A 41,392-nucleotide genomic window follows, 5' to 3' on the forward strand; every position below is an offset into this window, starting at 1 on the left:
TCCAGCACGGGCGCGGCGGCCCGCAGCTTCGCCCACTCCTCCTCGTCCAGGCCCTCGGCGAGGTCGGCCAGCCAGGCGTTCCGCTTGTTGCGGCTCTCGGCGAGCATGGCTTCCGCCTGCTCGGTCCGGCTGACCATCTTCTGCCGACGGTCATCGGGGTGCGCTTCCAGTCTGACCAGGCCCTTGGCTTCCAGCAGCGCGACGATCCGGGTCATCGACGGCGGCTGCACGTGCTCCTTGCGGGCCAGCTCACCGGGAGTGGCGGAACCGCAACGGGCGAGTGTGCCCAGCACCGACATCTCGGTGGGGCTCAGCGACTCGTCGACTCGCTGGTGCTTCAGGCGACGGCCCAGCAGCATCACGGCGGAGCGGAGGGAGCTCACGGCGGCGGCACTGTCGCCGTCGTGGATCAGGTCAGGCATGTTCCTTAGCGTAACTCATTAGCAATGCTAAATACCACCTGGTGTTACACGCGCGAGAAACTGATCACCCGATCGAGTGAGTATGGGGCGGAAAGACGCGCCAAAGGGCCATGTGTGCCGGGACGCTGCTTGGCATGGGATCGACAGTGCTCAGCCTGCGCATAGACGGTGAGCTGCTCGACCGGCTCCGCCGCCACGCCGCCCGACGCGGCATGACCGTCCAGGACTACGTGGTCCGGACGCTCGTCCGCGACGACTTCGACGAACGCTTCCACGCCGCCGTCGACGAGACGGAGAAGTTCTACGGGGCGGAACTCCGTCACGCGGACCCGGCCGACCGGGTCACCTGACGGAGTTCCGCCCCGCGGGGTGGGGACCTCCCGCTCCCCGGTCCACCGGGGACCGCGGGACCGCCCTCACGTGAGGCCGAGCGCCGGCATCGCGTAGTAGAAGACGAAGACCGCGGACACCACGTACATGGCCGCCGGGACCTCACGGCCGCGGCCGGCCGCCAGCCGCATCGCACTGAAGGCGATGCAGCCGATGCCGATGCCGTTGGTGATCGAGTAGGTGAGCGGCATCATCAGCATCGCCAGGAACGCCGGGATCGCCAGCGTCAGGTCGCTCCAGTCGACGTCCCGGACGTTGCCCGCGAGGATCAGGAACCCGACCGCGACCAGGGCCGGGGTGGCCGCCTGCGAGGGGACCATCGTCGCCAGCGGCGTCAGGAACAGCGCCACCGTGAAGAGCAGCCCGCTCACCACGCTCGCGAGGCCCGTGCGCGCGCCCTCACCGACGCCCGCCGTGGACTCCACGAAGCAGGTCGAGGCCGAGGAGGAGCTGACGCCGCCCGCGGCGACGGCGACGCCGTCGACGAGGAGGACCTTGTTGATGCCCGGGAAGTTGCCGTCCTTGTCCATGAGCTCGGCCTCGTCGCCGACACCGAGGATGGTGCCCATCGCGTCGAAGAAGCAGGACAGCAGCACGGTGAAGACGAAGAGGACGCCGGTCAGCAGACCGACCTTCCCGAAGCCGCCGAAGAGGCTGACCTCGCCGAGCAGCCCGAAGTCCGGGGAGGACACCGGATTGCCCGGCCACGCGGGCACGGTGAGGCCCCAGGCGCCGGCCGGCAGGTCCGCGACGGCGTCGATGACCAGGGCCACGACCGTCATGACGACGATGGAGAGCAGGATCGCGCCGGGCACCTTGCGGACGATCAGCGCGAGGGTCAGCAGCGTGCCGAGGATGAAGACCAGGACGGGCCAGCCGTTGAGGTGGCCGTCGCTGCCGAGCTGCAGCGGCACCGTGGTGTGCGCGGCGTCCGGGATGCGGGAGACGAAGCCCGAGTCGACCAGGCCGACCAGCAGCACGAAGAGGCCGATGCCCATCGCGATGCCCTTGCGGAGCGAGCGGGGCACGGCGTTCATCACGCGCTCCCGCAGCCCGGTCGCGACCAGCAGCATCACCACGATGCCCGCGAGGACGACCATGCCCATCGCGTCCGGCCAGCTCATCCGGGGGGCGAGCTGGAGGGCGACGACGGTGTTGACGCCCAGACCGGCGGCGAGCGCGATCGGCACGTTGCCGATGACGCCCATCAGGAGCGTGGAGAACGCGGCGGCGAGCACCGTGGCCGTGACGAGCTGGCCACCGTCGAGCTGGTGCCCGTACATGTCCTTCGCGCTGCCGAGGATGATCGGGTTCAGCACGATGATGTAGGCCATCGCGAAGAAGGTGGCGAATCCGCCACGGATCTCGCGCGCGACCGTCGATCCCCGCCCGGAGATCTTGAAGTAACGGTCGAAGACGCCGTGGGGCCGCTGCGGCACCGGCGGCTGGTCGACCGGAGCGGTGGTCGAGGAGGACATGTATGACCTTCAGTCGTGCATCGAGGGGATGAAAGCAGTCACATTTGGATGTTCACACGAATAATTCGAGTCACCCGGTAAGCAGATTCAGTATGAATACATAGGCCGAAGATCGCTATCTCCGCGCGTAGACCCTTGAGCCGTCCGGCCCGCAGCGCTCGGCGGGGCAGACCTTAGACTGGCCGCATGGAGAAGTGGACACCGAAGCACGAGGCGCCCGAGCCCCTGGAAGGGCCGGTCGTCGCCACCGTCACCGGCGGCACGATCCTCTGGTTCGTCCTCTTCCTCGTGCAGGTCCCCTTCTACGGCTGGTTCGACGACCGCGGCCACGCCTGGTGGATCTGGGTCTGCCTGGCCGGCGCCGGCCTGGGCCTGATCGGCATCTGGTACGTCCGCGGGCGGGACGCCGCGATCAAGCGGGCCGCCGCACAGGCCGCCGCCGAGGGGTCCGCCCCGGACTCCTCGCACCCCTGACGGCGCACCGGCGCCCTCCCCCTCCGGCCGCGGCACGGCCGTCCGCCCCGCGCGGGACCGCCGTGTACGACTCAGGGACCGTTCCGCTCCTCCCCCGGTCGGATCTTCCGGCGCCCGGCGGGTGAACCGTCCCGTCCGCCCGTACGGTCGGAACCATGACACAGCGGGCACTCGACTCCTCCGGTGGACGACCGGACCCCGTACGCTCCCCCGGACCACCGGACGGGCTGACCACCGCCGAGGTGGCCGAACGGGTCGCGCGGGGCGAGGTCAACGACGTACCGGTCCGCTCCTCGCGGTCGCTCGCCGAGATCGTCCGCGCGAACGTCCTCACCCGCTTCAACCTGATCATCGGCGTGCTCTGGGTGGTCATGCTGTTCGTCGCGCCGATCCAGGACAGCCTCTTCGGCTTCGTGATCGTCGCCAACACCGGGATCGGCATCGTCCAGGAGTGGCGCGCCAAGAAGACCCTGGACGGCCTCGCGGTGATCGGCGAGGCCAGACCGACGGTACGCCGCGACGGGAGTCCGGCCCAGGTCTCGGTGTCCGAGATCGTCCTCGGAGACCTGGTGGAGCTGGGCCCCGGGGACAAGGCCGTCGTCGACGGCACGGTCGTCGAGGCGGACAGCCTGGAGATCGACGAGTCGCTGCTGACCGGCGAGGCCGAACCCGTGGTCAAGCGGCCCGGCGACCCGGTGATGTCCGGCAGCTTCGTCGTCGCCGGCGGCGGCGCGTTCACCGCCACCAGGGTCGGCCGCGAGGCCTATGCGGCGCAGCTGGCGGAGGAGGCGTCCCGCTTCACCCTCGTCCGGTCCGAACTGCGCAGCGGGATCAGCACGATCCTCAAGTACGTGACCTGGATGATGGTGCCGACGGCGATCGGGCTGATCGTCAGCCAGCTGGTCGTCAAGAACAACAACTTCAAGGACTCGGTGGCCCGCACGGTCGGCGGGATCGTCCCGATGATCCCCGAGGGCCTGGTCCTGCTGACCTCGGTCGCCTTCGCGATCGGCGTCGTCCGGCTCGGCCGCAAGCAGTGCCTGGTGCAGGAACTGCCCGCCATCGAGGGCCTCGCCCGGGTCGACGTCGTCTGCCTGGACAAGACCGGCACCCTGACCGAGGGCGGCATGGACGTCACCGGGGTCCGCCCGCTGAACGGCTCGGACGAGAACCACGTCCGCCGTGTCCTGGGCGCCCTCGGGGGCTCCGATCCCCGGCCGAACGCCAGCCTCCGGGCCGTCGTCGACGCCTGCCCGGACGACGCGGGCTGGGAGGTCACCGGGACCGTGCCCTTCTCCTCGGCGCGCAAGTACAGCGGCGCCTCCTTCCGCGAGGCGAACGGCGACGCCTCGGCCTGGCTCCTCGGCGCCCCGGACGTGCTGCTGGCCCCCGACGACCCGGTCCTCGCCGAGACCGGCGGACTCAACGAGCAGGGGCTGCGGGTCCTGCTCCTCGCCCGGGTCCCGGGCGAGCCGGACGCGCCGGACGCCGCCGCCCGGGCCGTGCCCACCGCGCTCGTCGTCCTGGAGCAGCGGCTGCGCCCCGACGCCGGGGAGACCCTGGCCTACTTCGCCGACCAGGACGTCGCGGCGAAGGTCATCTCCGGTGACAACGCCGTCTCGGTCGGCGCGGTGGCCCAGAAGCTCGGGATGGAGGGCGCCGAGCACGCCCTGGACGCGCGCAGGCTGCCCGAGGACCGCGACGACATGGCGACGGAGATCGAGCGGAACACGGTCTTCGGCCGGGTCACGCCGCAGCAGAAGCGCGACATGGTCGCGGCCCTCCAGACCCGCGGGCACACCGTCGCGATGACCGGCGACGGCGTCAACGACGTGCTCGCGCTGAAGGACGCCGACATCGGGGTCTCGATGGGCTCGGGTTCGGAGGCGACCCGCGCGGTCGCCCAGATCGTGCTGCTGAACAACAGCTTCGCCACGCTGCCGTCGGTCGTGGCCGAGGGCCGCCGGGTCATCGGCAACATCACCCGGGTCGCCACCCTGTTCCTGACCAAGACCGTCTACTCGGTGCTGCTGGCGATCCTGGTGGTCTGCTTCCAGGTGGAGTACCCGTTCCTGCCCCGCCACCTGACGCTGCTGTCCACGCTGACGATCGGCATCCCGGCGTTCTTCCTCGCGCTCGCCCCCAACAAGGAGCGGGCCCGGCCGCACTTCGTGCGCCGGGTGATGCGGTACGCGGTGCCGTCCGGGGTGATCGCGGCGGCGGCCACCTTCGCCACGTATCTGCTGGCCCGCCACCACTACACGGGGGCGGGGGCGCTGGACGCGGAGACGAGCGCGGCGACGCTCACGCTGTTCCTGGTCTCCCTGTGGGTCCTGGCGATCATCGCCCGCCCGTACACCTGGTGGCGGATCGCCCTGGTGGCGGCGATGGGCCTGTGCTTCCTCGTCGTGCTCGCGGTGCCGTCGCTCCAGGCCTTCTTCGCGCTGAAGCTGGTCGGCACGACGATGCCGTGGGCCGCGGTGGCGATCGCGGCGGTCGCGGCGGCCGTCCTGGAACTGGCCTGGAGGCTGGTCGGCCGCCGCTTCCGCACCTAGATCCGCGGGGGCGAAGCGCCCGCGGGGATCCGTGATGCGACGCCCCCACGGGATCCGTGAGGGCGTCGCCCCGGGACTACTTCACGTCGACGAAGTCACCCGCGGCCGTGACGGTCGGGGTGGTCGACGTACCGGCGAAGCTGTAGCGCCAGTAGCCGTCCACGGACGCCTTGACGGTCGTCTTCAGCGCACCGGTGCTGCTCGACTTGATGGTCTTGACGGTCGTGTAGGTGCTGCTGTTCTTCTTGCGGAACTGCAGCTTGACGGACTGGGTGGCGTAGCCCTTGTACGTGCCGGTCTCCCAGTTGGCGCGCGAGAGCTTGCCGGTGACCGTGAGGGTCTTGCCCTTCTTGACGGGCTCCGGGGCGGCGTTGACGGTGACCTTGGAGAGGCGCTGGACCCGGGCGGTGGAGTGGTAGTCGTTCCAGGCGACCGAGGACTGGTCACCGGCGAGCGCACCTGCGGTGACGTGCCAGGTGCCGGCCAGCGCGTTCTTGTACAGGTCGGCGCCGGGGAGGATGGTGATCGTCATCTTGCAGGTGGCGGTGGTGGCGCTGGAGCTGGTGCAGGTCGCCGCGTCCTCGTTGGGCGCCACCCAGCCGTCGATGTTCGTCTCGACGTCCGAGCCGTGCCACAGGTCGACGTACCCGTCGGCGATGCCGGACGGGTGGGAGGCGGTGACCGAGACGGTGATCTTCTTCGAGGCCGTGGTGCCGACGACGATGTCCTTGCCGCCGTTGATGACGACCTTGGATATGACGGGCTCGGCGACGGCGGCACGGGCCGCCGCACGCGGGGCCTGGGCCCCGAGGCCGAACGCCTCGGCCGCGGTGGGCTTGTCCAGGCCCGGAGCGGCCTGGTCGCCCGCCTGCGCCGCCGGGACGGCGAGGGCGGACAGGGCCAGGGCGCCGGAAACAGCGGCGACAGTGGCACGAATACGCATGTGTTCCCCAAGTGGAGAAGGGGGGCCGTGGCAAGTCCCACGTCCGACGGTCCCCGTGTGGTCGGTGAGTCTGCTGACTCCACACACCCAGACAGTTCATCCTCGTGAAAGGTTGTGCTCACCCGATGACTTTCCTGTGAAGATCACACCGGCCAGGTGGCTTCTTCGCTGGGCTGGACCGACAGGGCCCTCCGGGGCCGCGATTTTCCCGGGTTCCGCCAGGATCCCGGCCCCGTATCGGAGGACACCGATGATCGACCCGCTCACCGGAGTCGTCGCGGTCGGGATCGCCGGGGCGGCGGTGGCGTTCGCCGCCGACCGCGTCCTACGCAGGCGGAAGCGCGCGTTCCGGGACCGGTACGGCTCGTACGAGGAGTTCCGGAGCCGGGTGGACGAGGCCGAGGTCCGGGCGGTGCGCGGCGAACACGGCGAGGTCGCCGCGGTCAAGGCCGTCCGCGACCGCCATCCCCTCGCCTCGCTCGCCGACGCGCACCGGTACGTCAAGGAGCTCTGAGCCCCGGCGGGGCGCCGCTCAGTCGAACCAGCGGTCCCGTGCCAGCTCCTCCGTGCGCGACGGGTCCTCCAGCAGCGCCGCCACCTCGAAGCGGCGCGGCCACTGCCCCGCGGCCCAGGCGAGACCGGCCGCCACCCCCTCCAGGGTGGACGCGTGGACCACCCCGTCCGGGGTGCGGCGCCAGTCCAGCTCCACGCCGCCCGCGCGCAGTTCGCCGTGCTCGACGTAGCGGTCGGGGGTCCCGGCGCCGAGCAGGATCCGCACCGGGTCCGGCACCCGGTGCTCCTCCCCCTCGGTCGTCACCGCGGCCTCGACGCTCTCGCCGAGCCGCCGCACCTGGAGCAGCTCCGCCAGCTCCGCCGCCCGTGCCGGGGCCACCGGCAGCAGCGGGAGGCCACCGGCCAGCGGCAGCAGGTCGGGGGCGTCGGCGATCACCACGTCCGCCGCGTCGGCCACCCGCACCTCGTCGTCCACGACGGCCCGCAGCTCGTCGGGCAGCGTGACGTCCTCGGGGTCCAGCTCGGCCAGCGCCGTGTAGAGCGAGTGCAGCTGCACCGGGCCGACGGGGCGCTCCTCGTCCGCGAGCCGCCCCAGCAGCTCCGCCGCCCCGCCCGGCTCGTCCAGGAGCGCGGCCACCGAGGTGCGCACCCCGAGGGCGCGCAGCACCTGCGCGTCGTCGAAGCCCGTCGCGTCGGCCGCGTCGTACAGGCCCTCCAGGCGCGGGTCGCCGCCGGCCGCGCGCAGACCGGCCGGGCGGCGGCCGTCGAGCACCGGGTGGTCGCGCAGCCACCACGCGGTGTAGGGCCGCACCGACTGCGTCGTGCCGTCGGGGAGCAGCACCCGCACCGGCTGGGTCAGCGCGTCGCGCAGCGGCGGCCGGGCCAGCATCGCCAGGGCCTGCGGCCAGGCGTCGTCGTCCACGAGGTCCAGGTCGCGCACGGCAGTGATCTCCGTGGCGACCGGGGGCACCGGGCTGTCCGGGAGCTGGTCCAGGACGTCCTCGCACCACACGTCGACGGCGTCGAGCAGGCCGGCGTCGTCGGGCTCGGCGAAGTCGCTGTCCCGCGGCTCCAGTTCGTCCGGGTCCAGGACGACGTCGGTGGCCCGGACGAGGGCGAAGGTGGCCAGCACCCCGCAGGCGGTCAGCGGCTGTTCGCCCCAGCGCCCGGCCAGCTCGGCGTCGCACAGGGCGAGCTCGCCCTCCCGCATGACCTGGGCGAACGGGCTGTCCGGCAGCACGAGTTCGCCGGCGGGCGCCGGTTCGCCGTCCTCGTCGGGCAGGGCCAGCGCCCCGAGCCACGGCTCGTCGCCCGGCGCGAGGTCCGCGTCGCGGACGAGGGTGAGGACGGTCTCGGCGAGCTCGTCCGCGTCCAGGGCGTCCTCGTCCCAGATCTCGCCCGCGTCCAGCGAACCGGCGACGGCGGCCCGGACCTGCGGGGTCGTCAGGACGGCCCGGGGGGTGGCGGGCAGCGCGCCCAGCTTCTCCAGCAGCGGGTGCGCGGCGTCCGGGTGGGCGACCTTCAGCCCGAGCCGGGCCAGCCGGTCGAGGACCGGGGAGGCCGGCGCGTCCGGCAGCGGCAGGAGCACCTGCCGGGGACCGATGGTGGTGCGGGGCACGTCCGCGGTCCCGGCGAGGGGGACGGGCAGCCCGGAGAGCCGGTCGGGCTCGACACCGGCCAGGCTGTCGTACAGCCGGCGCCACCACTCCGGGGCACGCTCCAGGCCGGCCAGCCGGTCGACGGCCTCGGTCAGCGGGACCCGGGCGACGCCGAGGGTGCGCAGCTCGGTGCGGCGCTCCAGCCCGGCGGGCAGCAGGCAGGGCAGGACCTCGGCGAGGACCCGTACGGTCTCCGCGCCGACGCCCTCGACCACCTCGGCCTCGATCGGGCGCAGCGTTGCGGTGTCCCGGCCCGGGGCCGCGGCACCGTCCCAGTCGTCCCACCGGCCTACCGCCTCGGCGGGATCGCGGGGCGCCGCGGGCGCCAGGAACGCGATGCGGGGCAGCCGCTCCAGGATCGCGGCGCGCAGGGCGCCGTCGAGCGGCCCCTGACCGAGCGCGCCCGGCACCAGCGCGATCGTGGCGACGGAGACGGGCTCCCACGCGGCGAGCAGCTCCGCGTAGGCGTCGGCGGCGCGCTGCACCAGGAAGTCGGTCAGCGGGCCGGGCGCGGGGTGCCGGCGGGTGGTGTCGAGCGGCAGCGAGGCGATCAGCAGCGCGGGGACGCCGAGGGGTTCGTCGGTGGGCGTCGGGGCGTGCACGACGGACGCGGTGCGCGGGGGCAGCGGCGCCCCGTCCTCGTCGACGGGCACGGCCCAGGTCACCGACCAGTGCGGGCGCAGCCGTTCCTCGACGGGCCGGTCGGCGAGCAGCGCGGGCTCCAGGGGGCCCTGGCCGCCGGCGGTGCGCCAGCGGCCGAGGCCGTGCGCGGAGTCGTCGATGTGGGTGTACGGGCCGTGCTGCGAGCGCCGCAGCGTCCGCACCCCGTCGGGGACCTCGATCACGACCTCGTCGAGACCCGGCAGGGTGAGCAGCAGCGCGTCGTCGACCCCGTCGAGCAGCCTGCCCACGAGGTCCTCGGCGACGCGGTCCCGCAGCGGCAGCACGACGACGGTGTCGTACCCGTCGGGCGCGCTGCCCTCGGCGGGCAGCGGGAGCCGGAGCAGCGGTACGTGACCGTCGCGGCGGCGCAGCTCGTCGCCGAGGCCGGGGCTGCCGACCGCCGCCCGGTGCGCGAGGTCGCGGGCCTCCGCGAGGGACCAGCGGACACCGCCGTGCCGCCCGGTCACGGCGGGCTCGTCGCTGACGGCGAGGACGGCGGCGAAGCCGACGCCGAAGCGGCCGACGGACGCCTCGTGGCCCTCGCGCTTGGCGGAGGCCCGCAGGGTGCTCAGCGACTCGACACCGGTGGCGTCGAGCGGGGCACCGGTGTTGGCGGCGGCGAGGACGGCGGGGCCGTCGCCGGAGGCCGGGTGCAGGGTGAGGCGGAGCCGGCCGGGGACGCCGGCGCGGGCGGCCGCGTCGGCGGCGTTCTGCGCCAGTTCGACGACGAGCCGGTCGCGGTAGCCGCCGAGCGCGAGGTCCTCCTCGGCGTTGGCGTCCTCGCGGAAGCGCGCGGGACCCGCGCCCCAGGCGTCGAGCACGCCGCGCCGCAGTCGCGCCGTCCCGAACGGATCGGCCCCCTCGGTCGCCTTCATGCCCACGCTCGTACTCCGCTCTTCCGGTGACCCGTGACGCCCAGTGTGCGCCCGAAGGTACCGCGACCGGGAACCACGGCGTCCCCTCCGCCCACGGGCACGGCCCGGGCCCCGGTCCCGGTGCGTCGGCGCCCGGGAGGGTGCGCGGGCGGAGCGGTCAGCGGCACGGCGGGGCGGGGACCCGGCGGTGTGCCGGGCCCCGTGGGGGCCGTGGGTCAGGAGTGGCCGAGGTCGTCCGTCGAGCCGTCGGGCCGGTCCGGGACCGAGCCGGAGTCGTCCGCCGGACGCAGCGGGTACGCGTCCACCCGCACGGTGTCCAGCGCGTGCGGCGCCGGCTTCGGCGGCTTCGGCATGACCGCGGCCTCGGAGTGCCCGCCGCAGCCGTACGACAGGGAGACCACCCGGCCGTCCGCCGGGGCGAACTCGTTGGCGCAGACCCCGAAGGCCTGCCGCAGCGAGCCCGTCATCGGCACCAGGAACGCACAGGTGACGCAGGAGGCCGGCGCCGCCTGCGCCATGGGCGTCCGCGCGCCGAACTCCTCGTCCCAGCGGTCCGCGGCCAGGCCCAGTCCGTAGCGGGACAGCACCCGGGCACGGCGGGTGCCGAGCTCCTCCGCGACCGAGGTGATCGAGCCGCGGCTGGTCGCGGGCGGCGTGGTCAGCTCCGCGTCCTCCTCGTCGGCGAGGGCGGCCAGCTCCCGGGAGACGGCGGAGTTCGGCAGGGGCTCGTCCTCGCCCGTCCAGCCGGGCTCCAGGCGCGGGTCCTCCGCCTCGGTGGGCAGGAGGTCGCCGGGCCCCATGTCGCCGGGCCGCAGCCGCTCGCTCCAGGGCACCCACTCGGGGGCGAGGAGCGCGTCGGAGCCGGGCAGCAGCACCGTTTCGTCCAGGGTGACGTTCTTGGCGCGGGAGGCACGGGCGACCGTCACCGCCCAGCGCCAGCCCCGGTAGCCGGGTTCCTTGGACTCGAAGTAGTGGGTGACGACCCGGTCCCCCTCGGAGACCAGGGCCACGTGCTCACCCACCACTCCGGGCGCGGCGGCTTCCTCCGCCGCCGCGCGTGCGAGGTCTACCGCCTCGGCGCACAGACGGTCGGGGGCGGGGGTACGGGTCGTACGGCTTCGCGTCGTCGCAGCACTCACAGGTCTCGCTTCTCTCCATACGCCGTCTACGAGCGCGCCAGCAGCTCCATCGATGTCCGATTTCGGCCATACGGTTGCGGGCGGAGCGGACCTGGGGGCCGCGTCGACGTCCACACCCGTTGTGCCTGCCTCGGGCGCGCCTTCTGCCACCCATTCTGCGGGATCGCGGAGAGGCGCGCGGCCAAGAACAACCGCCGGTGGCGCGTGAGTGCACGCTACCCTCTCCGCCGCCCCGAGCCCACCTGCCCGTCCCAATCAGGTGCGTAACCCCTGCGGACCGGTCCCGGCACCGCCGTCGCACGGGGCCGGAAACACGCGGGTCCCCTGGTGTGTCCCGGCCGTTTTCAGGCCGTTCTCCGGCCGCGGCGGACTCACCCGACGGAGCGGCGGTCCCCGCCCCCGACGCGATCATGGGTTCGTCCCGGCAGGGGGTGGGGCACTATGACCACGTGGCCGCCGCCAGGTCGTCCGACGGATCCGGCCCGCTCCGCAGGGTGGGCAGGGCGATGGGCCGTGCCCTGCGCGCGCCCTTCACCGGTACGGCGCGCGGCATCAGGAAGGCGACCCACGCGCACGGGGCGGGCGAGTCCGGCCTCGGCAAGCTGATCGAGCTGCACGCGGTCAACGGCGCGGGCGACGTCATGATCACCGTGGCGCTCGCCTCCACGGTCTTCTTCTCCGTACCGACCGACGAGGCGCGCGGGCGCGTCGCCCTCTACCTCGCGGTCACGATGGCCCCCTTCACCCTCCTCGCCCCGGTGGTCGGCCCGCTCCTGGACCGGCTGCCGCACGGCCGGCGGGCGGCGATGGCCGGGGCCATGTTCGCGCGGGCGGTGCTCGCGGTCACCATGTCCGGCGCGGTGGCCACCGGCGGCCTGGAGCTCTATCCGGCGGCGCTGGGCGTCCTGGTCTGCTCCAAGGCGTACGGGGTGGTGCGCAGCGCCGTCGTCCCGCGTCTCCTGCCGCCCCGGTTCTCCCTGGTGAAGGCCAACTCCCGGGTCACCCTGGCCGGGCTGCTGGCCACCGGTGTCGCCGCCCCGGTCGGCGCGGTGCTCCAGGGCATCGGCTCGCCCTGGCCGCTCTACGGCGCCTGCGCGATCTTCCTGGGCGGAACCGTCCTCGCCTTCACCCTGCCCCCCAAGGTCGACTCCGCGAAGGGCGAGCGCAAGGCCCGTCTCGTCGTCCCGCACGAGGAGGCCGCGCCCCCGCCGGCCCCGGCCACCGGGGACCGCGCCGGGGCCGGCAAGGGGGCGAGGGCCGGCAGCACCAGGACCGGGAGGAAGGGGAGGGAGAAGCCGCCCGGACTGCGTTCCGTCGGGCCGTCCGTCCTGCACGGCCTCCAGGCCAACGCCGCGCACCGCGCGCTCTCCGGCTTCCTGATCTTCTACCTGGCGTTCCTGCTGCGGGAGCACCCGCTGGCGGGGCAGAGCGCCGCGGTCTCCCTCGGCATCGTCGGCGTGGCGGCCGGGGCCGGCAACGCCTTCGGCACCGCGGTCGGATCCTGGCTCAGGGCCCGCGGCCCCGAGCTGATCGTCGCCACGGTGCTGGGGCTCGCCCTGGGGGTGGCGGTGCTCGCCGCGGTCTTCTTCAGCACGGTGATGGTCGCCGCGCTCGCCGCGGTCGCCGGTTTCACCCAGGCCCTGTCCAAGCTGTCGCTGGACGCGATGATCCAGCGCGACGTGCCGGAGGAGGTGCGCACCTCGGCCTTCGCGCGCTCGGAGACGCTGCTCCAGATGTCCTGGGTGGCGGGCGGCGCCATCGGCATCGCCCTCCCCCTCAACGGCGTACTCGGCATGTCGGTCGCCGCCGGGATCCTCGCGCTCGGCGCGAGCGCCTCCGTACGGGGCCTCCTGGGGGCCGCGCGGCGCGGCTCACCGCACCCCCGCGTGGCGTGAGCGGCACCGACCGATAACCTTCGGCGCATGACCGTTCCGTTCTTCTCCGGTAAGAGCCGTCGAATCGGCGTCGCTCTCGGTGCCGTGTCCGCGGGGCTCCTTGTCCTGTCCGCCTGCGACAAGCCGACGCCGCTCGCCACCGTGACGGTCGGCGACAACTCGGTGAGCACCGAGGCCGCCTGCTACAACGACGGCAACGCCCTCAAGGAGTCCGAGATCCAGGGCTGCCTCAACAAGAAGGCGGACAAGACCGTCGAGGTCGCCATGGACGACAAGGTCCGCTTCGGCGTCGACCCCGAGATCGCGGACAACGGCTGGACCCTGTTCATCAACGGTCAGCAGGCCGAGCAGGAGCCGTACAAGAAGACCTACCGCTCGATCCCGGGCAGCGCCTTCTTCGCCAGCCAGACGGGCGAGACCACCGCGGACAAGACGCAGATCAGCATCGTCGAGACCAAGGGTCAGAAGCTCGCCGGCGTCTGGCACTTCCAGCTCAAGAAGACGTCCTGACCCCCTGACCCCGAGGATCACCGCCGTGCGGGTGCTTGTCGTGACCGCCGTCCCGGCCGAGCGGGACGCGGTCACGCGTGCGTTCGGGACCGGGGCGGAGGTGCGTGGGGTACCGGGCGGCGAGCTGCACCGGGCCGGCCCGTTCGACGTCCTCGCCGGCGGGGTGGGTCCCGCCGCCGCGGCGGCCGCCACGGCCTTCGCCCTCGCCGCGCCCGCCCCGGAGCCGTACGCGCTCGTCGTCTCGGCGGGCATCGGCGGCGGCTTCGCGCCCGCGGCGCCCCTCGGCTCGCTCGCCGTGGCGACCGGCATCGTCGCCGCGGACCTCGGCGCCGCCACCGCGGACGGCTTCGTGCCCGTCACCGGTCTCGGCTTCGGCAGGGACACCTTCCTGCCGCCCGGGGACCTCGTGCGGGACCTGGCGGAGGCCACCGGCGCCGTGCCGGGCCCCGTCCTCACCGTCTCCACCGTGACCGGCAGCGCGGCCCGCACCGCCGAACTGCTGGCCGCACACCCCGGAGCCGTCGCCGAGGCCATGGAGGGCTTCGGTGTCGCGGAGGCCGCCGACCGGTTCGGCGTGCCGGCGCTGGAGCTCCGGGCCGTCTCGAACACCGTGGGGCCGCGCGACCGCGCGGCCTGGCGCATCGGCGACGCCCTGGCGGCGCTCACCGCGGCGTTCGGGAAGACCGCACCCGTAGTGGAAAGTTGGACCCGGCATGACCGACTCGACCGACACCGTGACTGACCCCGCGACCGCCCCGGCCGGAGCCCCGCTCCCCGCGCTGCGGATCGCCTTCTCGCCGTGTCCGAACGACACCTTCGTCTTCGACGCCTGGGCGCACGGAAGGGTCCCCGGCGCGCCCGCCCTCGACGTGACGTTCGCCGACATCGACCTGACCAACGGCATGGCCGAGCGCGGCGAGTTCGACGTGCTGAAGGTGTCCTACGCCGTGCTGCCCCGGGTGCTCGACGAGTACGCCCTGCTGCCGTGCGGCGGGGCGCTCGGGCGCGGCTGCGGGCCGCTCGTCCTCACCAGGGAGGCGGGTGCGGACCTGACGGGGAAGACCGTCGCCGTGCCGAGCGAGCGCTCCACCGCCTACCTGCTGTTCCGGCTGTGGGCGGCCGAGGCCGTGCCCGGCGGGGTGGGCGAGATCGTGGTGCTGCCGTTCGACGAGATCATGCCCGCGGTGCGGGACGGCCGGGTGGACGCCGGGCTGGTCATCCACGAGGCCCGCTTCACGTACCGGAACTACGGCCTGCACAGCCTCGCCGACATGGGCGAGCACTGGGAGTCGACCACCGGCCTGCCGATCCCGCTGGGCGCGATCATCGCGAAGCGCTCGCTGGGCGAGGAGACGCTGCACCGGCTGGCGGAGTCGATCCGCACCTCGGTGCGGATGGCCTGGGACGACCCGGAGCGCTCGCGTCCGTACGTGCTGGAGCACGCCCAGGAGATGGACCCGGCCGTCGCCGACCAGCACATCGGCCTGTACGTCAACGAGTTCACCGCGGATCTCGGCGAGAACGGCTACGCGGCGGTCCGCGGCCTGCTGACCCGGGCGGCGGCCGAGGGCCTCGTGCCGGCGCTCGCCCCGGACGCCCTCTCCGTCACCGGCCGCTGACGGCGGTGGCCGGGCCGCGGGCCCGGCCACCCGTCAGACGTCGAGCTGGTCGGCGACCGCCCTCAGCAGTCCGGCGATCTTCGCGCCGGCGGCCTTGTCCGGGTAGCGGCCCCGCTCCAGCATCGGCGTGATGTTCTCCAGGACGGTCGTCAGGTCCTGCACGATCGAGGCCAGCTCGTCCGGCCTGCGCCGCTGCGCGGCGGCGACGGACGGTGTGGGGTCGAGGATCACCACGGAGAGCGCCTGGTCGCCGCGCTGGCCGGCGACCACACCGAACTCGACGCGCTGACCGGGCTTCAGCGCTTCGACGCCGGCCGGGAGAACGGAGGAGTGGACGAAGACGTCTGCGCCGTCGTCGCGGGAAAGGAAGCCGAAGCCCTTTTCCGAATTGAACCATTTGACCTTACCCGTGGGCACGTCTGTCCTCGTCCTCGTGTCTCGTCGGTGCGCGGGAGAGCCGCGGGAACGGCTCCGGAGAGCGGTACGGCGGGTCTCCGACCCGCCGTGCCCCAGGCTAATGGCCCGGGGGCGGGGCACAAGACGTCGCCGGAGGGTTCCGCCGAGCTGGGAACTACCCTGGCCGGGTGAGTACTACTCCTTCCCGTGCAGGCGACCGGCTCGTACAGGTCGGCGCGATCGTCTTCTTCGTCGGCGCCCTGGCCACGCTCGTGACCGTCGCCCCCCTGTTCCTGGGCACCGAGCCCTTCCCGCCCGTCGCCTACGCGGTGTGCATGCTGATGGGGCTGGGCTTCCTGATCGCCGCCGCGGGGGTGGTCCGGTCGGTGTGGAAGAACTCCCCCGACCGCGCCGCGACGAGGTGACGGACGGCGCCTCGCGCTCCGCGGACCGCCACTCCCGCGTGTGAACGCCGCCGGACGACATTGGCGCGAACCGGGTGCTCGTGCGCCCGCTCCCGACCGGCGTCCGGCTCGACGGAGAGCGGCGTCTCCCGAGCCCCTCGGCCCGGGCCCCTGCTGAGCCCTTCGGCCCCGGCCTTCTTCTGAGCACCCTTCGGTCCCCGGCCGCGTGCCGCGCGGCGGGGAGTGCGGCGGTCCGGGCCGCCGGGTCCGGGCGCGCGGGGTGCGGCGGCTCGGCCGGCCGGGTCAGGAGGCCGTGCGGGTCAGGAGGCCGTGCGGGTCCGCAGCCAGGCGGGGAACGCCGTGAGGTCCGGGAGGATCACGTCGGCCCCGGCCGCGCGCAGTTCCTCCGCGTCGCACGGTCCGGTGGGCACGCCCACCGCCAGGGCGTCGGCCGCGTGCGCCCCGCGCACGTCCCCGGTGTGGTCGCCGACGTAGATCCGTGCGCCGTGCTCCAGGAGCGCCTCCGCCTTGCCCTCGGCCCAGAGCCCGCCGATCAGCACGTCCGCCTCGATGCCGAGGTGGGCGAGGTGCAGCTTGGCGTTCGGTTCGTACTTGGCGGTGACGACCATCGCCCGCCCGCCGAGCGCCTGGACGGCTTCCACGGCCTGCCGGGCGCCGGGGAGCGCGGTGGTCGGTGTGATCGCCGTGTCCGGGTAGAGCGCGCGGTAGCGGTCGCAGGCCCCGGCGACGGCGTCGGCCGGGAACCAGTTGGCCATCTCCTCCTCCAGCGGCGGCCCGAGGCGGCTGACGACCAGGTCGGTGTCGATGGACGCCCCCGTCTCGGCGGCCAGCCTCAGGTACGCGGCCTTGATGCCGGCCCGGGAGTCGATGAGGGTCATGTCGAGGTCGAAGCCGACCGTCAGGGTGGGTGAGGGCATGCCCTCCATTGTGCCCACCGCCCCGGACCGGATCCGTGGCGCCCACATACACTTAGCCAAGCCTTACCTCGTGATCAGCCGTTCCGTGCCGGATCCCGTTCCCCGTCCACCTGATTGGTTCCGATGGCAGCCGCCGCTCCACGCCTGTCCAGACGCGCCCTCGCGACCGCCGCCGCCGTCGTCGCCCTGCTGCTGTCCGTCCTGCTCAGCCTGGCCGTGGGCGCCCGGACGATCGCACCGTCCGCGGTCCTGGACGCCCTGCTGCACGGCGGGCACTCGGACGCCGCCCAGGTGATCCGGCAGATGCGGGTGCCGCGCACCCTGATCGGGCTGATGGTCGGTGCGGCGCTCGCCCTCGCGGGCACGGTGCTCCAGGGCATCACCCGCAACCCGATCGCCGACCCCGGGATCCTCGGGATCAGCCAGGGCGCGTCGGTGGCCGTGGTGCTGGCCATCGCGTTCGCCGGGATCCACACCCTCACCGGCTATGTGTGGTTCGCCTTCGCGGGGGCCGCCGTCGCCTCCGTCGCCGTGTACGCCGTGGCCTCCCGGGGCCGTGGCGGTGCGACGCCGGTGAAGCTCGCGCTGGGCGGGGCCGCGATCAACGCCCTGCTGGTCTCGGTGACCATGGCGGTGCTCACTACCAGGGCCTCGGCACTGGAGGAGTTCCGCTTCTGGCAGGTGGGTTCGATCGCCGGCCGTGAGGCCCAGGTCGCCCAGCAGATCTGGCCGTTCCTCCTGATCGGCACGGTCCTGGTGCTGTCCGTGGCGCGCGGACTCGACGCGCTGGCGCTCGGCGAGGACGTCGCGAAGGGCCTGGGGCAGAACGTCGCGGCGGTCCGGATCGTCGGCGGCGTCGGGGCGACGGTGCTCACCGGGGCGGGCGTCGCGGCGGCCGGCCCGATCGCCTTCGTCGGTCTCGCCGTCCCGCACCTCGCCCGCGCGATCGTGGGCGGCGACCACCGCTGGGTGCTCCCGATGGCGGCCCTGGTCGGTCCGGTGATGCTGCTGGTCTCCGATGTCGTCGGCCGGATCCTGTTCCCGCCCGGCGAGGTCCCGGCGGGTGTCATGACGGCCCTGATCGGGGTCCCGTTCCTCGTCGCCCTCGTCCGCAGGAAGGCGGTGCCCGCATGAGCGCGGACACGGCGGCAGCCGTACGCACCCCGGTCCGGCCCGCCGGCTACCGGGTCGTACGGGTCGGGAGGCGGGGCCGCTTCCTGGTCCACCGGCGGGCGGCGCTCGTCGCGGTGGCACTGGCCGTCGCCCTGACGGCCCTCTGCGTCGCCTACCTCTGCGTCGGCGAGAGCTTCGTGGCGCCCGCGGAGGCCGTGAAGGTCGTCCTCGGCCGGCCCTCCCCGGACGAGCTGGTCGTGGGCACGCTGCGGCTGCCGCGGATGGTGGTCGGCCTGCTCGTCGGCGCGGCGTTCGGGATCGCCGGGGCGCTGATCCAGACCGTCGCCCGCAATCCGCTCGCCAGCCCGGACATCATCGGCGTCAGCCAGGGGGCGGGCGCGCTGACCGTCGGCGCGATGACCTTCGGCCTGACCTCGTACACCGTCCTGCCCTACCTCTCGGTCCTCGGCGGTGTCGCCGCCGCGGCCCTCGTGTACGTCTTCGCGTGGCGCGGCGGGCTCCACGCGACCCGCTTCGTCCTCATCGGGATCGGCTTCGCGATCGCCCTGCGGTCGGTGACGACGCTGTTCCTGACCAAGGGCGACTACCTGGTCGCCCAGCAGGCGCAGATCTGGATGACCGGTTCGCTCAACGGCCGCGGCTGGGACGAGGCCGCCCCGATCGGCTGGGCGCTCCTCGTCCTGCTGCCCGCCGTGCTGTGGGCGGCCCGGGCGCAGCGGACCGTCACGATGGACGACGACACCGCGACCGCGCTGGGCGTCCGCCTCGGACGCGTACGCCTGGGACTCGTGGGGCTCGGGGTGGTCCTGGCGTCCGTGGCGACGGGGACGGCCGGGCCGGTCGACTTCGTGGCGCTGCTCGCCCCGCAGATCGCCCGCCGCATGACGCGCACGGCGCAGATCCCGCTGCTGTGTTCGGCCCTGCTCGGCGCCGTGATCGTGGTGTCCGGGGATCTGCTGGCCCGCAGGCTCTTCTCCCCCACCGAACTCCCGGTGGGGGTGCTCACGGCGGCGGTCGGCGCCCCGTATCTGATCTGGCTGATCGTCCGTGGCCACGGTGGCCGCGCTGGAGGCGACGCATGAAGACGACTCTCACCGGGCCCGGCACGACGGGCAGCGGCACGTCCAGGCTCACCGCGCGTGCCCTGACCCTGGCCTACGACGACCGCACCGTCGTCCACGAGCTGGACCTGGACGTCCCCGACGGGCGCGTGACGGTCGTCGTCGGCCCGAACGCCTGCGGGAAGTCCACGACCCTGCGGGCGCTCGGCCGGCTGCTGCGGCCGGCCGGCGGGGCGGTGCTCCTGGACGGCACGGAGCTCTCCCGCATCCCCACCCGCACCATCGCCCGGTCGGTCGGGCTGCTCCCCCAGACACCCGTGGCGCCCGAGGCGATCACCGTCTCCGACCTGGTCGCGCGGGGCCGCCAGCCGCACCAGAGGTGGTGGCAGCAGTGGTCGGACGAGGACGAGCGCGCGGTCACCGAGGCGATGGAGCGCACCGATGTCACCGCGCTCGGCGAACGGCCGGTGGACGAGCTGTCCGGGGGCCAGCGCCAGCGCGTGTGGATCGCGATGGCACTCGCCCAGGACACGGACCTGCTGCTGCTGGACGAGCCCACCACGTACCTCGACATCGCGCACCAGGTCGAGGTCCTGGACCTGGTGCGCCGGCTCGCCGCCCCGGCGGCGGACGGCACCCGGGGGCGGACCGTCGTCACCGTCCTGCACGACCTCAACCAGGCCGCCCGGTACGCCGACCACCTCATCGCGATGAAGGAGGGCCGCATCGTGGCCGAGGGGCCGCCCGGTGACGTCGTCACGGCCGGACTGGTGCGTGAGGTGTTCGGCCTGGAGGCCGTCGTCGTCCCGGACCCGGTCACGGGATCGCCGCTCGTGGTGCCCGGGGCCCCCTGGGCTCCCGGCGCCTCCGGCTGAGCGGTGCGGGCGGTGCCTGTGGGGCGCGGGGTCAGGTCCGCGCCCCACAGGCGGTTCGGGGGACGTCCGGGCGGGGCGGGCCGCCTCAGGCGCCGGACGTCATCCGGCGCACCGCCAGCCGGGTGAGCGCGCGGCTCTGCGGCTCGGTGTCGAGCGACCGGTGCAGGGCCAGGCCCTCGATCAGCGCGTCCAGCGTGCGGGCGGTGTCCGGGTCGAAGTGCTGTTCCAGCAGGCGGCGGCTGCGGTTCATCCAGGCGTGGGTGAGCTCGCGGTACTCGTCGCGCCGGGCGGCCAGGGTGTAGAGCTCCTGGGTGAGGACGAGGTCCCGGCGGGGCCCCTCGGAGAGCACGTGGATGAGGTCGACGACGGCCTCCCGCGCCTGCTCGGCGGTGCCGACCCGGCCGAGGTGCAGCTCGAACACGGCCACGATGTGGTCGGCGAAGCGGGTGAACGCCTCCCGCAACAGGTCGTCCATGCCGTCGAAGTGGTACGTCATCGAGCCCAGCGGGACGTCGGCGCGGACGGCGATCTTGCGGTGGGAGACGCCGGCGACGCCCTCCTCGGCGATGTGGTCGAGCGTGGCGGCGAGGATGCGGTCGCGCCGCTGCGGGTCCGTGCGTCCGGTGGCCATGGGGCGTCCGCGTCAGAGGGAGCGGACGACACGGGCGGGGTTGCCCACGGCGACGACGTCGGCGGGGACGTCCTTGGTGACGACCGCACCCGCGCCGATCACGGAGTTGTCGCCGATGGTGACCCCGGGGCAGACGATGACGCCGCCGCCGAGCCAGACGTTGTCCCCGATGGTGATGGGGAGCGCGGCTTCGAGCTTGTCGCGCCGGGGACCCGGTTCGACGGGGTGGGTCGGGGTGAGCAGCTGGACGTTGGGCCCGATCTGGCAGTCCTCGCCGATGGTGACGGACGCGACGTCCAGCGCGGTGAGGTGGTAGTTGACGAAGGTCCGGGCCCCGATGGCGATGTTGCTGCCGTAGTCGACGTACAGCGGAGGGCGCAGGTCGACGCCTTCGCCCACCGAGCCCAGCAGCTCGGCCAGGATCGTCCGGGCGGCGTCGGCGTCCTCGGTGTAGGCCGCCTGGAAGCGGGCCGCGAGGCGCATGGCCCGCTGCTGCCGCCGGGCGATCTCGGGATCGTCGGCGATGTAGAGGTCACCCGCGAGCATCCGCTCCAGGTGGGTGCGCGGATCGTTGGCGAAGTAGTCCGTCGGCATGCGCACGAGGGTACCCGTGAAATGTACGAACGTACACTCCCGTGCAGCGTGAATCTCCGGGCACGCCCCGCGGCCCCCTCGTCCGGGCCGCTGCGGGAATCGGCCGGGCGACTGCGGGCCCCCGTCCGCCGCGCCGGGCCGGCCGGGGCACCGCCGCCCCGGGCGCCGTCACCCCGGGAGCCTGCGGGCCCGCCACACCAGGTACAGCGCCGAGGCCACCGCCGCCACCCGCACCACCACGGGCCAGAGGTCCGTCATCGCGTCGCCCACCGCCCCCTCGGCCAGCGGATCGCCCCAGCGGCCGTCCATCCGCCCCCACAGCCAGACGAAGGCACCGGCCACGACCACACCGGGCAGGCCCATCGCCACCCACTTCGCCTCCGCCCGGGAGAACTTGCGCGAGCTGTACGCCAGCAGCCAGCCGCCCGCGAGCGCCAGCCACGACCCGAGCACCGCACCGGCCACGAGCAGCGCGGCGGCCAGCAGCAGCAAGGGGTGGGAGAGCCGGGGCCGGGCGGCTCCCCCGCCGTCCACGACGACCCGCCGGGGCCGGCGCAGCCGCAGTCTCCTGCGCAGCGGGGGCACGGGTACGGGCGCCGCCGCGGCCTCCTCGCCCTCCGCCGCCGGGCCGGGCTCCTCCTTCTCCTCCGGTGCGCGCGACCCCGGAGGCCTGCGGGCGCTCGGCAACCCGAACAGCTCCGGGCTCTCCAGCCCGCCCACGAACCCGGGCACGGCCGTGCCCGGCCCCATGGGCCCCGGGACGGCCGGCGCGCCCTGCCCGCCCTCGCCGAAGGGCCCGGGCTCGACCAGCCACCACGCGGACTGCTCCTCCGACAGGGCCTGGTCCAGGCCCGCCATGTGCGGGGCCGACGCCGCCGGCCAGTCCGGGGCCGGCTCGTCGGACAGCGGCGCCCGGCGGTCCGGCTCACCGGTCCCGGCGCTCTCGGCCCCCCGGCCCCCGGCCCCGGCGCCACCGGCCTCCGGGCTCACCGGCCCGGGGTCAGCCGATCCGGGTTCCGCGGACGCCGGTTTCGCGGACGCCGGTTTCGCGGACCCGGGTTGCGCGGGCGCCGGTTCCGTGGATCCTGGTTGCGCGGGCGCCGGTTCCGTGGACTTCCCGGCGCCCCGCGACGCGCCCTTGCGCAACACGTCTTTACGGAGCATCCCCCGCCGCGCCCTCGGCACCTCGCGCGGACCCGCCGCGCCCGCCGTTCCGTCGGTCCTGGGGGACGGCAGCGACACCGTCCCGTCCCCCGACTCGGCCGCTGCGGAGACGAGTTCACCGGGTGCGCCGATCCTGCCGAGGATGCGCCGCACCGAGGCGGGGGAGTCCGCGCCGTCGGTGCCGCGCTGCCGGTCGATCTCCCCCCGCAGCGTCGCGACGAGTCTCATCCGGGCGCCGGAGGACAGCTGTTGCTGCTGCGCCAGGTCACCGACCCGGCTGAGATAGTCGAAGACGAGCCGGTCGCTCTCGATACCCACGCGATGGTTCTCCCTCCACCTGCCCTGCCCCGACGGTAGCGTTCCAGCGGCTACCGTGGGACGGATGGGGACGACCACACCACCGCGCACGCTCGCCGAGGCTCTGCGCACCCGGGGCGACGACTCGCTGGCAGGGCTGCTGCGCGCCCGCCCCGACCTGCTCAGTCCCGTGCCGAGCGACATCACCCAGCTGGCGACGCGGGCCGGTACCCGCGCCTCCGTCGTCCGCGCCCTGGAGCACCTGGACCGCTTCGCCCTGCAGACCGCGGAGGCGCTGGCGGTGGCCCCGGACCCGGCGCCGTACGACACGCTGCTCGCGCTGCTCACCGGCGACGGCCAGGACGACGGCGAAGGGCGCGACGACGCGGGCGCGGCGATCACCGCCGCGCTGCCCGGCGCACTGGCGACCCTGCGCGAACAGGCCCTGGTCTGGGGCGAGGACACCGCTCTGCGCCTCGTGCGCACCGCCCGCGAACTGCTCGCCCCCTCCCCGCAGCACCCCTCCCCCACCGGGCTCGGCCCGACCGTCTCCGAGGCGACGGCCGGGATGTCGCCCGGCAGGCTCCAGGAGATCCTGGCCGCCGCCGGACTGCCGGCCACCCATGACCCGGTGTCCGCCGTCGCCGCCCTGACCGGGCTGTTCACGGACCGGTCCTTGATGGCCGAACTGCTGGACACCGCACCGGTCGAGGCGCTCGCCGTGCTCGACCGGCTGGTCTGGGGGCCGCCGTACGGCGAGGTCACCCCGAATCCCACCCCTCCCGTGCAATGGCTGCGCGACCGCGGGTTGTTGCTGCCCGTCTCGACCCGCACCGTCGTCCTGCCGCGCGAGGCGGCGCTCCACCTGCGGGCCGGCCGCGCCCACCGGGTGCCCGAGCCCGTCGCCCCGGCGCTCGCGGTGACGGCCGAGCGGGATCCCCAGGCTGTGGACAGAGCGGCGGCGAGCCAGGGCTTCATGGCGCTGTCCACCGTCGAGGAACTGCTGAAGCTGTGGGACGGCGGCGGCCCGGCCATCCTCCGCGCGGGCGGCCTGAGCGTGCGCGATCTGAAGCGTGCCGCCGGGGCGCTCGACGTCCCCGAGCCGGTCGCCGCCTTCTGGATCGAACTGGCCTATGCCGCCGGTCTGCTGGCCTCCGACGGCGAGACCGACGAGCGGTACGCCCCCACCCCCGCCTCCGACGAGTGGCTGGACCTCCCCGCGCAGGACCGCTGGACCCACCTCGTCGGCGCCTGGCTCGCCGCCACCCGCACCGCGGGCCTGGTCGGCGGCCAGGACTCCAAGGGCCGGGCGCTGTCGGCGCTCGGCCCCGACCTGGACCGCTCGGCCGCGCCCGAGGTGCGCCGCCGGATCCTGACCCTCTTCGCCACCCTCCCGCCGGGCAGCGCCGCCGACCCGCAGACCCTGCTGGCCCGGCTCCGCTGGGAACGGCCGCTGCGCACCGGCGGACCGGGCGGGCCTCCGGCCCCCGGCGACGCCTCCGACCTCCGCTCCAGGATCGCCCTGTGGACGGTCAACGAGGCGGAGCTGCTGGGGGTCACCGGCCGCGGCGCGCTGTCCTCCCAGGCCCGGGCGCTCCTCGACGAGGGCCCCGACGAGGCCGCGGCCCGCCTCGCCCCGCTGATCCCGGAGCCCCTGGACCACGTCCTGCTCCAGGCGGACCTGACGGCGGTCGCTCCCGGTCCGCTGGAACGCCCGCTCGCCGACATGCTCTCGGTGCTCGCGGACATCGAGTCCAAGGGCGGCGCGACCGTCTACCGCTTCACCCCCGGTTCGGTCCGCCGCGCACTCGACGCCGGACGGGCCGCGACCGACCTCCACGCCTTCCTCGCCACCCACAGCCGCACCCCCGTGCCGCAGCCGCTGAGCTACCTCATCGACGACGTGGCGCGCCGCCACGGCCACCTCCGGATCGGCGCCGCCTCCGCCTACGTACGCTGCGACGACGAGGCCGTGCTCAACGAGATCCTGGCCGACAAGCGCTCGGCCGCCCTGCGGCTGCGCCGGCTCGCACCGACCGTCCTGGCCGCGCAGGCCGATCCGGGAGCCCTGCTCGAAGGACTGCGCGAGATGGGGTACGCCCCGGCCGCCGAATCCGCCGAGGGCGACGTCCTGATCACCCGGGCCGGCGCCCGCCGCACTCCGCCCCGCACACCGCCCGTGCCCGTCCCCGAGGGCCCTCCGGTCCCGGACGCCACACTGCTGGCCGCCGCGGTCCGGGCCGTCCGGGCCGGTGACACCGCGGCCCGCGCCGTCCACAAGGACGCCACCACCACGTCCGCCACGGGCGCCCTCCCCCGCACCACCCCGGCCGAGACCCTGGCCACGGTGCAGGCGGCCGCGATGACCGGCTCCGCGGTCTGGATCGGCTACGTCAACGCGGACGGCGCGGCCAGCCAGCGGGTGATCGCCCCGGTCAAGGTGGAGGGCGGCTTCGTGACGGCCTACGACCACACGGCCGACGAGGTGCGGACCTATCCGCTGCACCGCATCACGGGCGTCGCGGAGCTCGCGGACGACGCGGCGGAGTAGGGGACCGCGCGCAGCGCTCCCCCGCTCCGGTCCCCGATGCGGCACACTGGACGTTTGGCCGTTCGCATCCGGGCGGCGACCCCACGCCGAAAGGGCCGACGCGCGTGACCGGACCCCTCATCGTCCAGAGCGACAAGACGCTACTCCTGGAGGTCGACCACGAGCAGGCCGAGGCCTGCCGCCGTGCCATCGCGCCCTTCGCGGAGCTGGAGCGTGCACCCGAGCACATCCACACCTACCGGCTGACCCCGCTCGGCCTGTGGAACGCCCGCGCGGCGGGGCACGACGCCGAGCAGGTCGTCGACGCGCTCGTGGAGTACTCGCGCTACCCCGTGCCGCACGCACTGCTCGTCGACATCGCCGAGACGATGGCGCGGTACGGCCGCCTCACCCTGTCCAAGCACCCGGCCCACGGTCTGGTGCTGACGTCCAACGACCGGCCGGTGCTGGAGGAGATCCTCCGCTCGAAGAAGGTCCAGCCGCTGGTCGGGGCGCGCCTCGACCCGGACACCGTGGCCGTGCACCCCTCCGAGCGGGGGCAGATCAAGCAGACGCTGCTGAAGCTGGGCTGGCCGGCCGAGGACCTCGCCGGTTACGTCGACGGCGAGGCGCACCCGATCGAGCTCGACCAGGACGGCTGGGCGCTGCGCCCGTACCAGCGACAGGCCGTCGACGGGTTCTGGCACGGCGGTTCCGGTGTGGTCGTCCTGCCCTGCGGCGCCGGCAAGACGCTGGTCGGGGCCGGTGCGATGGCCGAGGCCAAGGCGACCACGCTGATCCTGGTCACCAACACCGTCTCGGCCCGGCAGTGGAAGCACGAGCTGGTGAAGCGGACCTCGCTGACCGAGGACGAGATCGGCGAGTACAGCGGGACGCGCAAGGAGATCCGGCCGGTCACCATCGCCACGTACCAGGTGCTGACCACCCGCCGTAAGGGGATCTACCCGCACCTGGAGCTCTTCGACTCCCGCGACTGGGGTCTGGTGATCTACGACGAGGTGCACCTGCTGCCCGCCCCCGTCTTCAAGTTCACCGCCGACCTCCAGGCCCGTCGCCGCCTCGGCCTCACGGCGACGCTGGTGCGCGAGGACGGACGCGAGTCGGACGTCTTCTCGCTGATCGGGCCCAAGCGGTTCGACGCCCCGTGGAAGGAGATCGAGGCGCAGGGCTACATCGCGCCCGCCGACTGCGTCGAGGTGCGGGTGAACCTCACGGACTCGGAGCGCCTCGCCTACGCGACGGCCGAGGCCGAGGAGAAGTACCGGTTCTGCGCGACGACCGACACGAAGCGCAAGGTGACCGAGGCGCTGGTGCGCAAGCACCAGGGGGAGCAGACCCTCGTCATCGGGCAGTACATCGACCAGCTCGACGAGCTCGGTGAGCACCTGGGCGCCCCGGTGATCAAGGGCGAGACCAGCAACGCGCAGCGCGAGAAGCTGTTCGGCGCGTTCCGTGAGGGCGAGATCAGCGTGCTGGTCGTCTCGAAGGTGGCGAACTTCTCGATCGACCTTCCGGAGGCCACGGTCGCCATCCAGGTGTCGGGGACGTTCGGCTCGCGCCAGGAGGAGGCGCAGCGGCTCGGCCGGGTGCTGCGGCCGAAGGCGGACGGGCACGAGGCCCGGTTCTACTCGGTGGTCGCCCGCGACACGATCGACCAGGACTTCGCGGCGCACCGCCAGCGGTTCCTGGCCGAGCAGGGCTACGCGTATCGGATCGTCGACGCGGACGAGCTGCTGACGGAGAACTGACCGGCCGGAGGGACGGGCCGGGAGACAGGCCTGGAGGACGGACCGGAGGCACCGGCCGGGAGGGCGACGGCACAGGACGGCCCGGGGGCCGGCGGACCGGGGGCCCGCAGGTCCGGGCGGGGTCCCGGACGGGTCAGCGGTGGCGGCGGACGACGCCGGCCTCCTCCGCGTACTCGCCGAGGACGGCCACCCCGAACGCGGTGCGTGCGAAGACCGACACGGCGCGCACCGCGTTCCCCAGGCGGTGGGTGGGGGTGTGTCCGGTCGCCGCGGTCGCGCCGTGCGCGGGGCCGGTCCTCTGCGGGTTCAGATAAACGGTGCTCATGTGTTCCATGGTGCTCCGGTGACCCACGCCCGGGCATCGGTCTGCGGGCCGAAGCGCACGGGTACCGGGATCGGCCGGAAGTCGCACCCGATCCCCTACGGGAAGCGGAGGGAGACCCCGGGGAGGCGGGACCCGGGGATATCGCTCGCTCCCCGGAGCGGCGGTCGCTAGAATCGCCGGTCTGCCCGCCTCCCGCACCGTGGTACCGGCCAGCCCTTCCGAGCGGCCGGCAGCCGGGGGAGCGCCGCCGACCGGACGGAAACCGGCCGACGAGATCAGCCGTACGCACCCACCCCGCGTACGCATCTGTGTGAACGTCCCCGAGCGGACCGGGCGGTGAGCCCTGTCCGCCGTCCTGCGTCGACATGCCGGAGGCAACACCGTGCCCGCGCACGAAGAGTCCATCGATCCACTGGTCAGGGAGCGGGACCACCTCGCCGCGTCCCGTGCCGCGCTCCGCGCGATGCGCGAGGACGTGCAGTCCCTCGACATCCGCGACGTCACGGCGAACTGGGTCAACGCCGCCGTGCTGCAGACCCAGATCGACGACCGCATCAAGGCGCTCGCCGACCTCTCCCACACCCCGCTGTTCTTCGGCCGCCTCGACTACCTGCACGAGGTCGGCGCGGAGGGCGCGCCGGGAGGTGCCGCCCCCGGCGCCCCGGCCGGGGGTGACGGGCCGAGGGAGGGCGAGCGGTTCTACATCGGCCGCCGCCACGTCCACGACGCCCACGGCGATCCCATGGTCATCGACTGGCGGGCCCCCGTCTCCCAGCCGTTCTACCGGGCGTCCAGGAACGACCCGCTGGACGTGGACCGGCGGCGCCGCTTCGGTTACACCGGCGGGGAGCTGACCGCGTACGAGGACGAGCGGCTCACCGACCCGGCGGAGGAGGAGCGGACCAGCAAGCTCCTCCAGGCGGAGATCGAGCGGCCGCGTGTGGGGCCGATGCGCGACATCGTGGCGACGATCCAGCCCGAGCAGGACGAGATCGTGCGCAGCGGGCTCGGCGGGACGGTGTGCGTGCAGGGCGGTCCGGGCACCGGGAAGACGGCCGTGGGCCTGCACCGGGTGGCGTACCTCCTGTACGCGCACCGCGAGCGACTGGCCCGCACCGGCACCCTCGTGGTGGGCCCGAACCGGTCGTTCCTGCACTACATCGAGCAGGTCCTGCCGGCGCTCGGGGAGCTGGAGGTGCAGCAGGCCACCGTCGAGGACCTGGTGGCGGCGCGCGTCGAGGTGCGGGGCACGGACGAGGCCGCCGCCGCGGTGATCAAGGGCGACGCCCGGATGGCGGAGGTGCTGCGGCGGGCGCTCCGTTCCCATGTGACGCCCCCGGCCGAGTCGGTCGTGGTGGTGCGCGGCTCCCGCCGCTGGCGGATCCCGGCGTACGAGGTCGAGGAGATGGTCACCGAGCTGCTGGCCCGCGACATGCGGTACGGAGCCGCCCACGAGGCCCTTCCGCAGCGCATCGCGCACGCCGTGCTGGTGCGGATGGAGGAGGCGGGCGAGGCACCGGACGACCGGGTGCAGAACGCGGTGGCGCGCGATCCCGCGGTGAAGGCGGCCGTGAAGGCGGTCTGGCCGGCCGTGGACCCGGCGAAGCTCGTGCTGCGGCTCCTCAACGACGCCGCCTTCCTGGCCGCGCACGCGGAGGGCCTCCTCACCGAGGAGGAGCAGAAGCACGTCCTGTCGGCCAGGCCGGCCCGCAGTGTGCGGTCGGCGAAGTGGACGGCGGCGGACGCGGTCCTGATCGACGAGGCCGCCGACCTGGTGGCCCGGACGCACTCGCTGGGCCATGTCGTCATCGACGAGGCCCAGGACCTGTCCCCGATGCAGTACCGCGCGGTGGGCCGCCGCTGTTCGACCGGCTCGGCGACGGTGCTCGGCGACCTGGCGCAGGGGACCACTCCGTGGTCGACGCGCAGCTGGGAGCAGGCGCTGTTCCACCTGGGCAAGCCGGACGCGGTCGTCGAGGAGCTGACGGCCGGTTTCCGTGTGCCGCGGGAGGTGATCGCGTACGCCTCCCGGCTGCTCCCCGCGATCTCGCCCGGCCTCGCCCCCGTGGAGTCGGTGCGCGAGTCGCCCGGTTCCCTCGTGGTGCGGGAGGTGGCGTCGGCCGGGGAGTTGACCGGCGCGGCCGTCGCGGCCTGCGAGGACGCGCTGCGCCACGAGGGGTCGGTCGGGCTGATCGCGGCCGACGCCCGTGTGCCGGCCCTGGCGGCGGCGCTCTCGGAGGCCGGGCTCGGTCTGCTCTCCCCCGGCGAGGAGACGACCGCGGAGTCCCGGCTGACCCTGGTCCCGGCCTCGCTGGCCAAGGGCCTGGAGTACGACCACGTGGTCCTGGACGAACCGGCGGCCGTGGTCGACGGCGAACCCGACGAACGCACGGGGCTGCGCCGTCTGTACGTGGCCCTGACCCGTGCGGTCTCCGGGCTCGTGGTCCTGCACGCGTCGCCGCTGCCGGAGCAGCTCGGCTGACACCGTACGAGTGCCCGCCCGTTGTGCCTGCACGGCCCCCGGGCGGGTGCCCGTTGTGATGGGCGCATGACCCTCGACCAGCCGGCGTACCGCCTCAAGCGGCGCATCCTCGGGAAGCCGCTCACCACGGAGCGCATCAGCGAAGAGAAGCTGGACAACCGGACGGCGCTCGGGGTGCTCGCCTCCGACTGCATCAGCTCGTCGGCGTACGGCTCCGAGGAGATGCTGCGGGTCCTGGTGCCCGTGGTGGGGGCCGCCGCCTTCACCATGATCATGCCGTTGACCGGTGCGATCCTGCTGGTGCTGCTGCTGCTGACGCTCTGTTACAGCGATGTCGTCAGCATCTACACCCGGGCCGGCGGCTCCTACGTGGTGGCCCGGGAGAACTTCGGGCCGAACGTCGCGCAGATCGCCGCGGTGGCGCTGCTCGTCGACTACATCGTCACCGTCGCCGTCCAGGTCTCGGCCGGCACCAACGCCCTGATCTCGCTGGCCCACCTGGTCGGCGACAACTGGACGGGGCTGGACCACCTCCAGCTGCCGGTCTCCGTGGCGGTGATCGTCCTGCTCGCGTACGGGAACCTGCGGGGCATCCGCGAGGCGGGCCGGATGTTCGCCCTTCCGGCGTACCTCTTCATCGCCGCCATCGGGCTGGTCCTCGTCGCGGCGGCCGTGCGCGGGATCACCGGGGAGCTGCCGCGCGCCGATCTGCACGCCGCGGGTGTGGTTCCGCTGGGCACCCCCGGCGACGGCTGGCTCTACGGCGCGACGCTGTTCATCGTGCTGCGCTCGTTCGCCAACGGCGGTTCGTCCCTGACCGGGCTCGAAGCGATCTCGAACGGCATCTCCGCCTTCCGCGAACCGCAGGGCCGCAACGCCCGGCGCACCCTCATCGCCATGAGCTGTGTGCTCGCCGTGCTGGTCCTGGGCGTCTCGACGCTGGCCCACTACACGCACGCCGTGCCGTACACCGACGGCACCCCGACCGTCATCGCCCAGGAGGCGCGGCTCGTCTTCGGCGGCGGGCCGGTGGGGACGGTGGGGCTGGTCTTCGTGCAGCTGGCGACGGCGCTGGTCCTCTACACGGGTGCCAACACACCCTTCACCGGCTTCCCCTTCCTGGCGAGCTTCGTCGCGGAGGACCGGTTCCTGCCCCGGGTGCTCACCCGGCGCGGTCACCGGCTCGCGTTCTCGAACGGCATCATCGCGCTCAGCGTCGTCTCGCTGGCCCTGCTGCTGGCGACCGGCGCCAGCGTGGACCGGCTGGTGGCGCTGTACGCGATCGGGGTGTTCAGCGCCTTCACGATGGCCGGGGCCGGACTGACCGCGTACCACCTGCGCCGGCGCGAGCCGCTGCGCCGGGTGAAGATCACGGTCAATCTGCTCGCGGCGGCCGTCTCCGCGGCGGTGGTGCTGATCTTCGCGGTCACGAAGTTCACCGAGGGCGCCTGGCTGGTCGTGGTGATCTTCCCGCTCGGGGTCTGGGCGCTGACCCGGATCAACCGGGAGTACCGGCACGAGGCCGCCGCCCTGGCACGGCTCCCGCTGGGCACGGACCGGCCGAGGGCCCGCCGGCACCAGGTGTTCGTCCTGGTCGACACGCTGGACCTGACGGCGCTGAAGGGACTGCGGTACGCCCACGAGCTGCGGCCCGACACGGTCCGGGCGGTGCACTTCGCGGTCGACGAGGCGCACGCCCGGCGGCTGTCGGCCGCCTGGGAGAGGACGTCGGCGACCTCGGTCCCCCTGGAACTCGTCGCCTGCCCGGACCGCAGGCTGCGGCAGGCGATGCGGGACCTGGCGGTCCGCAGCACGGAGGACGGGGAGACCTCGCTGACGGTGCTGGTGCCCCGGCGGATGTACACCAATGTGCTGGGCAAGGTGCTGCACCGGGGCACCGGCGAGAAGATGGCCCGGGCGCTGGGCCGGCTGCCGCACGTCGCGGTGACGATCCTGCCGTTCGACGCGTCCCGCGCCCTGCGGGTGCTGGAGTCGGGTCAGGCGCCTCCGCTGGACTGACCGCGCGTCACCCCCGCCGGAAGGCGGGCCGGGCGGTCACGGCCGGCGTCCGGGCGCGGCCGTCAGGACCGCGGGCTCCCGGACACCGGTGTCCCGTCCGGTGTCCGGGAGCCCTCGGCGTCGAGATGCGGCAGGATCCGGTCGAGCCACCGCGGGGTCCACCAGGCGGCGCGGCCGAGCAGGGTCATCACCGCGGGCACCAGCAGCAGCCGCACGACGGTGGCGTCGATGAGCACGCTGACGGCGAGGCCGAGACCCAGCATCTTGACGACGATGTTGTCGCTGATGAGGAAGGCCGCGAAGACGCTGACCATGATCAGTGCGGCGCAGGTGATGACCCGCGCGGTGATCTCCAGGGCGTGCGCGACGCTCGCCTTCGGGTCGCCGGAGGCCAGCCACGCCTCGTGGATGCGGGTCAGGAGGAAGATCTCGTAGTCCATGCTGAGGCCGAAGACGATGGCGAACATCATCATCGGCACATAGCTCTCGATGGGGACGTCGCCGGAGACGCCGAGCGCGGGCCCGCCCCAGCCCCACTGGAAGACGGCCACCACGACCCCGTACGAGGCCGCGATCGACAGGACGTTGAGCAGGGCCGCCTTGACCGCGACGAGCAGCCCGCGGAACACGGCCAGGATGACGAGGAAGGCGAGCCCGACGACCACCGCGATGATCAGGGGCAGCCGGCTGGACACGATGTCCAGGAAGTCGACCTGGGCGGCCGTCGTGCCGGTCACGTAGGTGTCCGCCGCGGTGCCCGCGACCGCGGCGGGCAGGACGTCGTCCGACAGGTGGTCGACCAGGCCGGTGGTCCGCTCGTCCTGCGGGGCGGCGACGGAGTAGGCGGTCGCCGTGAGGACGTCACCGTCCTGGGTGGGGGTGAGCGGGGTGATGAGGAGCGCGTCCGGCACCTCGGCGAGGGACTGCTGCGCCTGGCTCTGGAGGGCGGACCGGTCGCTCTGCGGGACCGCGCTCTGGTCGATGACGAGCGTCAGCGGGCCGTTCGACCCGGGGCCGAACGCCGAGGACATGAGGTCGTAGGCGCGCCGGTCGGTGAAGGACTTCGGGTCGGCGCCGTCCCCGATGTGTCCGAGCTGGATGAAGAACACGGGGAAGGCGAGGACGGCCAGCAGGACGACCCCGCCGCCCAGGAACCACCACGGCCGGCGCTCCACTCGCTGCGCGTACCGGTGCCAGGTGCCGTGCGTGGGCGGACCGGCGAGGACGGGGGCATGGTCGGGGGTGCGGTCGGGTTCGGACGCCGGGCCGGGGCCGGGTTCGGGAGCGGGGGCGGATCCGGACGCCGGGCCGGACGCCGGGCCGGGCGGTGCACCGGGTTCCGGGCCCGGCTGCGGACCGGGCGGTGCACCGGGGGTGCTGCGCCGCGGGCCCGGCTGCGGACCGGGCGTGGTGGGCCGGGCATCGGAGGCGCGGTGCCGCGGGCCGGGTTCCGGGCCCGGCTCGACCTCGGCGACCGGCCTGCGGACGTGGATCCGGTCGATGTACCGCCCGGTCAGCCCGAGCATCGCCGGCACCAGGGTGAGGGCCCCGAGCACGGCCGTGACGACGGTGACGGCCGCCGCCACGCCCAGTTTGCCGATGAAGCCGATGCCGGAGACCCAGAGCCCGCAGAGCGCGATGATCACCGTGCACCCGGAGAGCAGTACGGCCCGTCCGCTGGTCGCCGTGGCCGCGCCCGCGGCCGCCACCGGGTCACGGCCGTCCATGAGGTTCTGGCGGTGCCGGGTGACCAGGAACAGGGCGTAGTCGATGCCGACACCGAGCCCGATCATCGTGGCCAGGGTCGGTGACACCGTGGCGAAGGTCGTCGCCGCGGCGAGCAGTCCCAGCAGGCCCAGCCCGCAGACGACGCAGACGAGGGCCGTGAGGAGCGGCAGCAGGGCCGCCAGGAGACTGCCGAAGCCGATCAGCAGTACCAGGACCGCCACCCCGAAGCCGATGGCCTCGCTGACGCGGTCGTTCGCCTCGGGACGGGCCAGCTCGCCCAGCGAGCCGCCGTACTCCACCTCGGCGCCCGCCGCGCGGAGCGGCTGCACGGCGGCGTCCACCCCGTCGAGGTATCCGGAGCCGAGGCTGGAGGGCTGTTCGCTGAACCGGACGGTGATGTACGCGGTCTTCCCGTCGCTGGAGAGCGGGCCCACGTCCGGTCCGCCGGTGCTGCTCGGCGCGGTCAGCGGGTTCTCGGCGGACAGCACGTCCGGCAGTTTCTGGAGGCTGCCGACCACCGTCGACATCTGACCGCTCAGATCGCCGAGGGACCGGTCGGCGTCGTGCACCACGATCTGGCTGCTGTAGCCGCCCGCCGAGGGAGCGTGCTTCTCCAGGACGTCGAGGCCGTCCTGGGCCTGGCTGCCGGGGATCGCGAAGTTGTCGGAGTAGTCGCCTCCGTACGCGTGCTGCACCGCCTGGAGGGCGACGAGTGCGGCGATCCACAGCGCGATGACGAGCACGAAGTGGCGCGCGCACCACGTCCCGGTCGCGTGCAGCATTCCCGTCCGGCGCACGGGGGTGCCGGGACCTGCGGCGGGCTGCTGATGCGACATGTGAACTCCGGGGCGGGACCGGACGGCTGCAACACTCAGCAGCATTCAAAGCCGGTCCCGCCGCGGGGGCACGCCGGACGTGGGAGAACGGGTGACACCGCCCCGCGCCGGAGCGCAACCGGTCCCCCGCCCCTGACCGCCCGGCCGGGAACGGCATGACCGCCCGGGCCCCTCACCCGTCACCGCCGGGCCCTTCACCCGTCACCGCCCGCCCGCCCGGACACGTCCGTCCGCACCCGCCCGGAAACGTCCGCCCGTACCCGCCCGGGGAGGAGTTACGGCTCCGGGTACGCCTCAGTCGTCGAGGGCGGTGCGCCACTCCCGTACCGCGGCGGGGTCCACCGGGCCGCTCCAGCCGCCGGGCCGTGCGGCCCCGCCGATGTGGAAGGCGCCGATGCCCGCGGCGCGCAGCCGCGGCAGGTGGTCCAGACGCAGCCCGCCGCCCACCATGATCTGCGGTTCGTAGCCCGGCAGTTCGGAGCGTGCCGCCTCGTCGAGCAGCGTCTCCATACCGGCGTCGACACCGTCCGGTGAACCCGCCGTGAGGTAGGTGTCCAGGCCCGGCAGGTCGGCGAGGTGCTTGCGCAGGACGTCGCGGTCGGCGGCCCGGTCGATGGCGCGGTGGAAGGTCCACGGGCAGCCGTCCAGTTCGGCGACGAGCCGCTCGACGGCCACCAGGTCGGCGTGCCCGTCCTGGTCCAGGAAGCCGAGCACGAACTCCTCGGCCCCCGCGGCACGCAGGGCGTGGGCCTTCTCCACCAGGGCGTCGATGTCCCCGGCCGCGAACCCGTCCGCGGCCCTGAGCATGACCCGGAGCGGGATGTCGACGGCGGACCTGATGCTCTCGAAGACCCGGAGCGGAGGCGTCAGACCGTCGGCCGCCATGTCGGTGACCAGTTCGAGGCGGTCCGCACCGCCCGTCTGCGCCGCGACCGCGTCCTCCGCGTCGAGAGCGATCACCTCCAGGACTGCACGGTTGCTCATGGTGTTCCATTCCCTCGGAGCGGCTGTGGACTACAGGTCTAGTCCAATAACCAGACTACGGGTCAGCTACCCGGGGCGCAGCTCCCCGGGTGAAGGCGCGCGGGGGGAAGCACGAGGCCGCGGCGGCGTCCGGGGGCGGACGCGCCGCGGCCTCGCGGGTCGGGCGGTGGGGCGTCAGGGCTGGACCGGCATCGACCAGCAGTTGGACGCGGTCTTCTTGCCGGAGAGGCGGTCGGTCAGCCAGGAGATGGCGGCGCCCTGGTCGGTGAGGAGCGGGGCGAGGTGGTTGGTGAGGATCTTGTCGCCGAGGTCGGGCAGCACGACCGCCTCGTACGTCACCTCGGCGCCCTTGCGGCACCAGTCCACGGCGAGCTGCCTGGCCTGCCGGTGACCGACGATGTCGTCCTGCACCCCGGTCGCCAGCCGCACCGGGGCCGTCGGCCGCAGGGTGCCGATGCGCTGCCGGTCGAGGACCGCCCGCAGCTTCGGTTCGGCCGCGATGACGTCGGCGATCGGCTTCCCGCTCGCGGTCCACTTCTCGCTCCGGGTGAAGCCGTAGCCGAGGATCGCGTCGCCCACGCACATGGTCGAGGTGTCCTTCAGCGCGGCCTTGCCGGCCGCGTTGGTCTGCGCGTCGACGACCGCCTTCAGCTCGGGGTCGGACTGGACGAAGCCGTTGATCGACCAGCCCAGCGCACCGGCCAGGGCGCTGCCGTCGATGCCCTTCATGACCTCGGTGAGGTCGGCGGGCGGCGCCCCCGCGTAGGTGCCCGCGAGGTTGACGTCGGGGGCGTACGAGGACCGGAGCTCGGCGGCCGACGCGCTGGCACCGCCGCCCTGGCTGTATCCGTAGAGGCCGACGCGGGAGGCGGCGGTGACGGACGCCCCGGCGACGGAGCGGGCCGCGCGCGCCGCGTCCAGCAGCGCGTGGCCCTCGTCGACCCGGTCGACGTAGGTGTGGAGCCGGTCGGTCGTGCCGAGCCCGGCGTAGTCGGTGACGACGACGGCGGCACCGGTGGCGAGGAAGCGGTAGACCGCGATGTTGTCGTAGCCGAGGGACACCGTGCCCTCGCCGATGGTCAGCGGGTGCTGGAGCGACAGCGAGGGGGCGCACTGGTCGCCCTGGCCCATCGTCCCCGAGGCCAGCGCCACCAGGGGGCGGGGGCCGTCGCCCTGCCACGCGGCGGCCGGTTCGATGTAGGCGCCGGTGACGGCGACGGGGCCGCCGCCCGCGTCGGTGGACTTGTACATCAGCCGGGTCGCGGTGCCGGGCAGACGGCGGCCGTCCAGGCCTGGCAGGCTCAGCCCGAGGGGCAGCGGCTCCGTCCGGACGAGGGCCCCGTCGGCGGCGGGCAGCTGCGCCGGCGGATCGTAGAAGGCGGGGACGGTGACCCCACGGGACACCACCGACGCGGACCCGTCGGCCCCTGCGGGACCGGCGGCCGACGCGGACACGGTGGAGGCGCACAGGCACGCGGCGGCGGCCACCGAGGCGGCGAGCAGGCGCCCCGGCCGCCGGGGTTCCGCGCTGCGGCGGGCACGCACGGTCGAGCTCGAACGGGTGATCTTGCGCGGACTCACGGCTCACTCCTCGCTCTGCTCCGATGAAGGTGAGCGCAAGCTGGCACCGGCGGGTTACCTGAGGTAACTCACCGGTAAGTTACGCTTCGGTAACGTGCTGCTCCGGGCCCGTCCGGGGTCCCCCGGACGTGGACGAAGCGCACCGGCGTCCCCGGGACCGCCTGCGCCGCACCGGCCAGCGCCGCTTCGGCGACCACGCCCACGACCGGGTAACCGCCCGTCGTCGGGTGGTCGTTGAGGAACACCACGGGGAGCCCGTCGGGCGGCACCTGCACCGCCCCCAGCACCATGCCCTCGCTGGGCAGTTCGCCGTCTCTGGCCCGCCGGAGGGCGGGCCCCTCCGTCCGCAGGCCGATCCGGTTGCTCCGCTCCGAGACCCGGTACACGGCGGTGGTGAGCGTGCGCAGCGCCCCTTCCGTGAACCAGTCGTCGCGCGGGCCCGTGCGCAGCGGCAGCACCAGCTCGGCGGGGGCGCCCGGCCAGGGCACCGGCCCGGCGGGCGGGGCTCCGCCCGGCCGGCCCAGCGGCAGGAGGTCCCCGTCGCGGAGGACCGGCGGGCCGAGCCCCGAGAGCAGGTCGGCGGAGCGGCTGCCGAGCACCGGGGCGGGGACCAGCCCGCCCGCGAACGCCAGGTAGCCGCGCACCCCGTGCACGGCGGGACCGGCCTCCAGCACCGCGCCCGCGGGCACCGGGACGGGTGCGCCCCACGCGACGGGGCGGCCGTCCACCGTGACCCGGCACCCCGCCCCGCCGACGACGGCCCGCACCGGCCGGGTCCCGGTCACCCGGACCGCGCACCCCGTGAGCGTGGTCTCCAGCACCGCCGCGTCGGGGGCGTTGCCGAGGAGCCGGTTGGCGAGGCGCCGGGCCGGACCGTCCAGCGCCCCGGCCCGGGGCACGCCGAGATGCGCCCAGCCGCTGCGGCCCTCGTCCTGCACGGTGGTCAGGGCGCCCGCCCGGACCACCTCGACGCCCGCGCTCATCCGCGCCCCACCGCCGGCACGAAGCGCACCCGGGTCCCGGGGCCGAGCAGTGCGGCCGGTTCGCGCCCGGGGTCCCAGAGCGCCTCGGGTCCGGGCATCCGCCCGATGAGCTGCCAGCCGCCGGGCGAGGTCCGCGGGTAGACCCCGGTGTACGGGCCGGCGAGGGCGAGCGCACCGGCCGGCACCCGGGTCCGCGGGGTGCTGCGGCGCGGGACGCTCAGGTGCCCGGGCAGCCCCGTGAGGTAGCCGAAGCCGGGCGCGAACCCGCAGAAGGCGACCCGGAAGTCCGTACCGGCGTGGATGCGCGGCACCTCCTCGACGGCGACCCCCCAGGCCGCGGCCACGTCGGTGAGGTCCGGGCCGTCGTAGACGACGGGTATCTCCACGGCCCGCCCCTCCGCCCCGTCGAGCGGCGGCACGGTCCAGGACTCCAGCCTGCGCGCCAGGGTGCGGTCCTCCACCCCGTCGAGCAGAACCGTCCGGGCGCCGGGGACGATCTCGCGCACGGCGGGGAGGTCCCCGGCGGCGCGGCGGCGGAGCAGCTCCGCGTGGAAGGCCTCCGCGTCGGCGCCGGAGGCCAGTTCGACGAGCAGGGCGCGCGGCCCGGCCGCCAGCACCCTGACGCCGTTCACGCGAACGCCCGGACGCGGACGCCGGCTTCCTCCAGCGCCGTGCGGACCCGCAGGGCGAGCGCCGCTGCGCCCGGGGTGTCGCCGTGGACGCAGAGGGAGCGGGCGCTGACGGCCGCCCGGCTGCCGTCCACCACGGTCACGGCGCCGTCGACGGCCATGCCGACACTGCGGCGGACGACCTCGTCCGCGTCGTGCACCACCGCTCCCGGCTCGCCGCGGGGCACCAGGGTGCCCCGCGGGGTGTACGCGCGGTCGGCGAAGGCCTCCTCGACGGCGGTCAGGCCCGCCGCCCCGGCACGGGCGAGCAGCCGTGAACCGGGCAGCCCGAGGACCGCCGGGCGCCCGCCCGCGAGGAGCACGCCCGCGACGACGGCGTCGGCCTGCTCCTCGTCCCCGACGACCCGGTTGTAGAGGGCGCCGTGCGGCTTCACGTACGAGACGGTGGAGCCGGCCGCCTCCGCGAAGACCCGCAGCGCGCCGATCTGGTAGGCGGTCTCGGCGGTCAGCTCCGCCGCCGGCACGTCCATGGCGCGCCGTCCGAATCCGGCGAGGTCGCGGTAGGAGACCTGCGCCCCGATGCGCACGCCCCGTTCGGCCGCCGTGTCGCAGACCCGGCGCATCACGGAGGCGTCGCCCGCGTGGAACCCGCAGGCCACGTTGGCGCTGGTGACGCAGGTCAGCAGCGCCTCGTCCTCGGTCAGGGTCCAGCGTCCGAACCCCTCGCCCAGGTCCGCGTTGAGGTCCATCCACCGGGCCGGGCGCGTCTCACTCGTCAGATCCGTCACGGCCGCACGCTAGCGTCCCGCCCGCCCGGCAGGGAACGGGGCCCGCACGCACGGCCCGTGCACGGCCGGGGGTGGGCCATGGGTACGGGCGCACGGCCTACCCTCGGCGTATGAGCGACAGCGTCCCCGACCCGTCCGGCAGCCGCACCGCCGGGAGCCCGCACCCCGGCGGCGGTCTCCGTGACCGCTGGTGCCGCACCCTGCTCGCCGCGCGCGGCGGCACCGGCCCCGATCCCGGCCCGTACGCCGACGCCCTCCTCGCGCGCTGGGCGGAACCCCAGCGGCGCTACCACACCACCGCCCATCTGACGCAGGTCCTGGACCGCGTCGACACCCTGGCCGGCCACGCCGCCGACCCGGAACTGGTGCGCCTCGCGGTCTGGTTCCACGACGCGGTCTACCGCCCGGACCGCTCGGAGAACGAGGAGCGCAGCGCGGCGCTCGCCGAGCGCGCGCTGCCCGAGGCGGGTCTTCCCGGGGCCGCGACGGCCGAGGTCGCCCGGCTGGTCCGGCTCACCGTCACGCACGACCCGGCGGACGGCGACACCAACGGCGAGGTGCTCTGCGACGCGGATCTCGCGATCCTCGCGGCGGCCCCCGAGGACTACGCGGCCTACGCGTCCCAGGTGCGGGAGGAGTACGGCTTCGTCCCGGAGAGCGCGTTCCGCGAGGGGCGCGCCGCCGTCCTGCGGCAGTTGCTGGAGCTGCCCCGGTTGTTCCGTACGCCCCACGGGGCCGGGGAGTGGGAGCCGCGGGCCCGGCACAACCTGGCGACCGAGCTGGAGCTTCTCAGCCGGTGAGACGGGGGAATGACAGGGCCGAAAGCGCTGTTGGCCACGGTCATGCCCGACTCTGCTTCCAGCCGTCCCCGTATGCCCATGGCCGTCTACATCCTGGGCCTCTCGGTCTTCGCCCTCGGCACCAGTGAGTTCATGCTGTCCGGGCTGCTGCCGCCCATCGCCGACGACATGGACGTGTCCATCCCGAAGGCCGGGCTGCTCATATCCGCCTTCGCGATCGGGATGGTGGTCGGCGCCCCGCTGCTGGCCGTCGCCACGCTGCGGCTGCCCCGCCGCACGACCCTGATCGCGCTCATCTCGGTCTTCGGGCTGGGGCAGGTCGCGGGCGCGCTGGCACCGACGTACGAGGTGCTGTTCGTCTCCCGGGTGGTGAGCGCGCTGGCGTGCGCCGGTTTCTGGGCCGTGGGCGCCGCCGTCGCGATCGCGATGGTCCCGGTGAACGCGCGGGCCCGGGCGATGGCCGTGATGATCGGCGGGCTGTCGATCGCCAATGTGCTGGGGGTGCCGCTGGGCGCGTTCCTCGGGGAGAGCTTCGGCTGGCGTTCGGCGTTCTGGGCGGTGGGGGCCGCGTCCGCGGTGGCGCTGGCCGGCGTCGTCACACGCATCCCGCGCATCCCGCTGCCGGACGAGAAGCCGCAGCTCAGGCGGGAGGTCGCGATCTACAGGGACCGTCAAGTGTGGCTGTCCATCGTGATCACGGCGCTCGCGGCGGGCGGGGTGTTCTGCGCGTTCAGCTATCTCGCGCCGCTGCTCACGGACGTGGCGGGACTGGACTCCGGCTGGGTGCCGTGGGTGCTCGGGCTGTTCGGCGTCGGCGCGCTGATCGGGACGACCATCGGCGGCCGGGTCGCGGACGCGCACCTCTTCGGGGTGCTGCTGAGCGGTATCGGCGCCTCGACGGTCTTCCTGGTGGCGCTGGCGCTCTTCGCGTCGAACCAGGCCGCCGTCGTCGTCCTGGCGTTCCTGCTGGGGCTGTCCGCGTTCTACACGGCCCCGGCGCTCAACGCCCGGATGTTCAACGTCGCGGGGATCGCCCCGACGCTGGCGGGGGCGACGACCACCGCCGCGTTCAACCTGGGCAACACGAGCGGCCCGTGGCTGGGCGGTGCGGTGATCGACGCGGACCTCGGCTTCCGGGCCACGGCCTGGGCGGGTGCCGCGATGCTGGTGCTCGGCCTGGTCGCGGTGACGGTCTCGCTGCGGCTGCGCGGCGGCGGTACGCCGTCCCGCCGCGTCGCCGGCGCCCCGGCGCGCAGCGGTGCGGAGCAGCCCGCCGGCCTGGAGCACGCCGCCGACCGGGCCGCCGGCTG

35 protein-coding genes (1 of these 35 only partly in view) are annotated in these 41,392 nt (G+C 74.2%); 18 read left to right on the forward strand and 17 right to left on the reverse strand.

Going from position 1 to position 41,392, the window contains the following annotated elements; genetic code table 11:
* Positions 1-422, reverse strand: partial view of a MarR family transcriptional regulator gene (locus tag ABZ172_RS20650; RefSeq protein WP_356885193.1) — the 5' portion only. 19 nt of this gene lie to the left of the window's left edge; the window shows 422 of its 441 coding nt (coding positions 1-422); its start codon is at positions 420-422; its stop codon lies off the left edge, out of view.
* A 134-nt stretch (positions 423-556) separates the two neighbouring features.
* Between ABZ172_RS20650 and ABZ172_RS20655 the strand changes: the two genes are divergently transcribed.
* A complete protein-coding gene (locus tag ABZ172_RS20655; protein ID WP_356885194.1) occupies positions 557-772 on the forward strand; it encodes a hypothetical protein in 216 nt (71 codons plus the stop codon).
* A gap of 66 nt (positions 773-838) precedes the next feature.
* Here ABZ172_RS20655 and ABZ172_RS20660 read toward each other — a convergent pair whose 3' ends face one another.
* The gene (locus ABZ172_RS20660) at positions 839-2,290 is read right to left on the reverse strand and encodes an NCS2 family permease (protein ID WP_356885195.1); all 1,452 of its coding nucleotides are present in this window, start codon (positions 2,288-2,290) and stop codon (positions 839-841) included.
* 186 nt (positions 2,291-2,476) lie between these two features.
* Between ABZ172_RS20660 and ABZ172_RS20665 the strand changes: the two genes are divergently transcribed.
* On the forward strand, positions 2,477-2,764 hold the full coding sequence (locus tag ABZ172_RS20665; RefSeq protein WP_356885196.1) for a DUF2530 domain-containing protein: 288 nt from the start codon (positions 2,477-2,479) through the stop codon (positions 2,762-2,764).
* A 155-nt stretch (positions 2,765-2,919) separates the two neighbouring features.
* The gene (locus tag ABZ172_RS20670) at positions 2,920-5,319 is read left to right on the forward strand and encodes an HAD-IC family P-type ATPase (protein WP_356885197.1); all 2,400 of its coding nucleotides are present in this window, start codon (positions 2,920-2,922) and stop codon (positions 5,317-5,319) included.
* Positions 5,320-5,395: 76 nt separating this feature from the next.
* Here the strand turns inward: ABZ172_RS20670 and ABZ172_RS20675 are convergent, their stop codons facing one another.
* The gene (locus tag ABZ172_RS20675) at positions 5,396-6,262 is read right to left on the reverse strand and encodes a calcium-binding protein (protein ID WP_356885198.1); all 867 of its coding nucleotides are present in this window, start codon (positions 6,260-6,262) and stop codon (positions 5,396-5,398) included.
* Positions 6,263-6,512: 250 nt separating this feature from the next.
* Between ABZ172_RS20675 and ABZ172_RS20680 the strand changes: the two genes are divergently transcribed.
* Positions 6,513-6,776 carry a hypothetical protein gene (locus tag ABZ172_RS20680; protein ID WP_356885199.1) on the forward strand — a complete coding sequence of 88 codons (264 nt, stop codon included), beginning with the start codon at positions 6,513-6,515 and terminating at the stop codon, positions 6,774-6,776.
* Between the two features lie 18 nt (positions 6,777-6,794).
* On the opposite strand, the gene ABZ172_RS20685 is transcribed toward ABZ172_RS20680, so the two are convergent.
* On the reverse strand, positions 6,795-9,971 hold the full coding sequence (locus tag ABZ172_RS20685) for a molecular chaperone Hsp90 (RefSeq protein ID WP_356885200.1): 3,177 nt from the start codon (positions 9,969-9,971) through the stop codon (positions 6,795-6,797).
* Positions 9,972-10,186: 215 nt separating this feature from the next.
* Entirely contained in the window at positions 10,187-11,110 is a 924-nt protein-coding gene (locus ABZ172_RS20690) for a DUF3027 domain-containing protein (protein WP_356885201.1), read from the reverse strand.
* Between the two features lie 449 nt (positions 11,111-11,559).
* Between ABZ172_RS20690 and ABZ172_RS20695 the strand changes: the two genes are divergently transcribed.
* From ABZ172_RS20695 to ABZ172_RS20710, 4 genes are read left to right on the forward strand one after another with little or no spacing between them, the layout of a single operon-like run.
* A complete protein-coding gene (locus tag ABZ172_RS20695) occupies positions 11,560-13,005 on the forward strand; it encodes an MFS transporter (protein ID WP_356885202.1) in 1,446 nt (481 codons plus the stop codon).
* Between the two features lie 27 nt (positions 13,006-13,032).
* Positions 13,033-13,515 carry a DUF2771 domain-containing protein gene (locus tag ABZ172_RS20700; RefSeq protein ID WP_356885203.1) on the forward strand — a complete coding sequence of 161 codons (483 nt, stop codon included), beginning with the start codon at positions 13,033-13,035 and terminating at the stop codon, positions 13,513-13,515.
* Positions 13,516-13,540: 25 nt separating this feature from the next.
* Entirely contained in the window at positions 13,541-14,257 is a 717-nt protein-coding gene (locus ABZ172_RS20705; protein ID WP_356885204.1) for a futalosine hydrolase, read from the forward strand.
* Positions 14,229-15,134, forward strand: a complete 906-nt coding sequence (locus ABZ172_RS20710; RefSeq protein WP_356885205.1) for a 1,4-dihydroxy-6-naphthoate synthase — start codon at positions 14,229-14,231, stop codon at positions 15,132-15,134. The genes ABZ172_RS20705 and ABZ172_RS20710 overlap by 29 nt, the downstream gene beginning before the upstream one ends.
* 33 nt (positions 15,135-15,167) lie before the next feature.
* Here the strand turns inward: ABZ172_RS20710 and ABZ172_RS20715 are convergent, their stop codons facing one another.
* On the reverse strand, positions 15,168-15,551 hold the full coding sequence (locus ABZ172_RS20715) for a cold-shock protein (RefSeq protein ID WP_356885206.1): 384 nt from the start codon (positions 15,549-15,551) through the stop codon (positions 15,168-15,170).
* A gap of 167 nt (positions 15,552-15,718) precedes the next feature.
* Here ABZ172_RS20715 and ABZ172_RS20720 point away from each other — a divergent pair, with 167 nt between their 5' ends.
* Positions 15,719-15,955, forward strand: coding sequence for a hypothetical protein (locus tag ABZ172_RS20720; RefSeq protein WP_356885207.1), 237 nt, complete (start codon positions 15,719-15,721; stop codon positions 15,953-15,955).
* A gap of 299 nt (positions 15,956-16,254) precedes the next feature.
* Here the strand turns inward: ABZ172_RS20720 and ABZ172_RS20725 are convergent, their stop codons facing one another.
* Positions 16,255-16,872 carry an HAD hydrolase-like protein gene (locus tag ABZ172_RS20725; RefSeq protein ID WP_356885208.1) on the reverse strand — a complete coding sequence of 206 codons (618 nt, stop codon included), beginning with the start codon at positions 16,870-16,872 and terminating at the stop codon, positions 16,255-16,257.
* A gap of 123 nt (positions 16,873-16,995) precedes the next feature.
* Between ABZ172_RS20725 and ABZ172_RS20730 the strand changes: the two genes are divergently transcribed.
* Genes ABZ172_RS20730 through ABZ172_RS20740 form a run of 3 tightly spaced genes read left to right on the forward strand, consistent with a single transcriptional unit; the run spans position 16,996 to position 19,942 of the window.
* Positions 16,996-18,006 carry an iron ABC transporter permease gene (locus ABZ172_RS20730; RefSeq protein WP_356885209.1) on the forward strand — a complete coding sequence of 337 codons (1,011 nt, stop codon included), beginning with the start codon at positions 16,996-16,998 and terminating at the stop codon, positions 18,004-18,006.
* Positions 18,003-19,088, forward strand: a complete 1,086-nt coding sequence (locus ABZ172_RS20735; protein WP_356885210.1) for an iron ABC transporter permease — start codon at positions 18,003-18,005, stop codon at positions 19,086-19,088. The genes ABZ172_RS20730 and ABZ172_RS20735 overlap by 4 nt, the downstream gene beginning before the upstream one ends.
* Positions 19,085-19,942 (forward strand): ABC transporter ATP-binding protein, encoded by an 858-nt coding sequence (locus tag ABZ172_RS20740; RefSeq protein ID WP_356885211.1) that lies wholly within the window; start codon positions 19,085-19,087, stop codon positions 19,940-19,942. Before ABZ172_RS20735 ends, ABZ172_RS20740 begins: the two co-directional genes overlap by 4 nt.
* Positions 19,943-20,027: 85 nt before the next feature.
* Here the strand turns inward: ABZ172_RS20740 and ABZ172_RS20745 are convergent, their stop codons facing one another.
* The 3 genes from ABZ172_RS20745 to ABZ172_RS20755 all read right to left on the reverse strand — a co-directional run bounded on the left by ABZ172_RS20745 (position 20,028) and on the right by ABZ172_RS20755 (position 22,649).
* Positions 20,028-20,573, reverse strand: a complete 546-nt coding sequence (locus tag ABZ172_RS20745) for a TetR family transcriptional regulator (RefSeq protein WP_356885212.1) — start codon at positions 20,571-20,573, stop codon at positions 20,028-20,030.
* A gap of 12 nt (positions 20,574-20,585) precedes the next feature.
* The gene (locus ABZ172_RS20750; RefSeq protein WP_356885213.1) at positions 20,586-21,167 is read right to left on the reverse strand and encodes a sugar O-acetyltransferase; all 582 of its coding nucleotides are present in this window, start codon (positions 21,165-21,167) and stop codon (positions 20,586-20,588) included.
* 168 nt (positions 21,168-21,335) lie between these two features.
* A complete protein-coding gene (locus ABZ172_RS20755) occupies positions 21,336-22,649 on the reverse strand; it encodes a hypothetical protein (protein WP_356885214.1) in 1,314 nt (437 codons plus the stop codon).
* 64 nt (positions 22,650-22,713) lie between these two features.
* Between ABZ172_RS20755 and ABZ172_RS20760 the strand changes: the two genes are divergently transcribed.
* Both ABZ172_RS20760 and ABZ172_RS20765 read left to right on the forward strand, forming a co-directional pair.
* Positions 22,714-25,179 carry a helicase C-terminal domain-containing protein gene (locus ABZ172_RS20760; protein ID WP_356885215.1) on the forward strand — a complete coding sequence of 822 codons (2,466 nt, stop codon included), beginning with the start codon at positions 22,714-22,716 and terminating at the stop codon, positions 25,177-25,179.
* Between the two features lie 104 nt (positions 25,180-25,283).
* The gene (locus tag ABZ172_RS20765; protein ID WP_356885216.1) at positions 25,284-26,927 is read left to right on the forward strand and encodes a DNA repair helicase XPB; all 1,644 of its coding nucleotides are present in this window, start codon (positions 25,284-25,286) and stop codon (positions 26,925-26,927) included.
* A 133-nt stretch (positions 26,928-27,060) separates the two neighbouring features.
* On the opposite strand, the gene ABZ172_RS20770 is transcribed toward ABZ172_RS20765, so the two are convergent.
* Entirely contained in the window at positions 27,061-27,252 is a 192-nt protein-coding gene (locus tag ABZ172_RS20770; RefSeq protein ID WP_356885217.1) for a hypothetical protein, read from the reverse strand.
* 382 nt (positions 27,253-27,634) lie between these two features.
* Here ABZ172_RS20770 and ABZ172_RS20775 point away from each other — a divergent pair, with 382 nt between their 5' ends.
* Together ABZ172_RS20775 and ABZ172_RS20780 are read left to right on the forward strand one after the other, a co-directional pair.
* Positions 27,635-29,734: a UvrD-helicase domain-containing protein gene (locus ABZ172_RS20775; RefSeq protein ID WP_356885218.1), complete on the forward strand. Its 2,100-nt coding sequence runs from the start codon at positions 27,635-27,637 to the stop codon at positions 29,732-29,734.
* 66 nt (positions 29,735-29,800) lie between these two features.
* Positions 29,801-31,753, forward strand: a complete 1,953-nt coding sequence (locus ABZ172_RS20780) for an APC family permease (RefSeq protein ID WP_356885219.1) — start codon at positions 29,801-29,803, stop codon at positions 31,751-31,753.
* Positions 31,754-31,815: 62 nt separating this feature from the next.
* Here the strand turns inward: ABZ172_RS20780 and ABZ172_RS20785 are convergent, their stop codons facing one another.
* The 6 genes from ABZ172_RS20785 to ABZ172_RS20810 all read right to left on the reverse strand — a co-directional run bounded on the left by ABZ172_RS20785 (position 31,816) and on the right by ABZ172_RS20810 (position 39,243).
* Positions 31,816-34,317, reverse strand: coding sequence for an MMPL family transporter (locus tag ABZ172_RS20785; RefSeq protein ID WP_356885220.1), 2,502 nt, complete (start codon positions 34,315-34,317; stop codon positions 31,816-31,818).
* Between the two features lie 294 nt (positions 34,318-34,611).
* Positions 34,612-35,301: a copper homeostasis protein CutC gene (locus ABZ172_RS20790; protein ID WP_356885221.1), complete on the reverse strand. Its 690-nt coding sequence runs from the start codon at positions 35,299-35,301 to the stop codon at positions 34,612-34,614.
* 174 nt (positions 35,302-35,475) lie between these two features.
* Entirely contained in the window at positions 35,476-36,882 is a 1,407-nt protein-coding gene (locus ABZ172_RS20795) for a lipase family protein (RefSeq protein WP_356885222.1), read from the reverse strand.
* 68 nt (positions 36,883-36,950) lie between these two features.
* Positions 36,951-37,865, reverse strand: coding sequence for a biotin-dependent carboxyltransferase family protein (locus ABZ172_RS20800; protein ID WP_356885223.1), 915 nt, complete (start codon positions 37,863-37,865; stop codon positions 36,951-36,953).
* Positions 37,862-38,497: an allophanate hydrolase subunit 1 gene (locus ABZ172_RS20805; protein ID WP_356885224.1), complete on the reverse strand. Its 636-nt coding sequence runs from the start codon at positions 38,495-38,497 to the stop codon at positions 37,862-37,864. The genes ABZ172_RS20800 and ABZ172_RS20805 overlap by 4 nt, the downstream gene beginning before the upstream one ends.
* Complete coding sequence (locus ABZ172_RS20810) at positions 38,494-39,243, reverse strand: 5-oxoprolinase subunit PxpA (RefSeq protein ID WP_356885228.1); 750 nt, start codon at positions 39,241-39,243, stop codon at positions 38,494-38,496. Before ABZ172_RS20810 ends, ABZ172_RS20805 begins: the two co-directional genes overlap by 4 nt.
* A gap of 149 nt (positions 39,244-39,392) precedes the next feature.
* Between ABZ172_RS20810 and ABZ172_RS20815 the strand changes: the two genes are divergently transcribed.
* Together ABZ172_RS20815 and ABZ172_RS20820 are read left to right on the forward strand one after the other, a co-directional pair.
* On the forward strand, positions 39,393-40,082 hold the full coding sequence (locus ABZ172_RS20815) for a hypothetical protein (RefSeq protein ID WP_356885225.1): 690 nt from the start codon (positions 39,393-39,395) through the stop codon (positions 40,080-40,082).
* Between the two features lie 72 nt (positions 40,083-40,154).
* Positions 40,155-41,392: Cmx/CmrA family chloramphenicol efflux MFS transporter (locus ABZ172_RS20820; RefSeq protein WP_356885229.1), on the forward strand; the 1,238-nt coding region annotated here is incomplete at its 3' end.

The sequence above is a fragment of the Streptomyces sp. NPDC006296 genome, from assembly GCF_040613235.1.
Taxonomy (GTDB): domain Bacteria; phylum Actinomycetota; class Actinomycetes; order Streptomycetales; family Streptomycetaceae; genus Streptomyces.

What these genes read in the sequence shown, in the direction of transcription:
- ABZ172_RS20685 (WP_356885200.1), bottom strand. Translation starts at nt 9,971, where the DNA reads ATGAAGGCGACCGAGGGGGCCGATCCGTTCGGGACGGCGCGACTGCGG.
- ABZ172_RS20725 (WP_356885208.1), bottom strand. Translation starts at nt 16,872, where the DNA reads ATGCCCTCACCCACCCTGACGGTCGGCTTCGACCTCGACATGACCCTC.
- ABZ172_RS20760 (WP_356885215.1), top strand. Translation starts at nt 22,714, where the DNA reads ATGGGGACGACCACACCACCGCGCACGCTCGCCGAGGCTCTGCGCACC.
- ABZ172_RS20745 (WP_356885212.1), bottom strand. Translation starts at nt 20,573, where the DNA reads ATGGCCACCGGACGCACGGACCCGCAGCGGCGCGACCGCATCCTCGCC.
- ABZ172_RS20740 (WP_356885211.1), top strand. Translation starts at nt 19,085, where the DNA reads ATGAAGACGACTCTCACCGGGCCCGGCACGACGGGCAGCGGCACGTCC.
- ABZ172_RS20735 (WP_356885210.1), top strand. Translation starts at nt 18,003, where the DNA reads ATGAGCGCGGACACGGCGGCAGCCGTACGCACCCCGGTCCGGCCCGCC.
- ABZ172_RS20770 (WP_356885217.1), bottom strand. Translation starts at nt 27,252, where the DNA reads ATGAGCACCGTTTATCTGAACCCGCAGAGGACCGGCCCCGCGCACGGC.
- ABZ172_RS20670 (WP_356885197.1), top strand. Translation starts at nt 2,920, where the DNA reads ATGACACAGCGGGCACTCGACTCCTCCGGTGGACGACCGGACCCCGTA.
- ABZ172_RS20790 (WP_356885221.1), bottom strand. Translation starts at nt 35,301, where the DNA reads ATGAGCAACCGTGCAGTCCTGGAGGTGATCGCTCTCGACGCGGAGGAC.
- ABZ172_RS20810 (WP_356885228.1), bottom strand. Translation starts at nt 39,243, where the DNA reads ATGGACCTCAACGCGGACCTGGGCGAGGGGTTCGGACGCTGGACCCTG.
- ABZ172_RS20750 (WP_356885213.1), bottom strand. Translation starts at nt 21,167, where the DNA reads ATGCCGACGGACTACTTCGCCAACGATCCGCGCACCCACCTGGAGCGG.
- ABZ172_RS20800 (WP_356885223.1), bottom strand. Translation starts at nt 37,865, where the DNA reads ATGAGCGCGGGCGTCGAGGTGGTCCGGGCGGGCGCCCTGACCACCGTG.
- ABZ172_RS20730 (WP_356885209.1), top strand. Translation starts at nt 16,996, where the DNA reads ATGGCAGCCGCCGCTCCACGCCTGTCCAGACGCGCCCTCGCGACCGCC.
- ABZ172_RS20710 (WP_356885205.1), top strand. Translation starts at nt 14,229, where the DNA reads ATGACCGACTCGACCGACACCGTGACTGACCCCGCGACCGCCCCGGCC.
- ABZ172_RS20665 (WP_356885196.1), top strand. Translation starts at nt 2,477, where the DNA reads ATGGAGAAGTGGACACCGAAGCACGAGGCGCCCGAGCCCCTGGAAGGG.
- ABZ172_RS20700 (WP_356885203.1), top strand. Translation starts at nt 13,033, where the DNA reads ATGACCGTTCCGTTCTTCTCCGGTAAGAGCCGTCGAATCGGCGTCGCT.
- ABZ172_RS20680 (WP_356885199.1), top strand. Translation starts at nt 6,513, where the DNA reads ATGATCGACCCGCTCACCGGAGTCGTCGCGGTCGGGATCGCCGGGGCG.
- ABZ172_RS20785 (WP_356885220.1), bottom strand. Translation starts at nt 34,317, where the DNA reads ATGTCGCATCAGCAGCCCGCCGCAGGTCCCGGCACCCCCGTGCGCCGG.
- ABZ172_RS20780 (WP_356885219.1), top strand. Translation starts at nt 29,801, where the DNA reads ATGACCCTCGACCAGCCGGCGTACCGCCTCAAGCGGCGCATCCTCGGG.
- ABZ172_RS20660 (WP_356885195.1), bottom strand. Translation starts at nt 2,290, where the DNA reads ATGTCCTCCTCGACCACCGCTCCGGTCGACCAGCCGCCGGTGCCGCAG.
- ABZ172_RS20815 (WP_356885225.1), top strand. Translation starts at nt 39,393, where the DNA reads ATGAGCGACAGCGTCCCCGACCCGTCCGGCAGCCGCACCGCCGGGAGC.
- ABZ172_RS20675 (WP_356885198.1), bottom strand. Translation starts at nt 6,262, where the DNA reads ATGCGTATTCGTGCCACTGTCGCCGCTGTTTCCGGCGCCCTGGCCCTG.
- ABZ172_RS20655 (WP_356885194.1), top strand. Translation starts at nt 557, where the DNA reads ATGGGATCGACAGTGCTCAGCCTGCGCATAGACGGTGAGCTGCTCGAC.